This window comes from candidate division WOR-3 bacterium (assembly GCA_039804025.1).
Lineage (GTDB): Bacteria > Hydrothermota > Hydrothermia > Hydrothermales > JAJRUZ01 > JBCNVI01.
The window spans coordinates 1-57,671 of sequence record JBDRZP010000009.1 but is presented as its reverse complement, the minus strand read 5'-3'; the positions used below and the strand labels follow the sequence as shown (position 1 = coordinate 57,671).

57 protein-coding genes and 3 tRNA genes (1 of these 60 running past the window's edge) are annotated in these 57,671 nt (G+C 28.8%); 30 read left to right on the top strand and 30 right to left on the bottom strand.

The window, feature by feature from the left end:
* The 3 genes from alaS to ABIN73_04670 all read right to left on the bottom strand — a co-directional run.
* Positions 1-2,478, bottom strand: partial view of an alanine--tRNA ligase gene (alaS, locus tag ABIN73_04680; GenBank protein MEO0269019.1) — the 5' portion only. It extends 63 nt beyond the left edge of the window; 2,478 of the gene's 2,541 nt are visible here — the first part of the coding sequence; its start codon is at positions 2,476-2,478; its stop codon lies beyond the left edge, outside the window.
* Between the two features lie 70 nt (positions 2,479-2,548).
* A tRNA-Gly gene (locus tag ABIN73_04675) sits at positions 2,549-2,620 on the bottom strand.
* Between the two features lie 42 nt (positions 2,621-2,662).
* A complete protein-coding gene (locus tag ABIN73_04670; GenBank protein MEO0269018.1) occupies positions 2,663-4,213 on the bottom strand; it encodes a DUF4139 domain-containing protein in 1,551 nt (516 codons plus the stop codon).
* A gap of 23 nt (positions 4,214-4,236) precedes the next feature.
* Here ABIN73_04670 and ABIN73_04665 point away from each other — a divergent pair, with 23 nt between their 5' ends.
* Positions 4,237-4,725 (top strand): NUDIX hydrolase, encoded by a 489-nt coding sequence (locus ABIN73_04665; protein ID MEO0269017.1) that lies wholly within the window; start codon positions 4,237-4,239, stop codon positions 4,723-4,725.
* Here ABIN73_04665 and ABIN73_04660 read toward each other — a convergent pair.
* Positions 4,684-5,352 (bottom strand): Crp/Fnr family transcriptional regulator, encoded by a 669-nt coding sequence (locus ABIN73_04660; protein ID MEO0269016.1) that lies wholly within the window; start codon positions 5,350-5,352, stop codon positions 4,684-4,686. The genes ABIN73_04665 and ABIN73_04660 overlap by 42 nt on opposite strands.
* A gap of 73 nt (positions 5,353-5,425) precedes the next feature.
* On the opposite strand from ABIN73_04660, the gene rpmE reads away from it, so the two are divergent.
* The 5 genes from rpmE to ABIN73_04635 are packed head-to-tail and all read left to right on the top strand — an operon-like array spanning position 5,426 to position 9,316.
* Positions 5,426-5,677, top strand: a complete 252-nt coding sequence (gene rpmE, locus ABIN73_04655; protein MEO0269015.1) for a 50S ribosomal protein L31 — start codon at positions 5,426-5,428, stop codon at positions 5,675-5,677.
* Positions 5,678-5,689: 12 nt separating this feature from the next.
* Complete coding sequence (locus ABIN73_04650; protein MEO0269014.1) at positions 5,690-6,046, top strand: RidA family protein; 357 nt, start codon at positions 5,690-5,692, stop codon at positions 6,044-6,046.
* Positions 6,043-6,465: a cobalamin B12-binding domain-containing protein gene (locus ABIN73_04645; GenBank protein ID MEO0269013.1), complete on the top strand. Its 423-nt coding sequence runs from the start codon at positions 6,043-6,045 to the stop codon at positions 6,463-6,465. Before ABIN73_04650 ends, ABIN73_04645 begins: the two co-directional genes overlap by 4 nt.
* Positions 6,462-7,085 carry a thermonuclease family protein gene (locus ABIN73_04640; GenBank protein MEO0269012.1) on the top strand — a complete coding sequence of 208 codons (624 nt, stop codon included), beginning with the start codon at positions 6,462-6,464 and terminating at the stop codon, positions 7,083-7,085. Before ABIN73_04645 ends, ABIN73_04640 begins: the two co-directional genes overlap by 4 nt.
* On the top strand, positions 7,082-9,316 hold the full coding sequence (locus ABIN73_04635) for a hypothetical protein (protein ID MEO0269011.1): 2,235 nt from the start codon (positions 7,082-7,084) through the stop codon (positions 9,314-9,316). The genes ABIN73_04640 and ABIN73_04635 overlap by 4 nt, the downstream gene beginning before the upstream one ends.
* 58 nt (positions 9,317-9,374) lie before the next feature.
* Here the strand turns inward: ABIN73_04635 and ABIN73_04630 are convergent, their stop codons facing one another.
* Positions 9,375-9,614, bottom strand: a complete 240-nt coding sequence (locus ABIN73_04630; protein ID MEO0269010.1) for a hypothetical protein — start codon at positions 9,612-9,614, stop codon at positions 9,375-9,377.
* A gap of 100 nt (positions 9,615-9,714) precedes the next feature.
* On the opposite strand from ABIN73_04630, the gene ABIN73_04625 reads away from it, so the two are divergent.
* Positions 9,715-9,885 carry a hypothetical protein gene (locus ABIN73_04625; protein MEO0269009.1) on the top strand — a complete coding sequence of 57 codons (171 nt, stop codon included), beginning with the start codon at positions 9,715-9,717 and terminating at the stop codon, positions 9,883-9,885.
* 5 nt (positions 9,886-9,890) lie between these two features.
* Here ABIN73_04625 and ABIN73_04620 read toward each other — a convergent pair whose 3' ends face one another.
* From ABIN73_04620 to ABIN73_04605, 4 genes are read right to left on the bottom strand one after another with little or no spacing between them, the layout of a single operon-like run.
* Positions 9,891-12,080, bottom strand: coding sequence for a penicillin acylase family protein (locus ABIN73_04620; GenBank protein MEO0269008.1), 2,190 nt, complete (start codon positions 12,078-12,080; stop codon positions 9,891-9,893).
* A gap of 35 nt (positions 12,081-12,115) precedes the next feature.
* Positions 12,116-13,474: a hypothetical protein gene (locus ABIN73_04615; protein ID MEO0269007.1), complete on the bottom strand. Its 1,359-nt coding sequence runs from the start codon at positions 13,472-13,474 to the stop codon at positions 12,116-12,118.
* A gap of 2 nt (positions 13,475-13,476) precedes the next feature.
* Positions 13,477-14,814 (bottom strand): glycosyltransferase family 39 protein, encoded by a 1,338-nt coding sequence (locus ABIN73_04610; protein ID MEO0269006.1) that lies wholly within the window; start codon positions 14,812-14,814, stop codon positions 13,477-13,479.
* Between the two features lie 8 nt (positions 14,815-14,822).
* Positions 14,823-15,707, bottom strand: coding sequence for a hypothetical protein (locus tag ABIN73_04605; GenBank protein MEO0269005.1), 885 nt, complete (start codon positions 15,705-15,707; stop codon positions 14,823-14,825).
* Between the two features lie 16 nt (positions 15,708-15,723).
* Between ABIN73_04605 and ABIN73_04600 the strand changes: the two genes are divergently transcribed.
* The 6 genes from ABIN73_04600 to ABIN73_04575 all read left to right on the top strand — a co-directional run bounded on the left by ABIN73_04600 (position 15,724) and on the right by ABIN73_04575 (position 20,655).
* Positions 15,724-16,710, top strand: a complete 987-nt coding sequence (locus ABIN73_04600) for a flippase-like domain-containing protein (protein ID MEO0269004.1) — start codon at positions 15,724-15,726, stop codon at positions 16,708-16,710.
* Positions 16,698-17,315 (top strand): glycerol-3-phosphate acyltransferase, encoded by a 618-nt coding sequence (locus ABIN73_04595; protein MEO0269003.1) that lies wholly within the window; start codon positions 16,698-16,700, stop codon positions 17,313-17,315. The genes ABIN73_04600 and ABIN73_04595 overlap by 13 nt, the downstream gene beginning before the upstream one ends.
* Before the next feature lie 602 nt (positions 17,316-17,917).
* Positions 17,918-18,340, top strand: a complete 423-nt coding sequence (locus tag ABIN73_04590; protein ID MEO0269002.1) for a transcriptional repressor — start codon at positions 17,918-17,920, stop codon at positions 18,338-18,340.
* Positions 18,316-19,224: a DNA/RNA nuclease SfsA gene (gene sfsA / locus ABIN73_04585; GenBank protein MEO0269001.1), complete on the top strand. Its 909-nt coding sequence runs from the start codon at positions 18,316-18,318 to the stop codon at positions 19,222-19,224. The genes ABIN73_04590 and sfsA overlap by 25 nt, the downstream gene beginning before the upstream one ends.
* An 11-nt stretch (positions 19,225-19,235) precedes the next feature.
* Complete coding sequence (gene surE, locus ABIN73_04580) at positions 19,236-19,973, top strand: 5'/3'-nucleotidase SurE (protein MEO0269000.1); 738 nt, start codon at positions 19,236-19,238, stop codon at positions 19,971-19,973.
* A complete protein-coding gene (locus tag ABIN73_04575) occupies positions 19,966-20,655 on the top strand; it encodes a protein-L-isoaspartate(D-aspartate) O-methyltransferase (GenBank protein MEO0268999.1) in 690 nt (229 codons plus the stop codon). Before surE ends, ABIN73_04575 begins: the two co-directional genes overlap by 8 nt.
* A 5-nt stretch (positions 20,656-20,660) precedes the next feature.
* Here ABIN73_04575 and ABIN73_04570 read toward each other — a convergent pair.
* From ABIN73_04570 to ABIN73_04560, 3 genes are all read right to left on the bottom strand, one after another.
* Positions 20,661-20,732 (bottom strand) — tRNA-Ala (locus ABIN73_04570).
* A gap of 39 nt (positions 20,733-20,771) precedes the next feature.
* The gene (locus ABIN73_04565; GenBank protein MEO0268998.1) at positions 20,772-21,674 is read right to left on the bottom strand and encodes a glycosyltransferase family 9 protein; all 903 of its coding nucleotides are present in this window, start codon (positions 21,672-21,674) and stop codon (positions 20,772-20,774) included.
* Between the two features lie 10 nt (positions 21,675-21,684).
* Positions 21,685-21,757 (bottom strand) — tRNA-Phe (locus tag ABIN73_04560).
* Between the two features lie 190 nt (positions 21,758-21,947).
* On the opposite strand from ABIN73_04560, the gene ABIN73_04555 reads away from it, so the two are divergent.
* Positions 21,948-23,549 carry a multicopper oxidase domain-containing protein gene (locus tag ABIN73_04555; protein ID MEO0268997.1) on the top strand — a complete coding sequence of 534 codons (1,602 nt, stop codon included), beginning with the start codon at positions 21,948-21,950 and terminating at the stop codon, positions 23,547-23,549.
* A 251-nt stretch (positions 23,550-23,800) separates the two neighbouring features.
* On the opposite strand, the gene ABIN73_04550 is transcribed toward ABIN73_04555, so the two are convergent.
* The 3 genes from ABIN73_04550 to ABIN73_04540 form a co-directional block, all read right to left on the bottom strand.
* Positions 23,801-24,322, bottom strand: coding sequence for a T9SS type A sorting domain-containing protein (locus ABIN73_04550; protein MEO0268996.1), 522 nt, complete (start codon positions 24,320-24,322; stop codon positions 23,801-23,803).
* Entirely contained in the window at positions 24,319-25,893 is a 1,575-nt protein-coding gene (locus ABIN73_04545; protein MEO0268995.1) for a hypothetical protein, read from the bottom strand. Before ABIN73_04545 ends, ABIN73_04550 begins: the two co-directional genes overlap by 4 nt.
* 96 nt (positions 25,894-25,989) lie before the next feature.
* Positions 25,990-26,664: a DUF3782 domain-containing protein gene (locus tag ABIN73_04540; protein ID MEO0268994.1), complete on the bottom strand. Its 675-nt coding sequence runs from the start codon at positions 26,662-26,664 to the stop codon at positions 25,990-25,992.
* A 118-nt stretch (positions 26,665-26,782) separates the two neighbouring features.
* Here ABIN73_04540 and ABIN73_04535 point away from each other — a divergent pair, with 118 nt between their 5' ends.
* From ABIN73_04535 to ABIN73_04460, 16 genes are all read left to right on the top strand, one after another.
* The gene (locus tag ABIN73_04535) at positions 26,783-27,532 is read left to right on the top strand and encodes an SCO family protein (protein ID MEO0268993.1); all 750 of its coding nucleotides are present in this window, start codon (positions 26,783-26,785) and stop codon (positions 27,530-27,532) included.
* A complete protein-coding gene (locus ABIN73_04530; GenBank protein MEO0268992.1) occupies positions 27,533-29,149 on the top strand; it encodes a cbb3-type cytochrome c oxidase subunit I in 1,617 nt (538 codons plus the stop codon). It begins immediately after the preceding gene.
* A gap of 20 nt (positions 29,150-29,169) precedes the next feature.
* On the top strand, positions 29,170-29,913 hold the full coding sequence (locus ABIN73_04525) for a cytochrome c oxidase subunit 3 (GenBank protein ID MEO0268991.1): 744 nt from the start codon (positions 29,170-29,172) through the stop codon (positions 29,911-29,913).
* Between the two features lie 9 nt (positions 29,914-29,922).
* The gene (locus ABIN73_04520; GenBank protein ID MEO0268990.1) at positions 29,923-30,207 is read left to right on the top strand and encodes a cytochrome C oxidase subunit IV family protein; all 285 of its coding nucleotides are present in this window, start codon (positions 29,923-29,925) and stop codon (positions 30,205-30,207) included.
* Positions 30,207-31,166 carry a cytochrome c oxidase subunit II gene (gene coxB, locus ABIN73_04515; protein ID MEO0268989.1) on the top strand — a complete coding sequence of 320 codons (960 nt, stop codon included), beginning with the start codon at positions 30,207-30,209 and terminating at the stop codon, positions 31,164-31,166. Before ABIN73_04520 ends, coxB begins: the two co-directional genes overlap by 1 nt.
* On the top strand, positions 31,163-31,999 hold the full coding sequence (locus ABIN73_04510) for a protoheme IX farnesyltransferase (GenBank protein ID MEO0268988.1): 837 nt from the start codon (positions 31,163-31,165) through the stop codon (positions 31,997-31,999). Before coxB ends, ABIN73_04510 begins: the two co-directional genes overlap by 4 nt.
* Positions 32,000-32,082: 83 nt before the next feature.
* Entirely contained in the window at positions 32,083-33,114 is a 1,032-nt protein-coding gene (locus ABIN73_04505; GenBank protein ID MEO0268987.1) for a cytochrome c, read from the top strand.
* A complete protein-coding gene (locus ABIN73_04500; GenBank protein MEO0268986.1) occupies positions 33,107-33,616 on the top strand; it encodes a cytochrome c3 family protein in 510 nt (169 codons plus the stop codon). The genes ABIN73_04505 and ABIN73_04500 overlap by 8 nt, the downstream gene beginning before the upstream one ends.
* A 9-nt stretch (positions 33,617-33,625) precedes the next feature.
* Positions 33,626-36,412, top strand: a complete 2,787-nt coding sequence (locus ABIN73_04495; protein ID MEO0268985.1) for a 4Fe-4S dicluster domain-containing protein — start codon at positions 33,626-33,628, stop codon at positions 36,410-36,412.
* Complete coding sequence (nrfD, locus tag ABIN73_04490) at positions 36,396-37,703, top strand: NrfD/PsrC family molybdoenzyme membrane anchor subunit (protein MEO0268984.1); 1,308 nt, start codon at positions 36,396-36,398, stop codon at positions 37,701-37,703. Before ABIN73_04495 ends, nrfD begins: the two co-directional genes overlap by 17 nt.
* The gene (locus ABIN73_04485; GenBank protein ID MEO0268983.1) at positions 37,687-38,097 is read left to right on the top strand and encodes a quinol:electron acceptor oxidoreductase subunit ActD; all 411 of its coding nucleotides are present in this window, start codon (positions 37,687-37,689) and stop codon (positions 38,095-38,097) included. Before nrfD ends, ABIN73_04485 begins: the two co-directional genes overlap by 17 nt.
* Positions 38,094-38,912 carry a hypothetical protein gene (locus ABIN73_04480; protein ID MEO0268982.1) on the top strand — a complete coding sequence of 273 codons (819 nt, stop codon included), beginning with the start codon at positions 38,094-38,096 and terminating at the stop codon, positions 38,910-38,912. The genes ABIN73_04485 and ABIN73_04480 overlap by 4 nt, the downstream gene beginning before the upstream one ends.
* A 52-nt stretch (positions 38,913-38,964) precedes the next feature.
* Complete coding sequence (locus ABIN73_04475) at positions 38,965-39,669, top strand: MerR family transcriptional regulator (protein MEO0268981.1); 705 nt, start codon at positions 38,965-38,967, stop codon at positions 39,667-39,669.
* Complete coding sequence (locus ABIN73_04470; GenBank protein MEO0268980.1) at positions 39,666-39,881, top strand: CDGSH iron-sulfur domain-containing protein; 216 nt, start codon at positions 39,666-39,668, stop codon at positions 39,879-39,881. Before ABIN73_04475 ends, ABIN73_04470 begins: the two co-directional genes overlap by 4 nt.
* Entirely contained in the window at positions 39,878-40,453 is a 576-nt protein-coding gene (locus ABIN73_04465; GenBank protein MEO0268979.1) for a thioredoxin family protein, read from the top strand. The genes ABIN73_04470 and ABIN73_04465 overlap by 4 nt, the downstream gene beginning before the upstream one ends.
* 35 nt (positions 40,454-40,488) lie before the next feature.
* Positions 40,489-40,884, top strand: coding sequence for a DoxX family protein (locus ABIN73_04460; protein MEO0268978.1), 396 nt, complete (start codon positions 40,489-40,491; stop codon positions 40,882-40,884).
* A gap of 11 nt (positions 40,885-40,895) precedes the next feature.
* On the opposite strand, the gene rgy is transcribed toward ABIN73_04460, so the two are convergent.
* The 15 genes from rgy to ABIN73_04385 form a co-directional block, all read right to left on the bottom strand.
* Entirely contained in the window at positions 40,896-44,339 is a 3,444-nt protein-coding gene (gene rgy / locus ABIN73_04455; protein MEO0268977.1) for a reverse gyrase, read from the bottom strand.
* Positions 44,321-44,809, bottom strand: coding sequence for a hypothetical protein (locus tag ABIN73_04450; GenBank protein MEO0268976.1), 489 nt, complete (start codon positions 44,807-44,809; stop codon positions 44,321-44,323). The genes rgy and ABIN73_04450 overlap by 19 nt, the downstream gene beginning before the upstream one ends.
* Before the next feature lie 32 nt (positions 44,810-44,841).
* Positions 44,842-45,807 carry a DUF4892 domain-containing protein gene (locus tag ABIN73_04445; GenBank protein MEO0268975.1) on the bottom strand — a complete coding sequence of 322 codons (966 nt, stop codon included), beginning with the start codon at positions 45,805-45,807 and terminating at the stop codon, positions 44,842-44,844.
* 254 nt (positions 45,808-46,061) lie between these two features.
* A complete protein-coding gene (locus ABIN73_04440) occupies positions 46,062-46,739 on the bottom strand; it encodes a hypothetical protein (protein MEO0268974.1) in 678 nt (225 codons plus the stop codon).
* A 13-nt stretch (positions 46,740-46,752) separates the two neighbouring features.
* Positions 46,753-47,139 (bottom strand): hypothetical protein, encoded by a 387-nt coding sequence (locus tag ABIN73_04435; GenBank protein ID MEO0268973.1) that lies wholly within the window; start codon positions 47,137-47,139, stop codon positions 46,753-46,755.
* Complete coding sequence (locus ABIN73_04430; GenBank protein ID MEO0268972.1) at positions 47,129-47,941, bottom strand: flavodoxin family protein; 813 nt, start codon at positions 47,939-47,941, stop codon at positions 47,129-47,131. The genes ABIN73_04435 and ABIN73_04430 overlap by 11 nt, the downstream gene beginning before the upstream one ends.
* Positions 47,938-49,812 carry a S9 family peptidase gene (locus ABIN73_04425; GenBank protein ID MEO0268971.1) on the bottom strand — a complete coding sequence of 625 codons (1,875 nt, stop codon included), beginning with the start codon at positions 49,810-49,812 and terminating at the stop codon, positions 47,938-47,940. The genes ABIN73_04430 and ABIN73_04425 overlap by 4 nt, the downstream gene beginning before the upstream one ends.
* A 685-nt stretch (positions 49,813-50,497) precedes the next feature.
* The gene (locus ABIN73_04420; GenBank protein ID MEO0268970.1) at positions 50,498-51,424 is read right to left on the bottom strand and encodes a hypothetical protein; all 927 of its coding nucleotides are present in this window, start codon (positions 51,422-51,424) and stop codon (positions 50,498-50,500) included.
* A 2-nt stretch (positions 51,425-51,426) separates the two neighbouring features.
* Complete coding sequence (locus tag ABIN73_04415; GenBank protein ID MEO0268969.1) at positions 51,427-54,657, bottom strand: Eco57I restriction-modification methylase domain-containing protein; 3,231 nt, start codon at positions 54,655-54,657, stop codon at positions 51,427-51,429.
* Between the two features lie 6 nt (positions 54,658-54,663).
* A complete protein-coding gene (locus ABIN73_04410; protein ID MEO0268968.1) occupies positions 54,664-54,783 on the bottom strand; it encodes a HepT-like ribonuclease domain-containing protein in 120 nt (39 codons plus the stop codon).
* Between the two features lie 47 nt (positions 54,784-54,830).
* The gene (locus ABIN73_04405) at positions 54,831-55,229 is read right to left on the bottom strand and encodes a HepT-like ribonuclease domain-containing protein (GenBank protein ID MEO0268967.1); all 399 of its coding nucleotides are present in this window, start codon (positions 55,227-55,229) and stop codon (positions 54,831-54,833) included.
* Positions 55,226-55,603, bottom strand: a complete 378-nt coding sequence (locus ABIN73_04400) for a nucleotidyltransferase domain-containing protein (protein ID MEO0268966.1) — start codon at positions 55,601-55,603, stop codon at positions 55,226-55,228. Before ABIN73_04400 ends, ABIN73_04405 begins: the two co-directional genes overlap by 4 nt.
* 89 nt (positions 55,604-55,692) lie before the next feature.
* Complete coding sequence (locus ABIN73_04395) at positions 55,693-55,983, bottom strand: nucleotidyltransferase family protein (GenBank protein ID MEO0268965.1); 291 nt, start codon at positions 55,981-55,983, stop codon at positions 55,693-55,695.
* 1 nt (position 55,984) lies between these two features.
* Positions 55,985-56,650, bottom strand: a complete 666-nt coding sequence (locus ABIN73_04390) for an MjaI family restriction endonuclease (protein MEO0268964.1) — start codon at positions 56,648-56,650, stop codon at positions 55,985-55,987.
* Positions 56,643-57,671: site-specific DNA-methyltransferase (locus tag ABIN73_04385; GenBank protein MEO0268963.1), on the bottom strand; the 1,029-nt coding region annotated here is incomplete at its 5' end. The genes ABIN73_04390 and ABIN73_04385, both read right to left, overlap by 8 nt.

Genomic DNA, 57,671 nt, shown 5'->3' with positions numbered 1-57,671 from the left:
TTCAGCTTTTTCCTTATTTCCACCACCACCTCCTTTTACAATTTCACCAAATTTTTTTACAAAAATTCTTGCATCAAGACCAGAATCTTTACCTGTTCTTGAAAAGAAAAATACTTTTTCACCTGAGGAAACAAGAAAAATAAGTGAAAGATCTTTATTTTTTTCCATTAATATATCAGAAATTTTTCTTATAACATCAGGTTCAAGGTCTTCAAAGTGTTCTATTACATATTTTTTTCCATTTTTTTCTCTTATATTGATTTTATCAAATATAGATAAGGATATTTTATTTATTAATTTTTCCCTTTCCCTTTCTTTTTCCCTTATTTCCTCTCTTAATTTTTCAATTCTCCTTAAAAGGTTTTCCTCATCTGCTAAAAGAATTTCAGAAATTTTATTTATAAGCTCCTCTTTTTTTCTTGTATATTCAAGGGCTTTAAAACCTGTTAAAGCTTCAATTCTTCTTATTCCTGCACTTATAGCCTCCTCCTTTATTATTTTAAAAACTCCTATATCACCTGTTTTTTTCACATGAGTTCCGCCACAAAGTTCTTTTGAATAGTCTTCAATTTCAACAATTCTTACAATATCTCCATACTTTTCTTTAAAAAGAGCAATAGCCTCTTTTATTGCTTCCTCGAATTTTTTAAATTCCCATTTTACAGACTTATTTTCCATAATAATATTATTCACTCTATCTTCAATTTCTTTTACAAGAAGTGGATCAAGTGCCTTTGGATAGGTAAAATCAAACCTTAATCTATCATCTTCAACCAAAGAACCTTCCTGTTTTACAAAGTCTCCAAGGATTCTTCTTAATGTTGAATGAAGAATATGAGTTGCTGTATGAGCTCTCTGCGCACCTTTTCTTCTTTTAATATCCACTTCTGCTATTACTCTTCTATCTTTTATCTCACCTTTTAAAATACCTATATGGACAATTTCTTCATTTAAATATTGAGTGTCTAAAACATTTATTTCAAAATCATTCCCCTTAATTTTTCCCCTATCACCAACCTGACCACCTGCTTCAGCATAGAAGGGTGTTTTTTCAAGAACAATATATATTTTATCATTTAAAAAACCATACTTTAATATTTCAGTCTCTGTCATTAATTCATGATATCCTGTAAATTCTGATTTGCCCTCCTTTAAAACTTTATAATCTATCCTGATTTCTTTAAATTTTTCCTTCTCTTTTGCCCTTTCTCTTGCCTTTTCCAGCTCTTCTTTAAAGCCATCTAAATCCAGTTTTAATTTCCTTTCCTTTGCTACTTCTTCTATAAAATCTATCGGTATTCCATAAGTATCGTAAAGTTTAAAAAGCACATCCCCCTTTAATACTTTATCCTCCTTAAAGGCTTTTTCAATTTCTTTTTCTAAATAAACAATATTCTTAAAAATTGTATTTAAAAATCTTTCTTCCTCAGATTTTATTATTACACTTATTTCTTCTCTTTTTTCTTTTAATTCATTATATCTTTCACCATAAACTTCTGAAAAGTAAGGAACAAGTTCATACATAAAACTTTCCCTTATTCCATTTTTATAAGCAAATCTCAAAGCTCTTCTTAAAATTCTTCTTAAAACATAACCTCTCCCCTCATTGGAAGGATAAGCTCCATCTGCAATTGCAAAAGTTAAGGCTCTTGTATGATCTAAGATAACCCTAAATAGTGTTTTTGAATCTTCATATTTTCTGTTTAATATTTTTTCAAGTTTTTTATTTGCTTTTTCAAAAAGTTCAGTCTTATAGGATGATTCCTTTTCCTCAAGTATCATAAGAACTCTTTCAAGTCCCATTCCTGTATCAACTCCTCTATTTTTTAATGGCAACATTTCTCCGTTTTCCTGCATATCAAACTGTGGAAAAACTATATTCCATATTTCAAGATATCTATCACAATCACAGCCAGGTTTACAGTCACTTTTTCCGCAGCCGTAATTTTCTCCAAGGTCATAATAAATTTCAGTAGATGGTCCACAGGCACCTGTTTTTCCAGCAGGACCCCAGAAGTTTGTTTCCTTTCCCATTTTTAAAATTCTTTCTTCTTCTATTCCTAAAGATTTCCAGATTTTAAAACTTTCTTCATCCTCAATATAAACGCTAAAATACATTCTTTTTTTATCTAAGTTCAAGACTTTTGTTACAAATTCATAAGCCCATTCTATTGCTTCCTTTTTAAAATAATCCCCAAAGGAAAAATTACCAAGCATTTCAAAAAAGGTATGGTGTCTTATTGTTAAACCTACATTTTCAAGGTCTGTTGCCCTTAAACACTTCTGACAGGATGTTGCTCTTTTAAAGGGCAGAGGTACCTCTCCTGAGTAAAAAGGCTTGAACTGAACCATTCCTGCTGTTGTGAATAAAAGGGTAGGGTCCTTTTCAGGAATAAGAGATGAAGATGGAACTATTTTATGCCCCCTTTCTTCAAAAAATTTTAAGAAAGAAACTCTTAATTTTTCAGCTGTCCACATAGAAAAAGAGATTAAATTGGAAAAAATTTTGGGGGAATGGAACCCTTAATCTTTACTATTCTTTTATAAGAGCGGGAGACGGGATTTGAACCCGCGACCCCTACCTTGGCAAGGTAGCGCTCTACCGCTGAGCTACTCCCGCAGATTTTAAATTATAATTTTATTTTTAAAAATTTTCAAATTTTTATAATCCAAAAATCTGTTTTTCAGGTGGATGGATAACATCAAAGTAATATTGAAGTTCGTATGTCTCTCCTGATTTTAATTTAAATTCAAAATAATATTTCCCTTCGGGTTTATCTTCTTTAAAAGGTTTTTTTGAAAATTCTATGTTATTTATTACAATATCAGGATCAGAGGAAACAGGAACTTCTGCTATTAAAATTCCTTTAATTTCTGTTTTTCTTTCATTTTTTATTTTTACACTATATCCAAATTCCCTTTTAATTTTCTTATCAAATAAACCACTTTTATTTATTTCTGACTTTATTAAATCATAACTTACCTTAACATAAGGGTCTTCGCCAAAATAAAATAAGAGAGTATCACCGGGATATATATAACCTATATCCTTTTTACCTATAAATTCTTCCTCTAAAAAAATATTTCCTGTTCCCCTTGGTAAAATTTCTTTCGAGGCTAAAACTCCCTTTGCCATTAAAAATCCAAATTTATAACTTCTTGGTATAACTTTATAGGAAAAATCTGAATTAATTTCAAATTTTTTCATAAATAACATAACTCCCTTTATATCGGAAGGTATGGTAGTTTTAAAAGGAAACCTATATTCAAAGGATGTATATAATTCTTTTTCTTCAACAGGTATTTCGATTTCTAAATGTTCTTCACTTATTCCTGATTCAATAGTCTCAACTTCACCAGGAGTGGCTTTCATTCCCTTAAAAGTAGGTTTTCTTCTTGTAAATCTTTCTCCTATTATCCATCTTGAGATTACTGGTTCAATATATTTACGAGGAGAAAGTGTTGAAAGATTTACATAAACATTTTCAAAATCTTTTCCTGTATACTGGAAAATTCTTGAGTAAAGGTTCATTTCAACTTTTTTTTCTTCAGGTAAACCATTTATTTTATAAATTAATCTGTATCCACATTTTGAGGGTAAAAAGTATTCTAAGTTTAAAAAGGATTTTCCTTCTATTTTTGAATTTAAATTGACTTTTAATGTTAAATCCTCAATTCCAATAGGATGGTATATGGATAACTTTTTCTGTATCTCCTCTTTTTTGAAATTTAAGTCTTTTATTTTTTTGTTAATTTTATTTATTTCATTTTTTATTTCTGTTCCTTTATTTATTATTACATTAAGTGCATTTATAACATTACTTGAAATAAATTCCTTTTCTAAGAATTCCTTTGATTCCTTTTCTGAATAGGAAGTTTTGAAGCTTTCAATAAATTCGCCTGCCTTTTTTAAATTTTCAATTTTAACAGAAAGTTTTTCTATTGTATCATTTATTAAATCAAGGGAATCCTGTAAAACTTTTAGAAAATCTCCGTATTTATTGAAAACTTTCTTTTCAAATCGGGTACTTATAAGTTCACCATCCTCAAAGTCAATTTTTAGGGATAGTGTATCCACAATTGGTAAAAGTTTCAGATTCACTGTATTGACCCCCTTTTTCAAATTGACTTCCCTTTTTTCAGTTATAAGTGCACCTTCAGGATAGAAGGTGACTTCAGAAAAATAAGAAATTAATAAAAATAAAAAAATCATAATTTTTTTTATTATAATTTAAAATGGATATAATTTCAAAAATTTTATTTAAAATATTTAGGTTTTTTTTCCCCTCTTTAAAAACACCTTTTTTGACAGTGGATGGTATTGTTGAAATTTATGATGAAAATAATAATTTTAAAGGAATAGTTTTAATTGAAAGAAAAAATCCACCCTTTGGTTTCGCCTTACCGGGTGGTTTTGTTGAATATGGTGAATCACCTGAAAAAGCTATCTTAAGGGAAATTGAAGAGGAAATAGGTGTTAAAGCTGAAATCATAAGACTTTTTGGTGTATACGGTGAGCCAGATAGAGACCCGAGGTTTCACACTGTCACCTGTGTTTATATTTTAAAAACAAAGGAAAAACCCAAAGCCTCCTCTGATGCTAAAAGGGTATATATTTTTGATTTTAATAATATACCCTTTGATAAGATTGTATTTGATCACGGGAAAATTATAAGGGATTATTTAAAATTTAAGGGCACTCTGGTGGATAAAGATTCCTTTTGAAGATAATTTAATAACATTTATTCTTTTAAGTTCATTTATTATCCTTGATACACTTTCTCTTGATGAACCTATAGCTGAAGCAATTTCTTTTATTTTAAAATTTTCCTTAATAAAAATATATTCTCCTATTTTTTCACCTTCTTTTTCAGCCTTTTCAATAAAATACCTTGCAATTCTACCTGATACATCAAGAAATACAAGAGAACTTAATTTTTCATTTGTTTTTTTTATTCTTTCTGCCATTTCTTTTATTATTGAAATGAGTATCTCCGGATGTTTCATCAAGTTATACAGAAGATCCTCTCTGTGAAAAATTGTAACATCTGTATCTTTTATAGCAGTAACTCTTGCTGTCCTCTCCTCCTCACCAAAAAAACCAACTTCACCAAAAAAATCACCTTCTTTTAAATAAGTTAAAGTAATTTCTTTTCCATCTTCAGAAAAAAGAGAAACTTTTACCTCACCTGAATTGATTATGTAAATAGAGTCTCCCTTTTCCCTTTCTTCTATAATAATTTCTCCCTTCTTATATTTTTTGCTTATACCCAGTTTCTCTATTATTTCAATTTCCCTATCAGACAGAAATTTAAAAAGAGGAACATCTTTTAATGAGATTGATTTTCCCATTTGTTTATATTATAATTAAAAAATAAAAATAAATTCAAAGGGTTCAAATCCAGAATTTAAAAAAGAAAAAAAAATGAAACCAAAAATTCATCCCGAGTATGTGGAAGCAGTGATTGAGTGTGCTTGTGGAAATAGAGTTGAGACCCGTTCTACAAAAAAATTTATTAAAGTTGAAATATGTTCAAATTGTCATCCTTTCTTCACAGGTAAGGAAAAACTTGTTGATACAGAGGGAAGAGTGGAGAAGTTCAGAAGAAAGTATGGAGAAAAAACTAAAACTGTAGCCTCAAAGATGAAATCAAGGAGAAAGAAAAAGACCTCTTAAAAGGAGGTTAAAATGAGTTTGCCAAAGCCCATAGGACCCTATTCCTTATACAGGGAAGCAGGGAACTTGGTTTTTCTCGCAGGTCAGATTGGTATTGATCCAGAAAAAGGTGAAATGCCAGAAACTATTGAAGGGCAAACCGAAAAGGTTCTTGAAAACATTAAAAAAATTCTTGAAAGTATAAATTTAAAAATGGAAAATGTTATAAAAACTACAATTTTTCTTAAAGATATTAATGATTTTCCAAAGGTAAATGAAATTTATTCAAAATATTTTAAAGAACCTTATCCTGCAAGAACTACTGTTGAGGTAAGCTCTTTACCAAAAAATGCAAAAATTGAAATTGAAGTTATTGCTTATAGAAAATGAAAAAGACAAAAAAAATTAGAGTTTTAATTGCAAAACCAGGACTTGACGGTCACGATAGGGGAGCAAAGGTAGTTGCAAGGGCTTTAAAAGATGCCGGTATGGAAGTTATATATACAGGTCTTCACAAAACTGCTGAGGAGATTGTGGAAGCAGCTCTTCAGGAAGATGTGGATGCCATTGGACTTTCCATACTTTCAGGGGCTCATATGACCTATTTTCCAAAAGTTTTAAAATTAATGAAGGAAAAAGGGCTTGATGATGTTTTGCTTTTTGGTGGTGGGATAATCCCTGAGGAGGATAAGAAGAAATTAAAAGAAATGGGTGTTGGAGAATTATTTGGGCCTGGGACACCTTTAAAAGAGATAATTGAATATATAGAAAGATGGGTAGAGGAGAGAGATAAGAAAAAAGGTGAATAATAAAATGGGAGGAGGGGAAGAATATAATAAAAAGATTTCTGTTTCTTAGTTTATTTTTTCTTTTATCCTGTGCTCTTGAAGTTGAAGTAAAAGAAGTAATAGATGGGGACACATTTCTCACTTTTTCAGGTGAGAAGGTAAGACTTATAGGAATTGATACACCTGAGGAGGGAAGATTTTATTATTATGAAGCGAAAAAGGCTCTTGAAGAACTTATTAAAGGTAAAAAGGTTAAACTTGAATTTGATGTTGTAAAAAAAGATGTATATGAAAGAATCCTTGCTTATGTTTTTGTTGATACCATATTTGTTAATAACTATATGTTAAAGAATGGTTATTCCTATATTTACACCTTTCCTCCGAATATAAAATATATACTGAAATTTAGAAAGTCCCTTGAATATGCAATAAATAACAAAAAAGGTATGTGGAAAATGTTTCTTGATGAAAAGGATATTTTTATAGGAAATGCAGAAAAAATGGAGTTTCATAAAAGAAACTGTCCTCAAATTCCTGAAATACCTTCCTTTAACAGGGTTAATTTTAAATCTTCTATGGAAGCACTTCTTGAAGGTTATCATCCTCATAGATTATGTAATCCTGTTAAATTTATTAAATGATTTTTTTATTTTATATTTTTTTTGAGCTTTCAGAAATAAATGCTTTTATTGAAAGTTCAACAGGTGATATATGGGGAATTTATAAAATAAAAAGGGCAGAGGAACTTTTAAAAAAAGGGAACTTTTATGTTAAAAAGGATTTGGTAGATGTTTTAGAATCCCCCCTTTCTGATTCTGTTAAAGGTAAAGCTATAGAGATTTTGATGTTTTTAGGTCCTGATACTTTACAGAATGCTTTAATTTCCCTTCAGTATCTTCTTGATCTTCATTTTTATAAAAAAAGAAAAGATAAACTTTGGGCTTTACAAAATTTTTTTAAAAAGAAGAAAGATTATAAATTCTGTGAAAAAGTATTGAGAAAAATAGCCTCTGATTATCCAGAGGAGAGAGTTAATGCGCAAAAGGAAATTTTTGAAATTTTTTTAAAAACTAAAAATTTTGAAGGTATTTATCCTTTACTTGATATAATAAAAAAAGAAAGACCTGACTTATATCTTTTTTATTTGTCAGAATTGAAGGATACAATTTCCTTTCTTTTTAATTATGATACATTAAAGAATATTAATAATTTTCCCTATTCTGATTCTATTTTCAAAATTTATAAAAATTTTCTTACTTTTAATGATACTTTTATAAATGATCCTGATACTGAAAATTTGAAAATGTGGCAAGAAGAATTTTTTATAAAAAAGAATAAGAGAAAATCTGATTCCTTGAGAAAGTATATTTTTGAAAATTACGGTTACATTTTACCTTTATTTCCTGATTCCTCATATATACCAAAAATTTTGACTAACATTTTTGAAAATAGAAAATTGGATTGGAAGGAAATTTATGATAAGGGTCTTTATGATATTATTTATAAATATGCTGGAAATAAGAATAAGTATTTTTTACCTTCACTCTATTTTTTGAGTTTTATAGATAAAGAGATAAATTTTCCTGATACTCTTAGAGGTGATTCTCTTTTCATTTCCCTTATTAGTTTCAAAAAAAATAAAAAGGGGATAAACTATGTTCCATCTAAATATAATTATTTAAAAGGAAGATTCTATTTTATGAAGGATAAGAAAGATAGCAGTATTTATTTTTTGAGATTTTCAAAATTTTATAAGGATATTTCACTTCTTTTATATCTCCTTTCTCAAAAAAAAGATACTTTTAAAATTGATTCCTTATTAAAAAAATATGATTTAAATAAAATTCTTGAATTTAAAAGGGGAAGGGAAGCACTTTTAACATATTACCATTTAAAAAGAGAAAAAGAAAATATAATAAAACTTTATAAATATTTTAAAAAATATGATGCAGATATTTTAAAAAGATATTATAAAATTTTTGTTCCCTATATTATTGAAAATAAAAGTTTTAAGGAACTTTTTAAACTTTCCCTTTTCTTAGATGATGATACTTTGAAATTGAAAGCACTTTTACATTTAGAAAGCTTTAATATGGCTGAATATTATTTTAAAAAAAGAAAAATTGATAATAAATTTGTTATTGAAAAATTTTTTAATTTTTATGCAGAAAAGGGTAATGTTGAGGATTTGAATAAATTGAAAAACATAATAAGTAGAAAGGAGGAATTTAAAGATCAAAAAAAGTGGTTTGATTCAGTTTTTGTAATATATAAAAAAGCAATAGATTTGATAAAAAATCAGAAGTATAAAGAAGCAGATTCCCTTCTTAATATATTTAAGAATGATCCTTATCTTAAAAAGAGAATAACTTTTGAAAAAGCAAATATAAGTTTTGTTACAGGAAAACTTCAGGAAGCAAAAAAAATGTATTCTTTTCTTTACAAAAAATACAGAGACGAATTTTCCTTATATAATTTAACTATCGTTTTGAGAAAGTTATCTCATGATTCCACATTACATTTTTATAAAGTCTATAGTGATATAACAAAAGGTAAAAGCGATTTTTATCAGGCAGTTAAAAGACTTGCTTATCTTTATATGGATTACGGAGATTATAATAAGGCAAAGGAACTTCTGGATTTAATATATGGCTTATCACCTGACTCCTTTGAGGAGAAAGAACTTAAATTTTTTTATATGCAAATTTTAAGAGCATTACTTGATTTTGAAAAAAGTATGAGGGAAGGTTTTATAATATATCTTAATTATCCAGAAGATAAACTTTTTACAAAAACCGCACTTGAAGAATCAATAGAACTCGCAAAAATACTAAAATTTGATTATAAAAAATTAATAAAAAATAAAAAATAACTTTTTACTTTTCTAGCCTAAAATTTTATTTTTATTTATTTTTTTATTTATATAGAGTTTAGACTATTTTTCTTGTTTTGTAATAAAGGGAAAGTTTTGCTCTTTTTGCGTATTTTATGGAACCCTTAGTGAATCCGCTTGATGATACGATTATTTTGTATCCCTTTTTACTCAGTTTTTTAACCTCAGTTAAAGGAAGAGGTCTTGACCAGTTTCTTACTGCTTTTAATGGTCTTTTAGTTTTTTTTATTCTTGAAGATTTTTTTGTTACTTTTTTGCTTTTTCTTTTTATCACCATTTTTGCTTTTATTTTTTATGAGATTTGAACTCTTTTATTTAATATTATATAACATTTTTTTTAATTTGTCAAGACCCTTACATATTTAATTTATAAAATTATGTCATCAGATAACATTAAAAAATATAAAGGTAATCATATATTCGGAAAAGCATACAAAAGAATGTTTGAAAATCTTTTTAATGAAAAAAATTCTATTGACAGAGTTTTAGATATAGCTAATAAAGGCTGGCCAGGCGGCACAAGGTGGCTTTTTAAGGAAAATTTGTAATATTTTTATGGTGATATTATAAGTTTACTTCTTATATTAAATGGGAAAAGTGTTAAATATTCACCTTTTGCCCATAGCTCGTATTGATCGCTGTAGTTTCTATCAAAAATAACTCCACTTTCTCCTGGAGGTAATATGTAATAGAAATTTTTATATTTTAAATCTATAATCATTCTCATTGAAGGACCTTCTGGGACCCTGTAAGGAGTTTGAAGTTCAAAGCCCATTTTATTAATTGTTGTCAGTCCCCCATCAAGGGGTATTTCTTTTAATTTAAAAAGAAATCCAATAAATTTTATTTCCTTGAAAGGATGTTTAAAATCTGCTATGTGATATTTCCCATATTTTTCTTTTTTATACTCCTTACATAATTCTCTGAAGGATTTTATTATGTAATAATCTTCTATCACTCCTTCTCTTATATTATTTTCAAGAACACTTAAAGGTATATAGGAAAAGGATAAAAATTTTTTATAAAGTTTTTCCCCAAGTTTTTCCTTATAAAAATTCTCAAAAATTTTGTAAATTAGTTTATAAAAAATTAGAGGTTCTTCTTTATCCTTTGTAAAAATATAGTCAAAATTATTCAGTTTCTCATAAATCTCTTTTTCTTTTTTATCCATAGGTATATTTTTTAATGTAAGAAGAATCTTTTTACCTATCAACTCTGCATAAACATCCTTTACATCCCTTGATAAATTCATTAAATCTTTATAATTAAATTCTTTTTTATTTTTAAGAAGTTCATTTGCCCTTCTTGCTCTTCCTGAAGGTGAAAAATAAAGTGAGATGTAATATTTATAATTTCTTTCAGGTGGATTGTTACAGGATGCTATATAACCATTTTCAGGATTTATCTTTTTGGGTAAAAGGGAATCAGGAATAAATTCCTCAGGTTTTTCCTCTCTCACAAAAATTGAAGGGTTTTCCCTTTTTTCTATCCATCCGCAGGCTTTATAAAGCAAATTACCATCAACATCACATATAAGGAAATTTAATGATGGGTCCCTGAACTCTTTTAAGGCACTGTCCGCTTCATAAACATTATTTGCTCTATATAACTTAAAGATAGATAAAATTTCATGTGATAAAAGAGAACTTCTCCAGAAATAAAAAAGCTTATTTTTTTCATCAACAAGTGGCATTTCCTCCTTTAAAATAACCTTTATTTTTTTATCATCCTTTCCCTTTATTTTTATTGTTTCTTCAATTATATCTACATTTTGTAAATCTCCTTTTATAAAATCTCCATCATCAAGACATAGGGAAGTAACACCTACTGCAATTTTCCAGTTTGTTCCAGGAACAGGTAAAGGAATTCCTGGAACTGTAAAACCAACAAAATTTAAGGAATCACTTTTTACAGAAATTAAATACCAGTTAGGAGGAATTGTTAAAGCAAGATGGGGGTCATTCTCAAGTAAGGGGGGATTTGAAATAGAAATAGCATTTGAGCCCGTAAATGATGGAATAAGTTCCTTGATTTTTTTTAAAAGATCCTCTTTTTTTTCAAATTCATTAATTGATTCAATATGGGTGGGTGCATCAAGGGGATAAAAGGGTAAAAATACTTTAATTTTTTCTGTGTCAATTTTTTCTTTTAATTCTGTATAAAAAAGATCACCTTTGAAAGAAAGGTTTAAATCCCAGGATATAATTTTACCTATTGCTATTGAATGTTCAATTTCCCATTTTTTAGGTTTATAATTTAAAAGTAAAAACTCAATAGGTAACATTCCTATTCTTTTTTCAATATAGGCATTGACCCCTTTTGAATAGCTTTCAAGAATTCTTTTTTCAAGGGGTAAAAGATTTTTTGCACTTTTTATTGCAATCCTTTTAATTCCAAGAACTCTGAAAAAGGAATCAACCTTAAAGGTTTTTTCACCAAAAATTTCAGAAAGTTCCCCAAAACTTACCCTTCTTAAAAGATCCATCTGAAACATTCTATCCTGAGCATGAAGGTAACCTATTGCAAAAAATACATCATCAAGATATTTTGTTTCAATATGTGGGATTCCGTATTCGTTAAAGTATATAAAAATTTTGTCCTTGACACCTTTTAAACTTATTTCACCACTTCTCACAGGCAGGGATATTCTGATCCTTATATAGATAAAACCAGAAAGGAATAATATCGTAAAGAATATTAGTAAAATTAAATTTAAAATAAATTTTTTTATTTTACTTTTCATAATAAGATTTTAAGATAAATTTTTAAAAAAATCTCTTAAAAACTTTGTCCTTCTCCAAAGGATAAATATTTACCTTCCTCTGAAAAACCTATATCCATTCTCATAACAGGAAGATCGTATGCTTTTGTTATTTCTATTCTTACTCCAAATCCATAGGAAAAAGCAAATTTTTTTCTGTCAAACATATAAGAATTATCTATAAAGAAAACAATACCTGGTTTAAAAAGATCAAAGAATTCCTTAAAATAAATTCTTATTTCACTTATGTTTAAAATGTAATGGAAGGTATTAAAATAAAATGCCTTATATCCCCTTAAACCGTATAATCCACCAAGGTAACGGAAATTAAAATCATTAAAAATTTCCTTTATTTTTTCATACCGAAACATAAAGGCAAGTATAGCGGAATTATTTATTTTTAAATAAAGAAAACTTTGCAGATTAAAAAATTTATCTAAAAAATCTTTTAAAGTTAAAGAATTTATTAAACTTAATCTATTTTCAAAGAAATTAATAAATAATTTAGTTTCATATCCGGTTTTTCCCTTAACTATATTTTTATAAAAATTTAATCTAAGAAAAATTCCCTGAAGATTATATTCCTTTTCTCCAAAATTTCTTATAAACTTTACAGTCTCTGTTTTTAACTTTCCAGTTTCAAACCCAATTGATAAATAAAAGTTACTTTTATCTATTCTTTTATCACCTGATCCAATTAAGGGTGAAAAAAATAAATCTTTTTTTAAAAAATTTTTTGAAAATTCAAAAGCAAAATCCTTTCCACTGAATTTAAATGTATCAATAATAATTCCCTTTTCATAAAGAAATCTTTTTGTTTTATACTCTGTATAATACAGGTTTAACCTGTTGTTTGCATAGGGAGAAAAAAAGGGAAAAATTGATATATTTTTTATCTTTGAAAATTTTGAATCAAGATAAAAAATTGATATATCATGATTTTTAAAAATTGAAGGATAAAAAATCTGAAAGTATAAATATGGGTATTCGTATCCCCAAATGTAATTTAATCTTGCATCAATTAAAAGTCCAAGAAAATTGTGTTCCCAGATACCGATTCCCTTCTGAACCAAACCTCCGCCTCCTTCAAAATTTAAAAATAAGGCAAGTGTAAAAAGTGGTCTTAATTTTATTATTAAAGTATCTTCCTTTTTGAAAAATTCAATTTCTGTAAAAACACCTGTTTCTCTTAATCTTCTTATGCTTTCGCTTATTATAACTGTGTCCCTATCCTCAAGGAGAAGATTTTTAATTCTGAATTTTTTTGGTTTAAAGGAGATTTTTTCCGCAATTTTATATAAAAAGAAATCCGATTCAAAAATTGGTTTATAAATTATTTTTACATTTTTAGCTGTTATTATTAAAAATATTAACAAATTCATTTTATAAGTAAATAAATATCCATTTTTCTTATATTACTTTCTGATTCGCCTATTTTTTTTATTTCTTTAAAAAATTTTTTAAATCCCTCATTTATTTCACCAACATATAAAAGTGTATCCGGAAGTTTTTTTTCTTTCTGCCATATTGTAAACTGGTTTTCCCTTGAATTTATGTTCAGGGAGTAAACATAAGGTTTATCTTTCATATAAAAGGATAAAAGGGAAGCTATTTGATAGTTATTAGCTGCAAAATTTTTTATTCCATATCTTTCAGCAAACCATTCCACATCAAAGGCAAGTTCCTTCCATCCTTTCATTCTAAATGTGGGATCTTTTTTAAATTTTATCAAAGGATAAAGGGTATGTAAATGAATGTAAAAGATTAAAACAAAAGTTATAAAAGAGGTGATATAAAAACTTTTACTTTCCTTTAAGTATTTTACAGCAATTATTAAAAGAAAAATATAGGATATACTTGGCCAGTTTGCCTCTGCTTTTGTTTTAAGTGAAGAAATCATAAAAAATAAAAAGGGAAATAAAAAGGAAAAAGTTAAAAAATTTATACCTTCATTAAAAATACCTTTAAAACCATAAAAGTATATTAGAATTGAAAGGGGGAAGGATAATACAAGTATAGAATCTAAAAGGTATAATAGAGTGTTCATAAATTCTATTTCTTTTTTTCCGTATCCATGATGAATTTGAAATTTGAAGCTAACAAAATCATTCATTAAATTCCATATTATACATGGCGAAAATATTAAAAGGGATATTAAAAGGAATAAGAAAATTTCCTTTGAAAATAATTTTTTCTTCTGAAAGAAAAAAAGAATGATTGATGGTAAGATGAGGATTGATACATATTTTGATAAGAGGGAAAGTCCATAAGAAATTGCTGCTAAATAAAGAAAAAAAGGTTTTTTTTCTGATTTTAAAAGAAAATAAAAGGTAAGTATTATAAATAAAGCCATAGGTGTGTCAGGAGTTATTACTACACCCCCAACTGAAAATATTAAGATGAGGGAGGAAACATAGATTGATGTTAAAATTTTAGTTTTATCAATTTCTATAAATATAAGTACTAAAATCAATAAAAAGATAAGACCTAAAAAAAATGCTGGAAATCTAACACCTAATTCATTATCTCCTAAAAAAATTTTTGAGATTTTAATTAAGTATGCAACCATTGGAGGGTGGTCAAAGTAGGAGAGATCTAAGTTAGAGGACCATAAAAAGTAATAAGCCTCATCCTCTGTTAGTTCTGTTTTTAAAATTATTAAAATTTTTATAAGAATTAAAATGATTATCTGTAATGTTATAAAAATCTTTTTCATATTTAATTTTAAGTTTGAAAAAAAACATTTTTTAAATTATCAAGAATCCATTCAGTAAAAATCATTTTCTCCCTGAATAAAGGTTTTAATAATATTTTATCCTTTTTCTCCATAATGAAAAATAGAAACTGTTCAAAATTTTCTTCCTTTGAGAAGAATTCAAAAATCTTTGATTTATCAGAAGTAAATATTCTTTTTAATTTAAAAATGCGTTCCTTTTCTTTTCTTTCATAATTATTTTTAAAATCTTCTTTTTCTAAAATTAAGTGATCAATTTTATTTACAATTTTAATTTCCTTTTCAAGATAAGGTTTTTTATCTGAAACCTTTTTAAGAGATAAAAAATAAAAATTTTTACCCATTTTTTTCCATTTCCTTGCATATTTTGTGTCTGTGGCTTTTTCAAGAAAAAATTTTTCAAATTCATCCTCAATAAAATATCCTTTACTTAAAAATTTTTCTTTCATTTCTTCATAAAAAAATTTTTCGTCTGTTATAGAGTAGAACTTACCTTCTTCTTTAAGTGAATACCATATAATTTCAGGAAAATCACCCTCGTAAATTCTCCTTTCTTTATGTTTTTCTTTTTTGAAAGTAAAAGGAAATAGCATAAATATTTTTTCAAAAAGAAAATTGGGAAAAGCATATTTTAATAAAAATTTTGCATCACCATGAAATAAAAATATATTTGGATGATAGGAAAGTTTTTTAAGGAGAATTTTTATCATTTTTTTTGAAATTTCAATTCCCACTAAAGGGGATAAAGGGTCAAGGGCAAAAAGGTGAATTAAAAAATCTCCCTTACCAAAGCCTATTTCTAAAAATCTTACAGGTTTTGGTCCAAAAAAATTTGTATTTAAGGGAAGTTTTTCATCCTGCCAGAAAACTATCATAGAATATAATTTTAAAATGAAAATTATTGAAAGGAAAAAAGTTAAAAAAGGAATAAGATTATTATTTTTAATTTTTTTTATTTCTTTTCTTTTTGTTTTTTTTCATTCCTTTTCTAAACTGGATATTCAATATTTTAAAAGCATAAAAATTTTCTTTGTGTTTTTATTAATTTTATCTTCCTTTTTTTATATAATTTTTGCTGGTTTAAGTATAAGTTTTGCCTCCTTTTCCTTAAATAAAAAAGTTAATCTTTCATTTTCTATTGAGCTTCTTCTTTCAGGATATTTTCTTGCTTCAATAACACCATTTGGTTCAGGTGGTCTTCCCTATCAACTTTTTTTACTTTCAAGAAAAAAATTATCTCTTGGTGAAGGCACTTTTATTTTATATATTTTTGCATTTTTTAAATATTTATTTTTATTTAGCTCTTTAATTTTAAACTTAAATTTTTTACCAATTAATAAAAATCCATATATAAGAATGATTTTTTCTTATATAATTTTACTTATAATTTTGATGTTTATTATTCTCTTATTTCTTTTTATTCTTCCAGAAGAAACATTGAAATCCTTTTCTTTTAAATTTGAGGGGAATTTTAAAAAGATACTCAATTACCTTTTTATTGAACTTATTAATTTTAAAAGAGTTTTTATTATATTTTTGAAAAATCCTCATTATCTATTATTATCCCTTTTATTTGCCTTTAAAAGTTTTTTAAGTCTTGTTTTAATTATACCTTTAATTTTTTTTGCTCTTGGAGTAAAGATAGAATTTTTTAAAATTTTTTTGCTTTCATCTTTTATATATGTGCTTTTACTTTTTTCTCCTTCACCCGGTGGAATTGGTTATGCTGAAATAATATCTTTCTTTTTAATCTCAAAAAATCTGGAAAGTTCTTTTATTCCTCTTATAGTTTTTTTATGGAGATTTTTCTCCTTTTACATTTTTGCATTTTCAGGTTCTTTTTTTATATTATGGAGAATATCAAAATGGAAACTTTAATATTTTCCCTTACAGGTTATTTAATTGGCTCAATCCCTTTTTCTTTTATAATTGGCAAATTAAAGGGTGTTGATATAAGGAAAGTTGGTTCCGGTAATGTGGGTGGCGCGAATGTAAGAAGGACTCTTGGTTTTAAGTATGGTTTTTTAGCTTTTATTCTTGATTTCTTAAAAGGGTTAATTTCTGCTTTAATCCCGAAATTTTTGGGTTCTTCTCCTTTTTATTCCTTTTTATCAGGTTTTTTTGCAGCTTTAGGGCATTCTTATTCTATTTTTCTTAAATTTCAGGGTGGAAGGGGTATTGCTACATCCCTTGGTTTTCTTTTTACTCTTTTTCCAAAAGAAACTTTAATTTTTTTATTAATTTTTTCACCTTTATTTTTTATAAAAGAGGTAGCTCTTTATATAATTATATTTATTTTTTCTATTTCTCTTTATATTTTTTTAAAATTTAGGGAATTTTCTTTTTTACCTTTAATTTTTTTAATTTTTATTGTTTTCAGGAGAGTTCAATTTGTTTACGGTGATTTAAAAAGTGGGAGGGGATTTTTAAAAAGTTTTATTAACAGGTTTTTATTTGATGCACCTGAAAAAAGGAAATTTTAATAGACAAAGAATCTAAATTGCTCTTTTATAATTTGGAGTAAATAGAGAAAAAATATGGTGAAATAGTGGTTAAGAGGATTAAGATTAAATAGTTTGTGAAAAATATGGAGAAAGGTTAAAGTAGAGGAGGCATTCAATATCGGTAAAAATTACCATTTTTTGAAAATCTTTAATATTTATTCGCATATTCTATAATTTTATGGTAGCCGCACCCTTTAGGGTGCGCAAAAATTCGCTTTTTCTTTTATCCCCATAATTTTATTTAATCATATGGGATTCACAATTCTAAGTAAAAATTCGCAGGCTAAAGCCTGCGCCTACCATTTTTTTGAAAATCTTTAATATTTATTCGCATGATTCTATAATTTTATGGTAGCCGCACCCTTTAGGGTGCGCAAAAATTCTTTGAGAATGTTTTTTCTTTTATGCCCATAATTTTATTTAATCATATTTAATCATAAGGTATCCACAATTTTATGGTAGCCGCACCCTTTAGGGTGCGCAAAAATTCACTTGAAAAAATAAAAGTTTTAGTTTATAATAAAATTTTAAAGAGTAAAATTTTAAAAAATAAATAAAACATTTAGGGAGGGTATTATAAAATGAAAAAAGATTTTCAAGAAAAACTTGAAGTCTTAAGGAAGAAAGGTCATTTTTTGACCTCTTCAAGGTTAATGATTCTTGAATATTTGAGTGAAAGTACTTCTCATCCCACTGCTGATGAGATATATAATGCATTGAAAGATAGACTCCCATCCCTATCAAAGGCTACTGTTTACAACACTCTTAAACTATTTATTGAACTTGGAGTAGCAAGGGAAATCAAGGTTGAAAGGGATAAATCAAGATTTGAAGCAAAAACAGACCCCCATATTCACTTTACATGTGTTAAATGTGGAACAGTTTATGATATTGAAAAGGAAACAGTTAAATTTCCAAAAAATATAGAAAATCATAAAGTAATGTTTGGTGATCTTTTGCTATACGGAATCTGCTCATCTTGCCAGAAAAAGGAAAGTTCCTAAGAAGAATTAACAGGTTTGTTACATTTGTAGAATTTAAAAAAAAGAAGGTAAAGGCTTATCTTGCTAATTCAGGAAGATTAAAAGAAGTTTTAAATGAAGGGGCGGAATGTTTGATTGAGAAAGGTAAGGGAAAGATTCCCTACAAGTTAATTGCAGTTAAAAAGGATGATATATGGGTTTCAGTTGATTCTCATCTTCCCAATAAATTTTTTTATGAACTTTATAAAAGAGGAGAAATTGATTTTTTAAGAAAAGCAAGATTTCTTTCAAGAGAGTTTAAAATAGATGGTGAAAGGATTGATTTTTTATTTATAAGAGGTAAAAAAAGAATTTTTGTTGAAATAAAGTCCTGTACTCTTGTGGAAAGGGATATAGCTCTTTTTCCTGATGCTCCTACCATAAGGGGTAAAAGGCATCTTGATTTACTATCAAAATTAAAGGAAAATGGAGATGATGCTTACATAGTTTTTATTGTTCAGAGAAAGGATGCAAAAAGTTTTGCTCCCAATTCCTTTACTCATTTTGATTTTTCAAAAAGTTTATATAGAGCTATGGAAAAGGGAGTAAAGGTATATCTTATTGTTGCAGATTTTAATGATAAAAAAATGGAACTTGAAAAGATTTTTATGAAAAAACTTGATATTTTTGAAATTCTTGTTAATGAGTATCATTTATGGCGATATCCTGAAGTTTTTATTGATTATAAAAAGCTTAAAAAAGATTCCTTTTATCTTGATTTTAAAGGAGAAACTTGTTTTCACTGCTCCTTTGAAGAAAATTTCTTTGATTTTATTTATTTTGCAAAAGAAAGAGGTATAAATTTAGATCCTATTAAAATTGAAAGTAACATAGGTCATTTAGTTGCAAAAGTGAGAAAAAGTTAATAAAATTAAAGATGGATAAACTTAAAATTCTTCTTGTTAATGATGATGGAATAGAGGCAGAGGGTTTAAGAAGGGCTTTAAAGATTTTAAAGAATTTTGGGGAAGTTATTGTTGTGGCGCCATCAGAAGAAAAATCTGGTTCAAGCCATTCAATTTCTTTAAGGAAAAATATAAGAGTTAATAAAATAAGGGAAAATTTTTATTCTGTTGATGGAACTCCTGTAGATTGTGTTTTAGTTGCTATGGAAGCAATTTTAGAGGAAAAACCTCAACTTCTTGTTTCGGGAATAAATTATGGATTTAATCTGGGTGAGGATACATTTTATTCAGGGACTCTTGCAGCCGCAAGGGAAGGTTATCTTTATGATGTTCCTTCAATAGCCTTTTCAGTTGGTCCATATAATGAGCCTTGTTATGAAGGAGGTGAATATTATCTTGATTTAATTTTAAGAAAAATAATTGAAAGTAAATTTTATGAAAATAAATTTTTGTTAAATATAAACTTATATGATTTAAAAATTGAAGAAATAAAGGGAATTAAGGTTACAAAACTTGGGAAAAGACATTATTTAAATCCAATTGAAAAAGTGGGTGAAAATATTTATAAAATTGGCGGTAAGCTGAAACTAATTCCAGAGGAGGGCACAGATGTGAAAGCTGTTCTTGAGCATTTTGTGAGTATAACTCCTTTAACTCTTGATGCAACTGATATAGAGCTTATAAAAAAATTAAAAAAGATACTTGAATAAAAAATTAGAAGAACTTTTAGAAAGGTTCAGTAGCAAAAATGATCCTTTTTATAATTTAAGAAAAGAAATGGTAGATAAACAGTTAAGGGAAAGGGGAATATGTGATGAAAGGGTTTTAAAGAGTTTTCTGGCTGTCCCGAGGCATTTATTTGTTCCTGATAAAATAAAGTCTTTTTCTTATGATGATTCTCCTTTGCCTTTATTAGAGGGTCAAACAATTAGCCAGCCCTATATGGTTGCTTTAATGGTTGAACTTTTAGAGCCTGATGAAAACAAACATATTCTTGAAATAGGTACAGGTTCAGGTTATGAAACTGCAATTTTATGTCTTCTTAATAAATTTGTTTATACTGTTGAAAGGGTTAAAGATTTATCTCTTTATGCAAGAGAAAAACTTAAGGAACTTTCCATAGAAAATGTTTATTTTCATGTGGGTGATGGTTCAGAAGGTTTAATGGATTTTGCTCCCTATGATGGTATAATCTGTTCTGCTGCTGCTCCAGATGTCCCCCTTCCTTTTATAGAGCAATTAAATCCAGGAGGAATTATAGTTATGCCTATAGGTGATAAACTTTATCAGGACCTTGTAAAAATAAAAAAAGAAGGGAACAAATTAAAAAAGGAATATCACGGGCCCTGTGTTTTTGTTCCATTAATAGGGAGGTATGGCTTTGAAGAATAAAAAGATGGAGCCGGGGAGATTTGAACTCCCGACCCCCTGGTTGCAAACCAGGTGCTCTCCCACTGAGCTACGGCCCCGTTTTTTATTATAACTTTTACTTTTTAATATTTTCAATTTTATTTAAGTGATAAAATTATTGCCTCTTTAACTTCATTTACAGAAATTTTTTCAAGATTGTTGGATTCTGTTTTTAAAACTATGCTTTCACCAAGTGGTCCCCATCTTTTTGGGGTAAAGGGTTTTTTTTCAGAGAATATTGAAACTGTTTTAACATTCAATGCAGATGCTATATGAATAACACCTGTTGAAGGGGCAAAAACAAGGTCACATATGGAAATAAAGTTTATAAACTCCCTTAAATTAAAGTCTCCTCTTAAATCTATGATGTTTTCCTTTTTAAAAAAATCAAAATTTTTTTGAGTTCCTGTTATAAAAATGGTTCCGTCAATATCAAGGATTTTTAAAAGTTCATTGTATTTAGTTAAACTCCAGTTAGGAGCAGAACCCCTTGATTCAGGGTGAATTAAAATAAAGGGTTTTTTATAATTTTTAAATTTTTCTTTAATTTTTGAGACTTCTTCCTCCTTTAGATATAATTGGGGTTTAAAGTAATCAATATCATATCCTGCTTTTTTTAAAAGTAAAACATTATAAAAGGACTCATGGAATTCGCAGGTTTTTCTGTGTAAAGGAATTCTTCTGTTGAATAGAAAAGAATAAAATCTGTAAAGAGTTCCTATTCTTTCAGGAATTTTTTTTATAAAAGAAAAATAGGCTTCTTTAAACCTTGGAAAAATATGAACTGATACATCAATTTTTAAATTTTCTATTTCCTTATCAATATTATCAAAGTCTGTAACTATGTCAATATCAGGGTGGTTTAAAAGAATTTCTTTATAAAGGGGATTACAAACAAAGATAATTTTTGAATCCTTATATTTTCTTTTTAAACCCTGAGGAACAGAAAGGGAAAGAACAAGGTCACCTATCTTATCTGTTCTGAAAAGGAGGAAATTCATTTGAGATAGATGCCGGGGCCCAGAATCGAACTGGGGACACCTGGATTTTCAGTCCAGTGCTCTACCGACTGAGCTACCCCGGCATTATATTTTAATTATAAGTTTTCTTTTTAAAAAAATCAAATTAAATACAACTTTTAAATAATTTGATAAACTTGAATTTTTGAAAAATTTATTGTATTATATTACTTAGTACTACTAATTATTATGTATTTTAAAAATTTAAAAAATGAGTAGAAATTTGAACAAAAAACTTCAAAAAGGAGGAAAAAAATGAAACAAAATAAACTACTAATAATAGTTACAGTTATATTAACCTTTGTGGGAATAAACTTTGCCTGCGATTGGTGCAATAAAAGATTATACACTGAACTGATTTCTGGTGAAAGGAATGATATAAGGGCTAAGGAGCTTGTCGTTGCTTTACAAAAAGAACAAAAGATAAATGGAAATGTCTCCAGTGACTTTATCAAGATAATACAAGAGAGAGATAAAAATTTACCCATTCCTATGACAAGTTTTGTAGACCAAAATACAAAGGCAGATGTAAAACTTAAAATTGAAATGCAGGAAGGAGAAGTATATATTGGAAACGGTGTTTTGTATAGGGGGTTTAATATAAGTGGGAAAATTCCTGGTCCAATGTTAATTGCTAATGAGGGAGATGTTATTGAATTTGAGGTTGTAAATAAAGGTACTGTCCCACATGGGCTTTCAATTCACGCCGCTTATACTCAAACATCTAAGTATCTTGGTAAAATTCAGCCGGGTGAAACGAGAGTTTTTAAATTTAAAGCAACTTATCCTGGTGTTTACCTTTATCATTGCGCTCCTGGGGCACACGCAATTATGATGCATACTATATTTGGTCAATACGGAATGATTGTTGTAAAGCCAAAGAAAAAATATAAATTGGAGCAGATTTTAAATAAAAAACCAGATATTGAAATCTATTTAATGCAGCATGAAGTTTATTCAAGTGGTAAAGAGGGTATAGATGGACAACCCGTCTATGTTCTATTTAATGGAGAGATTTTCAGATATGTTAAAGAACCTATTATGGCAAGACCAGGTGATTATGTTAGAATATACTTTTTAAATGTAGGGCCAAATCTTATTTCCACACTTCACATTGTGGGGATAATATGGGATTTTGCCTACTGGCAGGGCCATCCGGATAATATATTTGTAGGAGGACAAAGTGTTTTAGCAGGTCCAACAGATAGCTGGGTAGTTGAGTTTAGAATACCTCCGGATGAGGGTGATTATACAATCGTATCTCATGCTTTTGGAACAACTGACAGAGGTGCAGTTGGATTAATAAGAGTTCAAAGAGATGCTAAAATTGAACCTGTAATAAAAGCAGAAGGACCCAGTTATACATCTGAAGATCTTGCAAAATATAAAAAAGAAGCAGTGAGAATAATTGCCCCCTTTGAACCAGGAAGTGAAGATGTAGATATTCCGCAAGTGTTTGATGAAAATGTGAAGGAAGTGGTTGTTAGAATAAAGGGTAATTCCTATTATCCAAAAGTTGTTGATATTGTCGAAAATACAAAGGTTAAATGGATAAATGAAGATGTTTTTACATACGCTCAAGGAGAATTTGCAGGTATTCACAATGTAGCTGTTTACGAGGGACCTGAGAAGTTTGCTTCTTCCTTATTATTACATGCGCAAAGTTTTGAATATACATTTAAAAAGCCAGGTGAATACAAGTATCTCTGTACTCCACATCCATATATGAAGGGAATTGTAAAAGTAAGACCCAAAAAATCTGAGGCTTTGAGTTTTCTTACTCTGTTTTTCAGTTTTATAGCAATCATTATTTCTTCTGTTTTAGCTTTAAATTATGGGCTACGAAAGAATAAATAAAAAGCTGATGTGAATTAATAACAGAAATATCGGAAATAAGGAGGATTAGGAGATAGCTTTCATATACTTGGAAGGATTATCTACTTATAAATACCACTTTTTATTCCTGTTTTGGGAAGAGTTTTAAGATAATTTTCCCTGGATACTCAATGAGAATATAGAAAGTTAAATAAGGGTTTTAATATAAGACTTTAAAAAACTATTTTATCCCGTAGTGGACCAATCAGGCTTTACGGGTTTTTAATATAATTTTAAAAAACAATAAATTTTCTCTTTGTTTCAAAATTTTTTATTTTTAATTCACAAAAATATACACCCCTTCCAAGTTTATTTTCCTTTATGTTTAACTTAATCTCATATATTCCGGGTATTTGCTCTTTTTCCAAAAGTGTAATAACTTTTTGTCCCAGTGAATTATAAATGGTAATTGAGACTTTTCCTTTTTTACTTATAGAATACTTAAAAACAATAGATTTAGATTTAATATCTTGTACCGGAGGATAAAGGAAATTTTTTAAGGAAAATTCTGATGGTTCTCTTAATTTTTCCTTTAATTCTGTCATGAAAAATGGATGCCAGAACCCTATTATTGCCTTATAATTCTGAGAATTAAGCCATGGAGCACTTTCCGCTACCTGATGAAGTGTTCCTTTTAATCTGAAACTATTTGAACTTGCATTCGTAGCACCTGCTGAAAGGACATCAGATTTCAGGTAATAATTTTGGGAATAAAGAAGAGAAAAATAGAGTATTAAAAATAAATTTTTTTTCATCTTTCTTTTTCAAGAAGTGGTTTTATATGATTTTTATAATCAATTCCCCTTTCCTTTGGAAGACCATAGGCCTCTGGATGAAGGTAATATCCTATATCTTTTTCTCTCTTCCATTCTTCAACAGGTATTCTGTATTTTTCTGCAAATGGATCCTTTCTTATACCTGTTACCTGCCAGCAAACTTCCATTCCGGGTTTTCCACCTGCAATTTTAAATCTGTTATTTTTTATTTTTTCTGCTATGTATACTGGTGCATAATCCCCGATACAGGTTAATTGGTAACGGAAGTCCTTATTAAGTGCTTCAAACCATTCTGGAAGTTCTACCCAGGCTTCCCCTTTTTCATCAAGCTTTACAATTCCATCATAAACATTTTTCATTTCAGGTGATTCAACAAAAGAATGGTAAAGATACTTATTCTCGGGATCAAGAGGATGGTCAATCAGAAAACCACCTCCACCTTTGTATAAAGTCCCTGTAACTCTAACATCTCCTGAAAAATAACCTGCATAATCAAGTCCCAATCCCTCTCCTGCGTATCCAAATACCCCGTAGTCATCTCCATCTGCTCCAGGTGCATATCCATATACCCCATAGTTTGTTCCATTATCACCTGCTGAACCATATACTCCGTATTTAGTTCCTGTTGTTCCGTATGCAACTCCTCTGACTCCATAATTGTTAACAGAGCCGTTTGCTGCTTCACCCCATACTCCATATCTTGAACCTGAACCAGAAATTAAACTTGCACCATAAACACCTGTCCACCCACCAAGGAAATAACCACCGTATCCATAAGCAGGAGCAGGAACACTTGCTCCATATACTGCTTTTGCATCATAATTTCCACTGCCACCATATACCGCATGAACAGCATGACTAGATGCATTTAGAGAATCTGTATAAAAATATCCACCATACAGATTTTTTGTTTTTACATAGAGTTTTGAAGGAGGAAGATTTGTAAAACTTCTTCCCAATTTTATATTCCATGTGCTATCTGAGGGAGTAAGAAGATTTTGAGTGAGTTTCCAGTATCCTGTTCCTGTTTCATCATTAGAAGGAACCCATTCTGTCCCGCTCCACTTAAGAACTTGCCCAACTGATGGTGCATTGGATGAGACAGGTCTTCCAGCTATTTTTCCCGCATCCTCTGAGTATAAAGTAGCATATGCCCAGGGTGCACTTGTGATTGGAGTTCTTGGAGATAACACTTCACTTTCCACTGTAATTTGAAGCCATCTCGGAGCACCAGGAGTAAAAACATTTGCGGGAACATTTGTAAGAATAAATTCAAAAATACCCTGTGAGACATTAACATTTTGGTTTCCGCTGCTCCATAGTTGTGTTCCGCCTGTTTGGGCATCATAAATTGCAAAATTCATTGTTTTTGTTCCGTTAATTGGATTACCTGATGCATCAGTAAGATAACCCTGATAACTTAAGTTAAGTGGTATTGCGAGAATCTGGTTTTCCTTTTCCTTTCCCTTTGTAGAACCTGCATTTAATATGATGAAAAAGAAAGTAAAAATTAGCATTAGACCTAAAAATTTTTTTATTAAGTTACCCATCTGTCTTTAGAAAAGTTTTTTTGGAATTGAACCCTGATTTTATATATTTTATTTAAAAGTTCTCCGAAAGTAAAATTTTTGTATAATTCTATATTTTTAATCTTTTTTATAAAACTTTATTCCAAAAATTTTACACTTTTCCTTTGCCTCTTCCCTTATATAAGGAGAAACTATAAAAAGTTCGGGTTTTACCCCGGTTTTTTTCTCATAAAATTCCCCAATCCTCTTAAACTTCAAAACATCACCATCCGATACACTGCTTTTTATCTCTATTAAATAATGTTTATCATCTTTTATAACAAGATCTACCTCAACTATCGATGGATAACCAAAAATCATCCCCTCATTATCATATTCCTCCCATTTCTCAACATTATAGAATCCAAGTTCTTTTAAAATATCTTTCATACTTTCCCTGAAAGCTTCCTCTGCAAAAATACCCCATCTTGCCCCTACTGCGGTTATAGCATCTCTTAAAATCTTAAAACCATCCCTCATCTCTTTCGTAAGAAGCTCAAACCTCCTATCAACTTCCTCAAACCTTTTATTTATTTCCTCAAATCTTTTATTAGTATCTTCCCTTAGAGCCCTTAATTCCTCTCTTTGTGCTTTTAATTCATTTAGTATTTCTTTTATTTCCTCTCTTGTTACTGCCCTTTTATTAATTATTTCCTCAACCTTTAATCTGAAAATAGGTGATTTTTCAATAATTTCAGGTAATTTTTTCTCAATTATTTTTATAATATCTTCTTCACTTAAGATTTTTTTCATAATCCAATTATAAAGAAAAAACTTTAAAAATTCAATGTAAATTACTTGATTTTTTAAAACGTTTATAGTATTATTTTAAAATTAAAAAAGGTTCAATTCCAGAATTAGATTTCATAAAATGTTTAACTTTATCCTGTTTTTTTTAATAATAAATGAAACCCCTGAAGTTGGGGTAGTTGAAAAAATCGGTTCTTATTTGCCGGGAGATATTTATTTTGTTAATTCAGAGGGAAAGGAGTTCACTCTAAAAGATATTTCTTTAAATAAAAAACCTTTTGTTCTTGTTCCTGTTTTTTATAGCTGTAAAATGGTATGTCCAATGATGCTTAATGAAATTGTTAATAATCTGGAAAAGATTACTTCAAAATTAGGTAAGGATTTTTATATTATTGTTTTCAGTTTTGATCTTAAAGATGATGTTAATAAAGCATTAGAAATCAAAAAAGAATATTTTTTGTCTCTGAATAAAAATATTGATGAAAATGGTTTTAATTTCACGGTTTTGAAAGATTCCTCTAATCTTTATAGATTGACTATGTCTCTTGGATTTTATTTTAAGAAAGAAAATGGCACTTTAATTCATCCAAGTTCTTACATTTTTATTTCACCCGATTTAAAGATAGTAAGGTATATATATGGACCTGAACTTTTACCCCTTGATTTTGAATTAGCCTTACACGAAGCCTCAGAGGGTAAACTGGGAGGAATTAGAGTAAAAGCCACAAGGTTCTGTTTTAATTATGACCCAAAGGGTAGAAAATATGTTTTCAATTTCATTAAAGTTTTTATGACTTTCTCTATGATTTTTGTTATTTCTTTTGCCTTATTTTTAACTTTATGGATTAAAAAAGGAAAAAGGGAGGATTAAATGGAAGTTTATATACCTTATTATAAATCCGAAAGTAAATTCAGGGGGATTTTTTCCTGGATTTTTTCTACTGATCATAAAAGGATAGCCATTCTTTATCTTGTTACTATTTCTGTTTTCTTCCTTGTTGCTGTAACACTTGGTTTTCTAATGAGAATTGAGCTTATGAAAACGGGAAAGCAGATTTTTGATGCAAGAACCTATAACCAGGTATTTACCCTTCATGGAGTTATAATGATATTCTTATTTGTAATTCCTGTAATTCCAGCTGTTATGGGTAATTTCTTTCTTCCAATTTTAATAGGAGCAAGGGATGTTGCTTTTCCAAGGATAAATTTGCTCTCCTGGTGGTTATTTCTTTCTGGTGGAATAGTTGCTTTAATTTCCCTTCATACAGGAAAGGGTTTTGCTGACACAGGCTGGACTTTTTATGCTCCTTACAGTTTAAGGACAGGAACCAATGTTTCTCTTTCTGCCTTTGCTGCGTTTATTATTGGATTTTCATCAATTTTAACAGGTCTTAATTTTATTGCTACAATACACAGGTTAAGAGCAAAAAATTTTAGATGGTTTAATCTTCCTCTTTTTGTATGGGCAATATATGCGACTTCCTGGATTCAGGTAATTGCAACTCCTATAGTTGGTCTAATTCTTTTCCTTGTTATTTTAGAGAGAATTTTTGGTATAGGGCTTTTTGATCCTTCAAAAGGAGGGGATCCTATTATGTTTCAGCATATTTTCTGGATTTATTCCCATCCAGCTGTATATATAATGATTCTTCCTGCAATGGGAGTTATTTCGGAAATTATTCCCACTTTTGCAAGAAGAAAAATTGCAGGTTATAAGGCAATTGCCTTTTCTTCCCTTGCTATTGCTTTTATAGGATACCTTGTCTGGGGTCATCATATGTTTACAAGTGGAATGGCTGATTTTGCAAGGATTATTTTTTCTTTACTTACCTTTCTTGTTGCAGTTCCTTCAGGTGTTAAGGTTTTTAACTGGGTGGCAACCTTATATAAGGGTTCAATTAATTTAAAATCACCACTTCTTTTTGCTTTAGCTTTCATATTTTTGTTTTCCATAGGTGGTTTAACTGGACTTATAAATGGTGCCCTTGCCTCTGATATTCACATTCACGATACTTATTTTGTTGTTGCTCACTTTCATTATACTATGTTTGGAGGCGTAGGTTTTGGTTTTTTTGCTGCAATGCATTACTGGTATCCAAAAATGTTTGGTAAAATGTATAATGAAACTCTTGCAAAAATTTACTTTTTTCTAATGTTTATCGGTTTCAATATTCTTTATTTTTCAATGATGATTTTAGGAGTAATGGGTATGCCGAGAAGATATTATGATTATCTTCCCCAGTATGAGCCCCTTCAATTTTTAGCAACAGTTGGTTCATGGATTTTAGTTCCTGGTATATTTTTAATGGTTTTCAATTTTGTTTATCATCTTTTTAAAGGTAAAAAAGCTGAACAAAATCCCTGGGGAGGAGTAACCCTCGAGTGGCAGATTCCTTCACCTCCACCAGCTGAAAATTTTGATTATGAAGTTGTTGCACCCGATGAACCTTATGATTTTAAGAAAATCAGGGAAAAATTAAAAGTATAAGATTTTAAGAGGGATTTAAAATGGAAAGAGTAATGGAAATCACTCATATTCACAGAGATATAAAGGGTGCTAAAATTGGAATGTGGCTCTTTCTATTCTCTGAACTTTTATTTTTTGGTGGTTTATTTCTTATTTACTCTGTTTTTAGATATTCTTTTCCAGAAGATTTTGCAAAAGGTTCAAGAGAATTAAATTTAACTATAGGAACTATAAATACAATTGTTTTGCTTTCAAGCAGTCTAACTGTTGCCCTTTCAATTGCCGCCTTTGAAAAAGGTAAAAAAAGTCATTCGCTATTTTTTGTTTTCTTAACAATATTTTTCGCTCTTTTGTTTCTTGTTAACAAATATTTTGAATGGTCAGACAAGATTAAACACGGAATATATCCTGGATCTGATTTTCTAACCAGTATCTCAAGGGGAGAAGCTTCCTTCTTTAATCTTTATTATGTAATTACAGGTATCCATGGTTTACATGTTCTTATCGGAGTTATAATCTTTATTGTGATGTTTTTTATATATTTAAAAGAGCCAAGAAAGAAAATAAGTCTATGGGGGAGTGAACTAAAGAGTTTAAAGGGGAAAAGTATTCTTGGAATTGAAATTAATGAAAATGTTAAAGAAGTTAAACTTGATATCCGGTTAATTGAGAAAGAGGAAATTGTTAAGAAAGTTGATTATACAAAACTTTTTAATGCTGGATTATACTGGCATTTTGTTGATATTGCCTGGATATTTATTTTCCCATTGTTCTATCTAATTTAGGAGGTAAAAATGGAAAATAAAGAAACAGGATATTCCCTCTATTTTTATACCTGGCTTAGCCTTATTATTTTAACATTTTTGACAGTAACCTTAACTGCTTTAAGAATTTTTAATGCATCAATAATTATTGCTCTTACAATTGCTGGAATAAAATCCACTCTTGTAGTTCTTTATTTTATGCATCTTAAATATGAAGATAGGATTTTTAAATATATGGTTTTATTTGCCCTTTCTTCACTTGCTATTATTCTGATTTTACTTTTTTCTGATTATCCTTTCAGAGGAGGAGTATAATGGCTAATTTTACAAGGGATGTTGATAATGTTTTTTTATATATAGGTGGAATTGGATTTTTTCTCTTACTTTTAATAACTTTTTTAATGCTCTTTTTTATTTTCAAATATAGAAGTTCTAAAAATAAAGAGGCAGAAGATGTAAAAGATAATATAGTTCTGGAAATTACATGGACTCTCATTCCCACAATAATTGTTCTTTCAATGTTTTATTATGGATTTTATGTTTTTAAAAAGATGAGATATATTCCCCCTGAGGCTTATGAAATTAAAGTTACGGGTAGACAGTGGTCATGGCTTTTTGAATATGAAAACGGTTTTAAAAGCGACACCCTTTATCTTCTTTTGAATAAGCCTGTAAAACTTACAATGAAAACTACGGATGTTATTCATTCTCTTTATATTCCTGCTTTCAGGATCAAAGAAGACCTTGTTCCCGGTTATGAGACATATATTTCTCTTACTCCAGAAGATACAGGAACTTATGATTTACTCTGTGCAGAATATTGCGGTGATTTACATTCTTATATGGTAACTAAGGTAAAGGTTTTGGAAGAGGAAAAATTTTATTCAAAGATTAAGGTTGAAAAAGAACTTGAAGAAAAAGTGGAAAAAGCTGAAGAAAAAGCTCCTGAGAAAAAGGAGGAAAAATCAGGTCTTGATATTGATTTAGTTGAAAAAGGAAAGAAATTGGTCTCAGAAAATGCATGTATTGCTTGTCATTCAACGGATGGTTCAAAGTCCATAGGTCCGAGTTTTAAAGGAATGTATGGAAAGAAGGAAGTTGTTTTTTCAGAGGGTAAAGAATTAGAGATTGTTGCGGATGATGAATATTTAAAGGAGTCAATATTGGAACCAGCTAAAAAAGTAGTTAAGGGATATGAGAATCTAATGCCTCCTTCTGAGTTAAAGGAAGAAGAATTAAAGGCTATTATTGAGTATATAAAGTTTCTTAAATGAAATTTATTAGAATTTATCTTTCCTTAACAAAGTTTAAAATTGCTTTCCTTTCTACTTTTTCAGGATTGTTGGGTTATTATATAAAATTTAAAAATTTTTATGATTTATTTTTTATTTTTATTTCTCTTTATTTTTTAGCTTCAGGCTCCCTTTCCTTAAATCAGTATATTGAAAGGGATTTTGATAAGTTAATGGAAAGAACAAAAAATAGACCTATTGTTAAAGGTGATATATCTCCCTTTTTTGCTTTTTTAATTTCTATTTTTCTTATAACTTCAGGTTTAACTTTAATTTTTTTAAAATTTGGAGTTTTTGCTTTTATTCTTGGTTTTATTACTTTTTTTATTTATATTTTTATTTATACACCTTTAAAGAAAAAAACTCCTTATGCTTTTTTGCCTGGTTCCATAATTGGAGCCCTGCCTCCTCTTATAGGGTGGGTTTCAGCAGGTGGTAATCCCTTTTCTCCCACTATATTATCCCTTTCCTTTTATTTTCTTTTATGGCAGATTCCCCATTTTATGCTTTTATTTTATATTATGAGTGATGATTATAAAAAGGCAGGCTTTAGAACAATTAAGGATATTTTTGATGAGAGGAAAATAAGTATAATTCTTTACAATTTAATTTCAGCTGCTTTGCTTTTTACCTTGAGTTTTCCTTTGTTCAGTGTTGTTCACAGTAAAACTTATTTTATTTTTTCCTTATTCACTGCAATTTATTTATTATTAATCTTTTCTTATATTAAAAATTTAAAAAATTTTAAAAAAGTATTCCAATTGATTAATTACTATACTCTTTTTTTGATTATAACTATAATGATTTTGAGATAAAAGATAACTACCTTTCAAGTTGCCTCTTTAATACTATTTGAATTTTAGATTAATATTTTTTTAAAATTAATTTTAGAATTTCTATGAAATTAGAACTCCTTAATATTCTGGTCTATTTTCTACCGGTGGTTTATCTACTTGTTTTTTTATCTTACTTTTTATTTATTTATTATATTTTTGATAAAAAAAGAATCCTTTTAAATACATTTTTTGAACTCATTATTTTCTTTATACCTCTTTTGATATTGATAGTTATTCTATATGTTTTAACTGGTTATAAAAATCCCTATTTTTCTTTTGCCTTTATATTTTACATATTTTCTTATATTTCAATTAACTTTAAGCCCCTTTATAGCAGGAATCTTTCTTTTATTCTCTTTCTCTTTTCACTCTTTTTCTTTTCCTCTTCAATAACACTTTATCTTGATTCTGAAAAAATGCTTTTTGTTAAAAGTTTAAAAGATATACTTTATTCCTTTAATGTTTTCGCAAAATTTTTTTCTATTTTTATATTCTTATTGTTGCTTTATTACTTTTTAAAAATTAAAAAGAGTATATTTTACTTTTTCCTTTTTTTATTCCCAATTTTTTATTTCTGGGATACTTTAACACTTCCCGATGTTTCCCTCATAAAACCTTATTTTTATCTTTCCATAATATTTTTATTTTCCCTTTACTTACTTGTTTTAAATTTAAACAAAGAAAATAATCAGATAAAATTTTTATTAATTTTTTTATTAACACTTCCCCTTTTTATTTCAAGAGATTTAGAAGTTTTTTATTTTGTTAATAAAGAAAAATTTTTCCTTAAAAGTGAAGAGCTAAAAGCTTTGGAACCGGAAGAGAAGATAATAGAGAAAAAGGGTATAGAAGGAAAAAAAGTTTTTGATGATTTATGCTCTTCCTGTCACTCCTTTGAACAGAAAGTTGTGGGTCCTCCCTTTAAAGAAGTTTTACCAAAATATAAAGGAGACCTCGCAAAACTTAAGTCTTTTATAAAAAATCCTTCTAAAATTAATCCTCTCTATCCTCCTATGCCAAATCTTGGATTAAAAGATAAAGAAATAGATGCTGTTATTGAATACCTTATGGAGGAGTTAAAAAAATATGAATAAATTTTTTAAAATTTTTTATGCTTTTTACCTTTCAATTTTTGCCATAATCTTTCTTTTCTATATGAATATTATTGAAAAAAGGAAAAATTCTCCTATCCAGCCTGTAAAGTTCTCCCATAAAATTCATGCCTATAAACTTTCCCTTGATTGCACCTTTTGTCATGAAAAGGTAGAAAAGTCAACTGTTACTTTACCTCCTCCTCTTAGCTTATGTATGACCTGTCATGAAAGTGTTAAAAAGGATTCCCCGGAAATTATTAAACTTACAACATACTATAATAAGGGGGAACCTGTTCCGTGGGTAAAGGTGCATAAATTTAAAGATTGGGTTTATTTTTCTCACAAAAGACATATAGAAAAGGGTATAGATTGTACTTTATGTCACGGTGAAATAAAGGCAATGGATGTTGTAAGAAAGGTGAGGTCAATGAGGATGGGTTTCTGTGTAAAATGTCATGAAATAAATGGTGCTGAAAGAGATTGCAGTGTTTGCCATAAATAGGAGGAAAAAATGAAAAGAAGAGATTTTATTAAATTTCTTGGTTTAACATCTTTTTCCTTTTTTGCAAAATCATGCGGTTTAAAGGATACTTCTGAAAAATTAATTCCTTTTTTAATTCCACCTGATGAAGGTTTTATTCCAGGTGAACCGGTTTATAAGAGAACAGTCTGTATGGAATGTCCTTATATGTGTCCAGTTGAGGCTAAACTTTATGATAAAGTTTATAAGGGAAAAAGAAAATTTTATCCTGTAAAATTTGAGGGTTTATCTTCTTTTCCCTTTACAGGTGGATCTCTATGTATAAGGGGTCAGGCTTCCTTGCAGAGAACTTTCAGTGAAAAGAGATTAAAGGATGTAATTTTAAAGGAAAAAGGAGGTTTTAAAAAATCTGATTGGTCTTCAGTTTATAATATTTTAGGTGAAAATTTAAAAAATGGGAAAAATTACCTTTTAACAGGAAAGTTACAGAGTTCATTGAAAAATTTAACAGAGATTTTCTGTAAGGAGTATAATTTTAAAAGAATTAATTTTGAATTTTTCAATTTTTCAAATATAAGAAAGGCTAATGAAGTATGTTTTGGAATAAGGGATATACCTTTTTATCATTTTGATAAAGCTGAATTTTTATTAACCTTTGGAACAAGTTTTCTTGAAGGTTTTTTGAATCCATTAACATTTTCTAAATTCTTTTCAGAAAAGAAATTTGAATGGTTCCATTTTGAACCCCATTTTTCCCTTACAGGAATGAATTCTGATAAAAGAATAATATTAAAACCTGAATCTGAAATTTTTATTATGATTTATCTTTTAAGAAAACTTATTGAAAGTAGAGGGGAGTTTAAGGAAATTTTAGAGTATTTACCTTCTTATGAACTTGATTTTGTTGCTGAAAATTTAGGTGTGGATAAAAATCTTTTAAAAGAAATTGAGGAAAAATCTTTGAATTTAAAATCCCTTATTGTAGCTGGTGATATATCTTCAATGACAGAGAACGGTTTTTATCTAAACATACTTGTGAATATTTTCAACTATTTAAAAGGAAATTATCCTGAGGTGATAGATTTTAATTATTCTTACGGGTTTGAAGATATTGATTTTTCTGAGGATATAGAAAGAGAAATTGATAAGGCTTCTGGCGAGGAAAATAATATACTTTTTGTAAATAATATTAATATTTTTAAATTTCTGAAAAAAGAAAAGTTAGAGAAATTCTTAAAAAGTTTTAAAATTAAAGTTTTATTTTCAGATACATATATTGATAATATTGATAAGTTTGATATTATTCTTCCCCTTTCAACTTTTCCCGAATTTAGCGGGTTTGCTGAAACCTTTAAAAACTTTTTTGTTATTCAGGAAAAGTTAATGGAAAAGATTTATGATACAAAATCTTTTGGTGAGGTAATATTTGACCTTTTAAAAATTAATAATAAGATAGAATATGAGAATTTTGAAGATTATGTGAAAAGGGAACTTGATAACACTTTAGGTGAAAGAAAAAGTGAAATTTTTGAAAAGGGTTATGTTGTTTTAGATAAATTTTTTAAATTTGAATTTAAAAAGGATAATGTATTAAAAGAAATTAAAAACTTTAATATAAAAGAAATTTCTTTTAAAGATACTTTAATAGTGTCGCCTTCTTTAAGATTTTACGATGGAAGATCTTCTTCAATTATGCTTTTAAATGAGATTCCTGATCCTTTAAGCACAATTTCTTATAGGAAATTTCTTTATGTTTCAGAAGATTTTGCAAGTAAAAGAAGTTTAAAAAATGGTGACGAGGTTTCTCTAAGTTATGAAGGTAAAGAAATTAAATTACCTATTTTTATAACAAAGTTTTTAAAAGAAAATGTCTTTGTTCTTGATATTAATTTTTATGAGGGTCCTTTCAGTGTAAAAGAGAATACAAAGGATTTTGTTGTTTATTTTAATTTAGAAAGTATAGAAAAAACAGGAAGAAGGGAAAATTTACCAATACTTTCAGGTTCTTTTTTAGATTATGGAAGAATTTTGAACCGTGATTTTAAAGAACATAATGATATCAAAAAAAAGACTGAATATTTAAAAAGTATATATGGTGAGCATGAGCACCTTAAATACAGATGGGCTATGGTTATAGACCTTGATAAATGTATAGGATGTTCTGCATGTGTAGCAGCCTGTTACCTTGAGAATAATATCCCATGTACAGGTTATGAAGAGCATTTAAAGGGAAGGGAAATGTCATGGATAAGGATAGAACCCTATATAAACAATGATAAATTTGAATTTGTTCCCATGTTATGTCAGCATTGTGATTATGCACCCTGTGAGCCTGTTTGTCCTGTTTCTGCTACCTATCATAATCCAGAAGGTTTAAATGTTCAGGTTTATAACAGGTGTGTTGGGACAAGATATTGTTCTAATAACTGTCCTTACAAGGTTAGAAGGTTTAACTGGTTTGATTGGTCAGAGAAAAAAACTGCTCCTTATTTGTATTTTACAGAGGAATTAAAGTTAATGACAAATCCTGAAGTTTCAATAAGACCAAAGGGAGTTATGGAAAAATGTTCTTTTTGTATTCAGAGAATAAGGAAAGCAAAGGATAGGGCGAAGGACGAGGGGAGAGATGTAAAAGATGGTGAGGTTGTTCCTGCTTGCATGCAAACTTGTCCGACTAAGGCGATAATTTTTGGTAATATAAAGGATCAAAATTCGGAAGTTTATAAAAAATCAAAGGAAAAAAGTTTCAGGATTTTAGAAGAACTTGGAGTTGAACCCTCAGTATATTATATAAAAAATAATGAAGGAAAAATTTGAAAAAATAGAAAGGAATATTCTATCAATTTTATGGAAAGTTGATAAATTTTATATTTTTTGCTTAACTGTTTCACTTCTTATGCTCCTTACTGGTGCTTTGAGCTGGAGTTATCAGATTATAAGAGGTATTGGAGTTTCTGGAAAAACAAATCCTGTTGGATGGAAGGTTTATATTACAAATTTTGTCTTCTGGGTAGGAATTGCACATTCAGGAACACTTATTTCAGCGGTATTATTTCTATTAAGGGCAAAATTTCGCTCAAGATTTAATCGCTCAGCAGAAGCAATGACAGTTTTTGCAATAATGGTAGCTGGTTTATTCCCATTAATACATCTTGGAAGAGTCTGGAAATTTTACTGGCTTTTGCCTTATCCAAATCAAAGGCACTTATGGATTAATTTTAAATCTCCTCTTATATGGGATGTATTTGCTGTAAGCACATATTTTACTGTTAGTTTAATTTTTTTCTATGTTGGAATGATACCGGATCTTGCCGTTGCAGCGAGGTATTATAAGGATAAAATAAGGAATCTGTTTTATAAAATTCTTTCTATTGGTTTTAAGGGAACAAAAAGAGAGTGGGAGAATTATAATCAGCTTTATTTGTACTTGGCTGCTTTTGCAACTCCGCTTGTTGTTTCTGTTCATTCTGTAGTTTCATGGGATTTTGCAATGAGTATTTTACCGGGATGGCATACAACAATTTTTGCACCCTATTTTGTTGCTGGAGCAATTTTTTCTGGTTCTGCAATGGTAATTACTTTAACAGTTCCTTTAAGAAAAATTTTAAAACTTGAAAATTATATAAGAAAGGAGCATTTTGATGACCTTTCAAAAATTCTTTTATTTACTTCCCTTATAGTAACCTATTCTTACATTGTAGAACTTTATTTAGCCTTTTACGGGGAAAATCCTTTTGAAAAGGAACTTTTCAGGTTCAGAGTTTTAGGTGGTGCAAAAATTTTCTTTTTTATAATGATTCTTTGTAATTCTATAATGCCTCTTTCCCTTTTTGTGAGTAAATTAAGGAGAAATATACCTTATCTTTTTGTTTTATCAATATTTGTGAATATCGGAATGTGGTATGAAAGATTTGTAATTGTAACTTCGTCTTTATCAAGAGATTATAATCCCTATGCCTGGGGTAGTTATGCACCCAGTTTAATTGAGATAGGAATAACTATTGGAAGTTTTGGGTTATTTCTTACCCTGTATTTAATTTTTATAAAAATTTTCCCTTTTCTTTCAATAACAGAAATAAAGGAGGAGGAAAATGAGATACACCTTTGATAATGAAAGGGAATTTTTAGAAAAATACAGGGAACTGATTGAAAGAGGAATAAGAAGAGAAAAAATTAAGACTTTTACTCCCTGCCCTGTAAAAAATTTTCACGATAGAGATAAAGGTATTGTAAAATATTTTACACTTATTGGTTCAATTACAGGATTTCTTATGGGTATTTTTTTAACAACAATATCATCTCTTGAATGGAATGAAATACTTGGAGGTAAAAAACCCCTTTCAATACCTGCATTTATAATTATTTACTATGAACTTATAATACTTTTTGGTGCTGTTTTTTCCTTTATCGGTTTTTTAATTTTAAAAGGTTTAAACTTAAATAAGATTTTGAAGGGTGAAGAATTTAAAAATGAATATATAATTGAAATAGAGGAAAAATGAAGGTTTTATTTTTTTTAATTCTAACTATTTATTCTTTTCTTATACAGATTTTTTATGGACTTCCTGCACTGCAGGCAATATCTTTCCTTTCAAGGGGAGAGTGGCTAAAAAAACTAAAGGATGAACATTTGAAAGTCACAAAATTTTTAATATTCATGCCTTTTATAACTCTTCTTTTTATACCTTTTACAAAGTATTACCCCTGGATAGGTAAAAAGGGAATCTGGTTTAACCCTTATTTCTTTGTTATCAGGAATTTTTTACTACTTCTAATTTCTTATTATTTTGCTTTAGTTTTTAAAAGAAAAATAAGAGGTCAGAATGCCCATTTATACCTTTTAAGCTTTGTTTTAAGCCAATCCCTTTTTGCTTTTGATTTAATTTTATCTCTTGAATATCCCTTTTATTCTACTCTTTATGGTGCTTACTTTTTTATAGAAAGCGTTTATATTTCTCTGTGTCTGAATCATTTTTATTTAATTAAAATGGAAGATAAAGAAATTCTTTACAAAAATTCTTCAATGATATTTGGCTTTTCCCTCATGTGGGCTGGTTTATTTTTTGCACAATATCTTGTGATTTGGTATGGAAATTTACCTGAAGAAACCCATTTTCTTATTAGAAGAACCTCGGAGTTTCCTTTCAATTTTCTTTCTCCTTTTATAATTTTGTTCTCCTTTTTGATCCCGTTTCCGGCACTCGCACCCAAAAGCTCTAAGTTGAATAAAAAACTTTTAAATTTCTTTTCCCTTTTAATAATACTCGGTCTTTTCATCGAAAGGGTAGTAATAATCTTCCCTGCAATTTTTAAATAAATTAAATTTAAATTTAACTTGAAATTTTATTTTTAAGAGGGTATAATAAAATATGAACTTAAATCCAGATTTAAAAAAAAATTTAATGACAATAGGTGAGGTGATAGATTATTTAAAAAAGTATTTTGATAATGTTACAAGTAGTAAGTTAAGGTTTTATGAAAAGGAGGGATTAATTATTCCGAAGAGAACAAAGGGAGGGCATAGGTTATACTGTTCAGAAAGTGTTAAGATTTTAAGGCTTATTTTGGAGATGAGGGAAAAATACAGAATGAGTCTTCCTGAGGTAAAAGTTTTTCTTTCCCGTATTAAGAAGGATAAATCTTTGCTTTTGCTTTTTGAAGAGATAGTTAAATATTCTGATCTGACTTTTGAAAGAGCTGATCTTTCTGAGCTTGAAAGAAGATATAAATTTTCAAAGGATCATATTAAGAAACTGGAAAAAATTGGTTTGATAGTTAAGTGTCCAAAGACAGGTAAATATTATGGAGAATCTTTGAAGTTGATAGATATTTTGAATGATTTAGCAAATAGTGGTGTTGATCTTGAAAAAATTTACAAAATAATAGAAAAAGTAAAAGAAATTTCAGAAATTGAATCTCAAGTTTTTAGTGTTATTAAAGAGAATGGGATAAAACTTTTTGAAGTAAAGGAAAAAATTTCCCGTTTAAAAGATATACTTTTTGTTTTATATTTAAAGAAATTTTTACTTGAGAAGGGTTCAAATCCTTCAAAAAAGGAGAAAAGGGAATTATGAAAATAAATTCAAAGAAAAATGGTCCCAATGTTTTAATGTTTGATAAAGTGAAGAAAATAATAATTAAAAGAGGTGATAGTGTAGAGGAAAAGGAATTGCAGGTTATAGCTTTTTGCAGATGTGGTCACAGCAAAAATAAGCCCTTCTGTGATGGAACACACAAGGAGGTAAATTTTAATGCTGATGAAGCTGAAATTGAGATAAAGGAATGATAGAGAAAGTTCTTTTTGATAAAGGTTTATCTTTCAAAGATTATATTGAAAAAATGTCTGATTTAAAGTATATAACAGAGGAAATATATAGTAAATTGGTTATTGATGATGATATAAAAAAAGAAATAAGAAAAAGGATAGAAAAATATGGAACAATGAATGTTCTATGTGTGACAGAACCTTTCTGTGGAGATTCTGCCTGTAATTTACCTATAGTTAAGAAAATTTTTGAAGAAGAAAATGTAAATTTAAGGATATTTATAAGGTCTTTAAATTCTTATCTTGAAGAAAAGCTTTATTCAAGAGGTATTAAAAAAATACCGGTTTTTATTTTTTATGATTCAGAATTTAGAGAAATTTCTATATGGATAGAAAGGCCCAAAAAGGCTTATGAGTTAATAGATAAATGGAAAAGTGAACATCCTGAATATGAAAAACTTAAAAATTCTGAAGATAAGAGAGATAAAGAGAAATTGAATAGACTTTACAGAGAGCTTGTCAATTATATGAAAGAAAATTATATTTCCTTTCTTTGGAAAGACACTGCTTTAGAAATTCTTCATTTAATTTAAGGGTTCAAATCCCTTTATAAAAAAGGAGGAAAAATATGGAAATAGCCTTTTTAATAGGCAGAATTCTTTTTGGTTTATTTCATATTTTATTTGGTTTAAATCATTTTACGAAACTTTCAGCAATGGCTGCTTATGCGGGTTCAAAAGGTGTTCCTTTTCCAGTTCTTGCTGTTTTATTAACTGGTTTTTTGCTTTTGATTGGTGGTCTTTTTATACTTTTAGGAATTTATCCAAGAATTGGAATTTTAGCTCTTGTTATATTTTATATTCCAGTGACTTTAATAATGCATAATTTCTGGGCTGCTACTGATCCTATGGCAAAGACTATGGATATGATAAGTTTCTTTAAAAATATGATTATATTGGGTTCCAGTTTAATGTTTTTAATGATACCTGAGCCATGGAAATTTTCAATTACGGGTAAAAAGTAAGATTTTTGGATTTATTTATTAATATTTATAATTTTTTGATAAAGTTCTTTTAGAATATTTTGATAATTTTCTTTACCTTCCTCAACTTCGTCCATAATTTTTTCAAGTTCTCCTGTAAATTCTTCTGATAAAAAATCTTTTATTTTTTCTCTTTGTGATAAATATTTATAAACTTTTTTACCAAGTTCGGTTGGATAAAGAAAGTTATTTTTTTCTATGACATATTCCCTTTCAATTAATTTTTCTATAATAGTAGCGTATGTAGAAGGTCTTCCAATTCCTTTTCTCTTCATTTCTTCAACAAGTTCTCCATGTGTATAGGGAAAAGATTTCGGTAAGACTTTAAAAATTTTTTTATTTTCCACATTAATTTTCCCCTCAATTTTCTTTCCAAGGTCAATATACAAAATTTTGTTCCATCCATCCTGAAGAATATCTGTATTTATTTCTGTTTCAATTTCTCTATTTAGTGTTTTAATTAAAACTTTTAATTTTTTAAGTTTTATAGGTCTCATCTGACTTGCTATAAATCTCTTGAATATTAAAGAATATAAAAGTATATGTTCCTCTTTAATTCCTTCAATTTCACCACTCAGTAAGAGGGATTTTAAATCTTCAGGATCTATATTTTTTGTTGGTCTTATACATTCGTGAGCCCCACCTTCGGCCCAGAATCTTCCGTAAAAATAATCTTCACCGAATTCTTCCTTTATATATTCTTTTGCAAGATTCAGTCCATAATCTGAAACTCTTACTGAATCGGTTCTATGATATGTTATGAATCCAAGTTCAAAAAGTGTTTGAGCAAGTTCCATAGTTTTAGGAAGAGAAAATTTAAATCTATCACTTGCATCCTTTAACATTGTGTCTGTTCTGTAAGGTGGTAGGGGATTTTTTATTTCTTCTTCTTCCTTTAATATTTCAATATCAACATACTTTAAATCGTCAAAAAACTTCTTTGCTTCCTGTTTGTCTTCAAATATGAACTCAACTTTTAATTTTCTTCTTTCATCAAGGAATACTGTTATTTTGTAAATTTTCTTGAAGAATTCTTTTTCCCTTTCTATTATCCATTTTAGGACTGGAGTTTGAACTCTTCCAGCAGAAAGATGACTCATTTTAAAACTTGTTTGTAAAAGCTGTGAAAATTCAAAGCCAACCCACCTATCAGCTATTCTTCTTACAATCTGTGCTCTTACTAAATTTAAATCAAAATCTCTTGGCTCTTTTATTGCCTTTAATATCGCTCTCTTTGTAACTTCGTGAAATTCCATTCTTTTTATATTTTTTGAAACAGGTTTTAAGATTTCCATTATATCCCAGCCAATCTTTTCTCCTTCTGTATCAGGGTCAGTTGCTATTAGGATTTCTTCACTTTCTATTGCCATTTTCCTTAAACTTTTTATTATTCCTTCTTTCCCTTCTATAACTTCATAAACAGGTTCTATTTCTCCGTTTAAATTTATTCCGTGAAATCCCTCAGTTTTATTTAAATCAAGTATATGTCCCAAAGAACTTGTTATCATTATATATTTGTCTTCAATTGATGTTTCAAGGACATCATGTTCAAAAATTTTTCTTCTTATTGGTTTTCCAAAATAATTGGCAATTGTCCTTGCTTTATTTGGAGATTCAACTATAATAAGTAAGGGTTTTAAAATTTCCCTTGATTCTGGTTTGTAAATTCCTTTCATAAAATCTCTTATTTTTTTTCTGTCTTCTTCAATTTCTTTGATAATTTCATTAAGATTGACGGAATTTACTTCTTTAAATTCAATATCATCACTGAACCATCTAACTCTTTTTATAAGATGATTAAATGGTCTTTTTTCGTCAATAAGTAAAAGGGATACTCCCTTTGTTATACCTCCTGCATACATTCTTGATGTTCTTCCACTTGCTTGCAGATAACCTGTAGCATCGGAAAGATAGAGGAAATATTCTCCTTCCACATTTTTAAGAACGATTTCCTCTGATTCTTCAAGTATTTTAACAATTTCTTCTTCTTTTAAAAATTCGCTTATCTCTTTTACCAATTTATCAATTCTTTCTTTTAGTTTTAAATTTGTTTCTAAATATTCTTCACTTATTCCTCTGAATTTTTTTAATTCTTTGATCCAGTATTCGATTTTCTTTGAATACCTTGGAAATTTTTTAACTATATGGGATCTTATTGATGATATTGCCCATAATAAATGTAATGGGTTCTTTTCAAACTTTAATGAAATAACAATTTTGGGGACTCCGTAAAAAATTGCATATTTAACCACATGGGGCATATCAAAACCCCTTGCAAGTGGATTTTTATAAGAAGCAATGCCCACAAGAACATCAATTTCTCCCTTTTCATAAAGTTTTAATACTTCATCATCGATTTCCTCATAACTTTTAGCAATTATATTTTTTTCTTTTAATTCTTCAATAATTTTTTTAACTCCTTCTTTGCCTTTATCTGATGATAAAAAGATTAAACCACCTTTCCCTAAAAGTCTTATCCAGTCTTCAAGTTTTTTTTCATTTATAGGGGCATAAAGATCAGACACGTTTCTCAAATAAAAAATAGGTAAACCGACTTCAAACCCGAGGAGTTCTCTAAAAAGTCTAATTCTGTTTGTTTTGGGATTAGAGGTAGCAGATGAAACAACGAGAACTCCCTTTTTCTTTTCTGATATTTCTCTTAGATATTCTGAAATTTTATTAATTTTTTCTATATCTTCTTCATTTTTATTGGGTTTAGATTTAAGTTTTATCAAATTCATTGCCATTTCAATATCTTCTTCTTTAAATCCAAGAAGATAAAGGGCTTTATCTATATTTTGGGCAGTTTTCAGGAATGAATCCACATCATCAATAAATACAAAATCAAAATCTTTTGGAATGATTTCCTGATTTTTATAAAGGAACATTGAAGTAGTAATTAGAATTTTAAAATCTCCCCTTTTTAACCTTTCTTTCTTTTTTTCCTTTTTCCCTTTTCCTTCTTCTTTAAAGACAAGAATATTTTCCTCATTTACACCAAAATTTAAAATTTTTTTTTCAATCTGTTCAACAAGAAGAATTGTTGGTAAAATTAAATAGGATCTTTTATTTTTTCTTGCAAAAAAGGAAGCCATTGCTATTCCAAAAGAAGTTTTACCTATTCCTGTAGGAGCGAGGAGTGCGAAGGAGTGCTGTAGTAGTGCTCTTTTAGCCCATGTTGATTGTAAACTGTATGGTTTTGATTTCATATAATTTTCAAAATGTTTTTCCCACTCTTTAAGTTCTTTATTAAGGTTAAAAATTTTTTTTAGTTCACCTTCTTCAAGTTCCTCATAAAAATTTTCTTTTTCCTCTTTTAAACAATTAATACATGGTAATCCTTTAAAAAGTCTTTCTGACTCTATATCCTTTCCACAATTCGGACATAAATTTTTGAATTTTGCTTTTATTGTGTCAGTTAGAAGATTTCGTTCCATTTTTTTGCGAGTTCGTCTCTTCTTGGTTTATATATAATTTCGTAAAAACTTCTCTGTGAAAGTAAAATTCCTTTTTCATAGGATTTGCAGATATTTACTGCTTCTTCAAAAGCCTTTTCCCAGTTTCCTTTGAATTTTCTTTCAATTTGTTTTTGAAATTTTTCTTCAGTAAGGATTTCATTACCTATTACATAATATTTTTTTCCTTCTTTTTCAATGCAGTATGCGTATTCATCACCAATTCTATCAATTTTGAATTCGCCTTCTAATTTTTCTTTAATTTTTTCAAGTTCTTTTTGGGTTATTTCTTTTCCTGGTTCTTTTATTTTAGGTTTAAATCCCCTTTTAGCAGCAGCATAGAATATGGCTCTATTAAGTCCGAAGCTTTTTGCTTCATCTAATGGTTTTCCGAGACAGAAGGCTCTTGCAGCTTGAAGAGTTGCCATAACTTCAAATCTTCCTATTTTCATATATAAATTATAAAAGATATCAAAATTATAATTTATTCTTCAACTAATTCAACTCTTCTATTTTTAGCTCTTCCTTCTTCAGTGTTATTTGATGCAACAGGGGAAAGAGGTCCGACTCCAAAGGGTTTTAGTCTTTCTCTTTCTATTCCATATTTTTCAGTTAATTCTCTAACAACAGCTTCTGCTCTTTTCTTTGATAATTCCATATTATATTCAAGTTTTCCCACATTATCTGTATGTCCAACAACATATATTTTTATTTCAGGATGTTCTTTTAAAAATTTTGCGATTTCTTTTAGGGTGGGCTCAGATTCCGGTTTTATATCTGATTTATTAAAATCAAAATATATTCCATAGATAGCAATATGCCCTTCACTCTTTATTCTTTCATATATATCTTTAGCTGTTATAAGTTCTTTTTCCATCTCCTTTAATTCAACAATTCCAAGGAATACTTTTGGTCCATCAAAACTTGGAAGAACACAGATTGATAATACTAAGTTTTTAGTTTTATTTTTTGCAGATAAATAGAAGAAATTATTTTCATCATCCTGTGTTGCGTATATGTTCCAGAAATAAGGGTCAAGAAATTTTCTTATTCCAGCAATTTCCTTTCCCCTTGCAGAATAAAGTATATCAAAGTTCGCTTTTTTAACTGCTTCTTCATAGTTTTTGAATACTTCAAGAGAACTTTTTCCTTTTGGTGCCTGGTATTGAATTTTTGTAACTTTACCCTCTACTTTTTCCTTTTTTGCCTTCTGTATATCAAAATCACTTGAAGATTTTAAAGGTTCGAGAAGAATGTAAAACTCATCAAACTCTTTTACTTCATAATGATAGATAAAAGAACCAGGATATCTTGATATAACAGGATGATCTTTACTTCCTTTGATATCTTGTTGAGCAAAAATATCATTTATGAAAAAAAATAAAATTAGGAAATAAAAAATTAAGATTTTTAGACTGTAACCTTTTACTTTAATTTTTTTAAAACTCATTTTTTATTTTAAAATAATTACATTTAAAATTTCAATCACTTAAAGTATGAAAGAAAAATCAAAATTAAAAATACACTCCAGAAGATCCATACTGAAAGTAAACTCAATATCATAATAGTATAATTTATTAACCAATAGAAATGACACACAGGAATATAGTCCTTAAATTTCCTCAAAATTCCTGTAATTGTGATAATTACTGAATTTCTAAGCACTGAATAGCAAGAAATTTTTTTATAAATTAATAAATAATTTTACTCACTATTTATGTTTTCCCTCTTACGAGTTAATAAATTTTTCAAAATATTTTCAATCATTTGAGCTTTCTCCTCGCTTTCATATTTTGATATAAAATCTTGCTTTTTCTCATTTGATACAAATTTGAAATGAACTTCCTTTCTTTTTCTTTTAATATCAATATTTGTTATTTCCTTATATTTCCATACATGTTTTACTTCACTTCCTTTAAGTATAACTTTTATAGCATTGATAAAATTTTCAGCAGTTGGATTTTTAGATGTTAAGTTTATAACTTTTTTAATTTCTTCCTGCATCCTTTTCTCTGGTGAAGGTAATAGATTGCTAAGAATAACAACTGCTATTAACTCTAAGGGTAATCTTAAAATTTTTTCCTCTGAACTCTCTTCAATATATCCTTCCAAAATTTCAGAAATATAGGAAACCCTTGTGTAACCGGGCGTATGTGAAATTTGATTTGTTTCTATATCTATGATATTAGAATCAGTTAAAAGTAAAATATGTCTTATATACCCACCACCGAGAGTTTTCAAGCCAAAATTATATTTCCAGCTATCAAGAAGAAATTCTGTATTTTCTTTATAGAATGGGGATTTTTCAATATCTACTGTATAATTAAATAACTGGAAAAAAAAGATTAAAACAAGAAAAGAATAATAAAAACTGTAATTCATTTTGTATTAATTTTTATTTTAGAATAATTTCATTTAAAATTTCAATCAATTTATCAAGATTTTCTTCTTTTGTTTCAAGTCCTGGAATATATATAATTTTTTTATCTTTTAAAATAATTTCATAAACTATGCAATCAGGGTAATATCTTCCGAAGGTGCCTTCTTTTAGATTCCCTATAATTTCTTTAATTGTTTTTATTTTATCTTCTGGAATTTTTGATGAAATTTCAATATTTTTATTTTTATCTCTGTAAATTAACTCATTATTTATCAGGATAAATTCTTCATAGATTCCTATAATTCCTCCCTTTTTATTAACCTGAATTAAAAAATTTTTTTTATTAAAACAAGAAGAAAGGAAAAGTAAAATAAAAGATAGATAGAGCATTTTATAATCCAATTTTATTTTTACTTTCTATTATCTTGGGGAGTAATTCCTTAAATCTTTCTTTAGTTTTTAAAATCCATTCTTCAAAATGTTCCTTCATTTTTTCTTTTGTCCATCTATTTTTATTTAAGTCTTTTTCATAAAAATAGAAAGAGTTATTTCTTAAATAGCAGGGAGTTAAACAAAAAGGACATCTGAATTTTTCTCCCTCGATATGCTCAAAATTTTTATTATAATCAACAGGACATCTATCAGAAATGGTTGATTCGTAAGGTTTTTCTTGAAAATTCAAAATTTTATTTATTCCTTCATCAATTTTATATAAATTCTCATCAAGTAAAACTTCTCCTGGTCCTGCACCGTATAACAAAAAACTATCAACAGCTTTATAACCGAGAGAAAGTAAAAATATATTCATAAAAGGAAGTTCAAACTGATCCCAGTCAATGGGAGATGCAACACCTATACTCATAGCAGGTTTTATTTCTAAATCTTTTATAATTTCGTATATACACAAAAATCTATCAATAACCATTTTTAATTTTCCAGGGATTGTTAAAACATAGGTAGGAGCAATTAGTATGAGAGCATCATTTTTAGTTATGTTATCAATCAGTTTATAAAGGTCGTCCTCAATTTTACATTTTTCTTTTTTAAAGACACATCTCATACAACCATCACACTCCTTTATTTCAAAATCTCTTAAAAAAATTAATTCAAAGGATAAATCCGAAAATTTTTTCTTTATATAATTTGCAAGTGTTTCAGAATTACCTTTTTTCCTCTCAGAACAAATTAATATACCTATATTCATTCCTCAAATCTTCCTCCTAAATGTTTTGCCAGAAATTTTTCTGCAATTTCAAAAAATTTAAGTCTATTTTCAGGATTAACAAGTCCGTGCCCCTCATCAGGAAATAGTATATATTCAACATCAATTCCTTTTTTTCTTGCAGCTTCAACTATCTGCTCACTTTCTTCTTTTTTAACTCTCGGATCATTTGCTCCATGTGCAATAAGTAAAGGAATCTTTAAATTATCCACTTTAAATAATGGGGAACGAGATTTTAAAAATTCCTCTTCTTTTTCAGGGTCACCTATTCTTTTTGTGAACAAACTCCTCATTGGTTTCCAGTATGGAGGAATTGAGTTAATAAATGTTATAAGATTAGATGGTCCGCATACTGATATTGCACAACAGAATAAATCAGGTGTAAAAGTGGCGCCAACAAGTGCTTCATAGCCACCATAAGAACCGCCATAAATTGCAATTTTTTTAGGGTCTGCTATACCTTCTTTTATTGCCCAGTTAACAGCATCTATAACATCGTCATGCATTTTACCTCCCCATTCTTTATCACCTGCATTTACAAAATTTTTACCATAGCCAACTGAACCACGGAAATTTACCTGTAAAACAACATAACCCCTGTTACTGAGCCATTGGACTTCACCGTTATATCCCCAGAAATCGCGATAGTATGGACCACCATGAGGGACAACGACCATTGGTAAATTTTTGGGTTCAACACCTACTGGGAATGTTATATATCCGTGAAGTGTAAGTCCATCCCTTGCCTTTATCTTGAAAGGTTTCATTTCTGAAAGTTTATATTTTTCAAGTTCAGGTCTTGAACTGAATAAGAAATTAATTTTCTTTTTGTCTCTTTCGTATAAATAATATTTTCTTGGTTCATTATCACAATTGTAGACAATGAGCCATACTTTATCTTCAATATCACGGCTTAAAATAAAAGGAATTCCACGATGGAAATTGTTTAAAAATTCCAAATCTTTTTCTATTTCTTTGTCCAGAATTTTCCATTCTTGATACTCCTTTAAATAGCATACTGCCTGTAATTTTTTTGTTTTTGGATGAAAAAGAAAATAATCAGGAGAATAATCTATATCATATTCGGGGTCATGAACAAGTATATTTTTTTCACCTGTATTTAAATCAACTTCTGCAATATAGGAAGTATCTGAGTCCCGGCTATCTACAATATAAAGTTTTTTATTATCAGGAGTAAAAGCAATTGGTGAGGAAAAACTATCCTCAATGTTCCATACAATAAATGTTTTCCATTTTTTACCTCTTTTTATCCTTAGTTCAACACTTCCATCTTCTTTCATACTTGTGCATGCGCGAACTTTTAAATTATGATCAATAAGCCAGCCACCTGGAATCGTAAGTCCTGATACATCACCTGGGTTTTCTTCAACAAGTTTGATAGCTCCTGTTTTAAGATTTAAACTGTATACATCAAATAAACTTCTATTTCTTATATTTAATGGAATTAATATTTTATCAGGAAACTCCGGTTCCATTGCGATATGTTCTGCCATCTTAATGCCTTTAAAGGGTGTATAATCTCTTATTAAACCAGTTTTGATTTTTACACCGTAAAGATGCCAGTTTTCATCACCATCTGAATCCTGAATATAGAGGATAGTTTCATTATCATATGACCAGAAGTAGAATCTAATTCCTCTCTTTTTTTCATCAGTAATTGGTCTATCATCATCTTTTCCGATAGTTTTAATCCATATATTTAGGACTCCGTTATGAGGTGCAAGGTATGATAAAATTTTTCCGTTAGGGGAAATTTGAGGATTAAGTTTTTCAGGTTCGCCGAATAAAACTTTTCTTGGGATAAGGGGTGGTAATTTGTTTAAATCAATCATATTTTACCTCCTTGTGTAGGTATAAAAGTTTTAAAAACAAAAAAGAAAAGATTTTATTTTAATATTTTGGGGTAAGGTTTTTATGAAATTCAATTTTTAAAGTTTCAAAGTAATTTTTTGTTTAATTTAATTACTTATTAGACTTTGTATATAACTCAAAGAATAATAGTCTCAATTAGTAATGAAGTTATATTGTTTCAATTATTTAAAGCTCTTATGTGATTTTTTATATCATTTTAAAACTTTTTTTAAAGCAATTTTGGGTATTGAAGTAAGGAATTTTTTAGTGGTTTAGTTATTAAATTTTAGGAACTTATTTATTCATTCTTATGAGGAATCAAAATTTGCAGTATTTTTTTCTTACCCCACTGAATCCTACTTTACAAAATGAGATTTTTTATCTTTTCTTTATCTTTCAATTTTTGAATTTTCTTAAATGAAGCAATAGGACAATTTCTAAAAATTGAATCTTATTTTTAGAATCAAAAAAGGGTTGAACCATAGACTGTATAGATTAAATATTCCTTGTAATCCACCTTTGTGAAAAATTGACACACTTCTTGCTTTTTCTAACCAATTTTAAAAAGTTCTGCTACAGCACAGTAAATTTCTTTTCTTTCTTGTGTGAATCCAAGGGTAGTATAAAGAATATTATCAAGAAATTTATGGCTGACAGTGGATCAAACTAAAATAATCTAATTTGTCCACTTTTTTTTTCAAAATAGTATAGTTGTCTCCTGGTATAAAATTGATTTTGTACTTTGTTTATGTGATCTGGTGCAGTTTTGTGTTTTGGGAAAAATCTTATCATTATTCTATTAGCATGGCAGTACTTACTATTTATATTTTGAGGTTCGTCTATCATCCTTGTAATCAAGGGTAAAATTAAGTCCATTAATTCTTCTTTATATTTAGATCGTTTGCTTTCTTTAATTCCATGAATTATAGAGATACAAGCTCCCATAAAAGCATCGCAAAGTTGTATAATATTTGATCTTTCATCCTCTTTATGATCCTTAGGAAGAAATAAAATTTCATCACATTCAAAATCAATATTTTCTTCTCTTTCAGTTATTTTGTATATACAATGCCATGGGAAATATTCGTCACATTGTTGCGGCCCTTTTTCATGAAAAATATTTTTAACTATTATTTTCTTATTTGGAAAAAATGTCTTTAGTGCATACAATATAGTAGATCTAAAAAATCTATTATATCTCGTGTTAAAATCAGTGCCACCAAATTTTTCTTCATTTAATTTTGAATTATTAATACCTAAAATATAGGTATAAAATTTTCTTTCGCTTTTTCCCGGGTTTAAAATATACTCAAACCATCTTTTACAGATATTTTTTGTATCTGCATCATTTATTTCAACCCAATGTATTACTCGGTTGTTTTTCTTATAGTAAGGTGACGTTTTATCAAAGTTGTTGCAATATCTAATTCTTATAATATCGTCTAATAATGAATTTTTAATATCTTCAACTATGATGCCAATATAAAACCATTGTTCTTTTGTGTAAGGACATTCCTTTGATTGAATCTCATCCGCATAAATATTTACTTCGATTGGATCTTCTACTATTTCATTTCCAAATAAGTCCCTCATATTTAATAATTACTTTCTATTATTGTTATCTCATTCTCTGTTAAATCATAAAGTTTATAAACTAACTTGTCAATTTCTTTTTCAAGTTCTTTTACTTTTGCTTGTTTTTGAGGATTAGAGAGGTAATCATCTGATTGGGTGAGAGAGAGGATTTGGGAGACAAGGGAAATAAAAATTTTTTTGTGATTATCAGAAAGATTGGGCATCGGTATATTATTTATCATATCTGGGGTAAAATTAACTCCTAAATTATAACTATAAAATTGAAACTTCTCATTTAAGTAGAATTGCAGCATTCTTGAATTTAAAAATGCTAAAATTATCAACAAATTGTCTTGGCTTTCGCTTAATACAACTAAAGTTGATTTACCCGGGATGATTTGTCCATTTAAGTCAATACAAGCTTCCAATAGGTTTATACCTTTTACAATTACTTTTTTGCTTAAAGCTCTTTTGATGTATGTTTTATTGAACCTTTTAATAAATTCTTTCCTTTCTACTACAGGACGAAGATACTTATCCTTAATGTAAACCATTTTCTGATAACCCCATTTAATATGGAATTTCCCTATAGTACCTGTATTCACAACTTTAAAATATTTTTTATCATCAAAATGTTGCTTATTCAAATCTAAAATCAATGATTTCAACTTATATGCGTCAGAGGTGGCACAGGCATTCTCACAATAACCAAAATTTATAAATTTATTTGGTTGAGCTTCAATTTTCCGCAATAAATTTAGGTAACTTGAAAATACAATATCTAAATTATAAGGAGGGCTAAGTTCTCTTTTGTCATAATTAATTTTGTGTTTTATTTTTCCATCTATAAATTCATAAACCTCTATAAAATCAGTAGTGTATGAAAGGAAATGAGTAATTACTGAATCCACAAGTGAAGTCTCAAACACATCTCTACCACATCTAACAATAGTAGACAAATAAGGTAATGTTTGTATCCTTAACTCTTTACCAAACGGTTTAGTTAACCATTTATCCGGAGTGATATAAATTAAACTCCCGTTAGGGGATAATAATTTTAATCCTCTTTCAAAGAAAGCAATATAAATATCCCAATTTCCTTTAGCAAGTTTATAATTTTTTCTTATATATTCTCTTTCTTGGCTAAGACCTCGTTTCACCATAGTTTCAGAATCAATATACGGTGGATTAGCAATCACCACATCAAACCCGCCTTTTTCGCGAAATACCTTTGGAAAGAATAGCTTAAAATCAAAATTTATTTTGTAACCAAAAATCTGTTCTGATTGTTTAAACCGGTATCTAATTTTTTCATCAATTTTATTTTTAAGCTCTTGTTTCTTTGAAGGATTTGTTTCATTAAAATATTGTTCCATCAGACTCTCAATTTCCTTTTCAATTGGTGAGCCCCAATTTTCAGGAAATCCCAAAAGTGAATCCCCACAGACAACTTTATAATCAAGGTTTGGAAGAGGTTTTATATTATAAAAGTCCTCTTCATCCACAATTAAGGAGAGCCAAAATCTTAATTTACATATTTCAACTGCACCTGGGTCTATATCAACTCCGTAAAGCGAATTTTCTATACAGTGTCTTTTTAAATCGTAAGTATTTATTTTTCTTCCAATATATACAGAAAGGAGCTGCCTTAATTTTACAATTTCATGCATCATACCAATTGGGAAAGCACCTGAACCAACTGCAGGATCACAAACTTTTATGTCTTTTAATTTATCATCAATAATTTTAGCGTTATTTCTAATACTTTCCGGGAGTTTATATTTATAAGTTTTTGTTTCTTTCCCTTTTTCCTCAATCACTTCTTCATTTTCTTGGACAGAATCTGCAATTTTTACAAATTTTTCCAAATCCTCCCTTGATACTTTACCCTGAAGTTCTGTCTCAAGGTAATTTATTAAACTCTCCTGACACATATAATGGACAATCTCTCTCGGTGTGTAATAAACTCCATATTCTTTATTAAACTTGGTCTCTTCTCCTTTTTTACCAGATTTTAAAACTTCCACATACTCGTCAAAATTGTCAGGTCTTATGGCATTAAGTTTTTCATAAATTTTTCCTAGAAGTTCTGGGTCAAGAGCAACTTCCTTATCAAGAGGTTCTTCTTCATTTACAGTGAAATTGTATCTATCAAAAATATCAAGTATTCCGTCACCTTTATCTCCTTCTTTGGTTCTATTTTCATTTGAAAAAAGTTCATCTGGAATTAAAAGGTCAACATTCACCCAATCAAAATTATTAATAGGGTCAAAAAGTCCACCATTCAAAAATGGGATTTTACAATTGAATCTGCTATAGTAATGGTCAACTGCACTTCTATCTGTTCGGAGTGCCTCATAAAATAGTGGTTCAAGAATATCGTTATAAAAGTTTTGATAGGTTCCAAACTCTTTATTAAACAATCTTCTCATAAAATCTTTTGGACCACTTCCCCAGGGCTTTCCTTTTTCAACTCCAAACCAACCTTTCTTTTGCAGGAAATAAAGAAAGACTATCTGACCAAGGAGTTTTTTGGTAAAATCAACAGTATTGATATTTTTGTTTTCAAATTCCTGTTTTACTTTTTTGTCTTTTTTAACAATTTTATCAAGTTCTATTTTTGTTTTTATAAAGAGGTCTCTATATTTTTCGAAAAACTCTTTTGTTACAACCTCTACATCAAACGCTTTTTCTAAATCTTCAAGGGTTGGTTTCCAATTATCATTTTCAAGGATTGGCAAAAATCTTGATTGTGCGGTATGACTTTTCTCATTTTTACCTACGAGAAATGACCACCTTTTTGCAGGCGTGAATTCCTCTTTAACTTTAATTTTACCAGTGAGTGTCTCTTCAAAGCGATAATCCATTTTAACAAGGGAAAATCTCCAATCTTCTGAATCAGGAGATACAAAGGCAACAAGTGCAGCATCTTTTAATTTTCCACCCCTTGAGCCCTTTAAATACCAGGCAATAAAGTTCCTCTGCATTGTCCTTGCTCGCTCAAGCGAAGTTTCTCTTTTTAACTGAACAATCAATAAATCAATCTCTTTATCATCGTAGGTGTATTTACCGATCCTTTCTAAAGAACCTATATATTTTTCAAATGCATCAGGAATATAATTGCCCTGATAGGAGAAGGTCTTTTCTTCATAAGATTTGAGAAGATTTTTAAGGAACCTAATGAATCGACTTATATCAAAGGACTTTTCAAAGGTATCAATAATTAATTTTTTTGCTTGTTCTCTATTCATTTTTATTTAACCTCCTTTTAAAATTTCTTCAATTAAAGGTTTTATTTTTGAAATGTCTCTTTTAACTGTTTCCCACACTCTCTCATAAGTTATACCGAAGTATTCATGAATTAATATATCTCTCATTACAGCCATTTTACTCCAAGGAATTTGAGGATGTTTTAGTTTTTTCTTTATTCATTTTTTCCTCCTATTTTCTTAATCCTTTCTACAAACTCTTTAATCTTTTCAAGCAAATCAACCATTTCCAAAAGCTCACTTTCTGATATTCTATAATATTCATGGGATATAAGATTGCGAAAATATAATAGTCTTTTAGCAGATTCAAATTCTTCTTCTGTTAAAATCTCTTCCTTAAAAAGGAGTTCAAAAATTTCTCTGTATGTTGATGGAAAGCCGATTTTATTTTTAGTCACAATAATCTCACCCATCTCTATCAAAGCATTAACAGCCTGAAAACAATCCATAGCAAGTGTGTTGTAAATAAAATAATCGGTAATGTCTTTATCTTTCAATTGAACTGCTTTGCTGTAGTGTCTTTCAAACCTAAGTATGTTTTCTACAAGTTTCATTTAAGAACCTCTGATTTTATCCTTTCATAAAGCCATCTTGTTTCAAGATATTCCTTCAAAACTTTAAGTTTGAGCTCAAAAAGATACTCCTCATCTTTTACAAATATTTCTTTGCCAAATTTTAAGACTTCAAATTTTATATGAAGCGGTAATTTGTGGAAAAGCACAAGATCTATTTTTTCAGAATATATACTCCCGATGTCTGCCTCTTTTTTGGGGTCAGGATCTTTGAGAATAACTGCTATATCTATGTCAGAAAGTGGTGTGGTAGTATTTTTTACGTAAGAACCAAAAAGATAAACTCCAACTACTTCCGGATATCTTTTTAATTCCTCAATCAGATTTACTAAAACCTTCTTTGTGAGATTTTTCATTTTTAACTCTCCAGTTGTTTCAAAATTTTTTTAAACATTATGTCGCCCCTTTATGCTTTGATAGAATCTTCTCATACCCAGCAACGTTTTCATCCTTCCTCACCTATATACTTTTCAATCCCCTTTTCTTCCACCAAATCAACTTTTACACCTATTTTTTTAATCAAATACTCCTTAATTTCTATAAAGTCAAAAAGGCTAATTTCAGCATTTTCTTCAAACTCAACAAGAATATCAAGGTTGCTGTTTCTCTTTTGCTCACCCTTTACCCAGGAACCAAATATACCTATTTCTTTGATTTTGTATTTCCTTGCAAGTTCAGGTTGTAGGTCCTTTAAAAGGTTTTTTATATCTTCCAAGTTGTTGATTTTTCTTTTCATTTTATTGCCTCATAAGTCTTTCAATTTCTTTTTTTATCTCATCTATCACTTCAGGATTATAAATTATCTTTTTACCTTCCTTTTTTACGGAAAAAATAATAAAAACTTTGCCTCCTTTTTCCCTTTCAAATTTATTATGTGTTTTAGTAAGCCATTCCTTCCATTTATGAACCTCCGGGGTTTGTTCATAAGTTATCGGTTTTATTTGCAACCCTATAAATTTCTTATTTACTTCTATATAAAAATCTACATTATAAAGTCTATCCCATTCATCAGGAGCAGGTTTTATAGTTATGTTTAAAATTTTCTGCAATTGCCCATAAATTGTGTTAATTTCAGTTATATAACCATCATAAGTTCTATTTATCAGTAGGTTTTTGATATATTCAATACATTCTTCTTCTGTAATATCTTCTATTTCAGCTCTTAATACTTCTGTTATTTTTGTATATAATTTTTGACCTAAGTCTTTAAGATAATCCTGTGGATTTAAAGGTATCCCCTTTTCTTTAAGAAATTCAGAAAGTTTTTTAAAGTAAAAAGATTGCCAATCAATTATTGTTTTAGGAGAGCATTCACGAATCCATTGTGCCACAGGACCAACCTTATCTTTCTTATTCAGTCCCCATCTATTTGTAGCAATATTTAATATCCATTCCTTACTCATTCATTAACTCCTTCCAGAGCTTGAGAAACTTTTCTTTGTATCTATGATTTACCGATAAGTCAGGTCTACCTAGCGCAGATTTTATAAGATAAGCATTTACAAAGATTTTATTTTTTAAATAAACATAAGCCTTTATAGTATTCTTATCTACAAATTTATCATTCTCAAATTTTAAAAAAACATATTTTCCTAACAAATAATTTTGAAAATAGTGAAGAGCTGATTTTTTATCTTCTATACTTACTCCAAGAAATTTAACCTTTAATCCTGTATCTAATTGGATAGTTTCCTCATCAGGGATTTTTATAACTTTATATAATCTTTCTCCTTGGAATTTTAACTTTTTAGGATCTATTAGGGAGTTTGCATCTTTAATTCTTGGAGTGTAATTTATGGGTGGTAAGTTCAATGTATTATTCTTTCTTTCTATTATCTGAATGTTAGGATTTCTGAATTTAAATAGAGAGTTTTCTATTTCCAGTTTTTCTTTTATTATTTTAAGAAAATCCTTATTTATTTCATAACCAATAGCATTTCTTTTAAGCTCAAGAGCAACTTTTACAGTAGTTCCACTTCCAAGAAACGGGTCTAAAACAGTATCTCCTACGAAGGAGTACATTTTGATAAGCCTTCTTGGTAGTTCATCTGGAAACATTGCTTCATGACCAATCTGTTTTGCCCCACCAAAATGCCAATGGCCGGAAAAATACTCTTTCCATTCTTCCTTACTGAGTTTGGATGCTTCTTTAATTTCTTTTGAAACCTTTTTATTCTTGCCAGGTTTTTTGAAGATATGAATGAATTCATAATCAATTTCTACAATACCATTAGGCGGATAAGGAAAAGACCCCATAACATTTGCTCCACCTGTGGTGTTCATGGTGGTTTTCTTTTGCCATATTATTGAGCCCATATAATCAAACCCAATTTCTTCACATTGAGCGATAACTTCAGCATGAATGGGTATAACTTTATATCTTCCATATACAATTGATCTTGCAAACTGGTCGCCAATATTTAA

What these genes read in the sequence shown, in the direction of transcription:
- ABIN73_04460 (MEO0268978.1), top strand. Translation starts at nt 40,489, where the DNA reads ATGGAAATAGCCTTTTTAATAGGCAGAATTCTTTTTGGTTTATTTCAT.
- ABIN73_04650 (MEO0269014.1), top strand. Translation starts at nt 5,690, where the DNA reads ATGAGTTTGCCAAAGCCCATAGGACCCTATTCCTTATACAGGGAAGCA.
- ABIN73_04470 (MEO0268980.1), top strand. Translation starts at nt 39,666, where the DNA reads ATGAAAATAAATTCAAAGAAAAATGGTCCCAATGTTTTAATGTTTGAT.
- ABIN73_04450 (MEO0268976.1), bottom strand. Translation starts at nt 44,809, where the DNA reads ATGAAAATAGGAAGATTTGAAGTTATGGCAACTCTTCAAGCTGCAAGA.
- ABIN73_04410 (MEO0268968.1), bottom strand. Translation starts at nt 54,783, where the DNA reads ATGAGAGATATATTAATTCATGAATACTTCGGTATAACTTATGAGAGA.
- rgy (MEO0268977.1), bottom strand. Translation starts at nt 44,339, where the DNA reads ATGGAACGAAATCTTCTAACTGACACAATAAAAGCAAAATTCAAAAAT.
- ABIN73_04635 (MEO0269011.1), top strand. Translation starts at nt 7,082, where the DNA reads ATGATTTTTTTATTTTATATTTTTTTTGAGCTTTCAGAAATAAATGCT.
- ABIN73_04505 (MEO0268987.1), top strand. Translation starts at nt 32,083, where the DNA reads ATGAAATTAGAACTCCTTAATATTCTGGTCTATTTTCTACCGGTGGTT.
- ABIN73_04550 (MEO0268996.1), bottom strand. Translation starts at nt 24,322, where the DNA reads ATGAAAAAAAATTTATTTTTAATACTCTATTTTTCTCTTCTTTATTCC.
- ABIN73_04630 (MEO0269010.1), bottom strand. Translation starts at nt 9,614, where the DNA reads ATGGTGATAAAAAGAAAAAGCAAAAAAGTAACAAAAAAATCTTCAAGA.
- ABIN73_04665 (MEO0269017.1), top strand. Translation starts at nt 4,237, where the DNA reads ATGGATATAATTTCAAAAATTTTATTTAAAATATTTAGGTTTTTTTTC.
- ABIN73_04600 (MEO0269004.1), top strand. Translation starts at nt 15,724, where the DNA reads ATGAAAATTATTGAAAGGAAAAAAGTTAAAAAAGGAATAAGATTATTA.
- ABIN73_04495 (MEO0268985.1), top strand. Translation starts at nt 33,626, where the DNA reads ATGAAAAGAAGAGATTTTATTAAATTTCTTGGTTTAACATCTTTTTCC.
- ABIN73_04485 (MEO0268983.1), top strand. Translation starts at nt 37,687, where the DNA reads ATGAGATACACCTTTGATAATGAAAGGGAATTTTTAGAAAAATACAGG.
- ABIN73_04525 (MEO0268991.1), top strand. Translation starts at nt 29,170, where the DNA reads ATGGAAAGAGTAATGGAAATCACTCATATTCACAGAGATATAAAGGGT.
- ABIN73_04440 (MEO0268974.1), bottom strand. Translation starts at nt 46,739, where the DNA reads ATGAATTACAGTTTTTATTATTCTTTTCTTGTTTTAATCTTTTTTTTC.
- ABIN73_04420 (MEO0268970.1), bottom strand. Translation starts at nt 51,424, where the DNA reads ATGAGGGACTTATTTGGAAATGAAATAGTAGAAGATCCAATCGAAGTA.
- ABIN73_04660 (MEO0269016.1), bottom strand. Translation starts at nt 5,352, where the DNA reads ATGGGAAAATCAATCTCATTAAAAGATGTTCCTCTTTTTAAATTTCTG.
- ABIN73_04530 (MEO0268992.1), top strand. Translation starts at nt 27,533, where the DNA reads ATGGAAGTTTATATACCTTATTATAAATCCGAAAGTAAATTCAGGGGG.
- ABIN73_04595 (MEO0269003.1), top strand. Translation starts at nt 16,698, where the DNA reads ATGGAAACTTTAATATTTTCCCTTACAGGTTATTTAATTGGCTCAATC.
- rpmE (MEO0269015.1), top strand. Translation starts at nt 5,426, where the DNA reads ATGAAACCAAAAATTCATCCCGAGTATGTGGAAGCAGTGATTGAGTGT.
- ABIN73_04540 (MEO0268994.1), bottom strand. Translation starts at nt 26,664, where the DNA reads ATGAAAAAAATCTTAAGTGAAGAAGATATTATAAAAATAATTGAGAAA.
- ABIN73_04415 (MEO0268969.1), bottom strand. Translation starts at nt 54,657, where the DNA reads ATGAATAGAGAACAAGCAAAAAAATTAATTATTGATACCTTTGAAAAG.
- ABIN73_04620 (MEO0269008.1), bottom strand. Translation starts at nt 12,080, where the DNA reads ATGAAAAGTAAAATAAAAAAATTTATTTTAAATTTAATTTTACTAATA.
- ABIN73_04390 (MEO0268964.1), bottom strand. Translation starts at nt 56,650, where the DNA reads ATGAGTAAGGAATGGATATTAAATATTGCTACAAATAGATGGGGACTG.
- ABIN73_04625 (MEO0269009.1), top strand. Translation starts at nt 9,715, where the DNA reads ATGTCATCAGATAACATTAAAAAATATAAAGGTAATCATATATTCGGA.
- ABIN73_04400 (MEO0268966.1), bottom strand. Translation starts at nt 55,603, where the DNA reads ATGAAAAATCTCACAAAGAAGGTTTTAGTAAATCTGATTGAGGAATTA.
- ABIN73_04545 (MEO0268995.1), bottom strand. Translation starts at nt 25,893, where the DNA reads ATGGGTAACTTAATAAAAAAATTTTTAGGTCTAATGCTAATTTTTACT.
- ABIN73_04465 (MEO0268979.1), top strand. Translation starts at nt 39,878, where the DNA reads ATGATAGAGAAAGTTCTTTTTGATAAAGGTTTATCTTTCAAAGATTAT.
- ABIN73_04480 (MEO0268982.1), top strand. Translation starts at nt 38,094, where the DNA reads ATGAAGGTTTTATTTTTTTTAATTCTAACTATTTATTCTTTTCTTATA.
- ABIN73_04535 (MEO0268993.1), top strand. Translation starts at nt 26,783, where the DNA reads ATGTTTAACTTTATCCTGTTTTTTTTAATAATAAATGAAACCCCTGAA.
- ABIN73_04395 (MEO0268965.1), bottom strand. Translation starts at nt 55,983, where the DNA reads ATGAAAAGAAAAATCAACAACTTGGAAGATATAAAAAACCTTTTAAAG.
- ABIN73_04590 (MEO0269002.1), top strand. Translation starts at nt 17,918, where the DNA reads ATGAAAAAAGATTTTCAAGAAAAACTTGAAGTCTTAAGGAAGAAAGGT.
- surE (MEO0269000.1), top strand. Translation starts at nt 19,236, where the DNA reads ATGGATAAACTTAAAATTCTTCTTGTTAATGATGATGGAATAGAGGCA.
- ABIN73_04610 (MEO0269006.1), bottom strand. Translation starts at nt 14,814, where the DNA reads ATGAAAAAGATTTTTATAACATTACAGATAATCATTTTAATTCTTATA.
- nrfD (MEO0268984.1), top strand. Translation starts at nt 36,396, where the DNA reads ATGAAGGAAAAATTTGAAAAAATAGAAAGGAATATTCTATCAATTTTA.
- ABIN73_04445 (MEO0268975.1), bottom strand. Translation starts at nt 45,807, where the DNA reads ATGAGTTTTAAAAAAATTAAAGTAAAAGGTTACAGTCTAAAAATCTTA.
- ABIN73_04645 (MEO0269013.1), top strand. Translation starts at nt 6,043, where the DNA reads ATGAAAAAGACAAAAAAAATTAGAGTTTTAATTGCAAAACCAGGACTT.
- ABIN73_04565 (MEO0268998.1), bottom strand. Translation starts at nt 21,674, where the DNA reads ATGAATTTCCTCCTTTTCAGAACAGATAAGATAGGTGACCTTGTTCTT.
- ABIN73_04430 (MEO0268972.1), bottom strand. Translation starts at nt 47,941, where the DNA reads ATGAATATAGGTATATTAATTTGTTCTGAGAGGAAAAAAGGTAATTCT.
- ABIN73_04475 (MEO0268981.1), top strand. Translation starts at nt 38,965, where the DNA reads ATGAACTTAAATCCAGATTTAAAAAAAAATTTAATGACAATAGGTGAG.
- ABIN73_04670 (MEO0269018.1), bottom strand. Translation starts at nt 4,213, where the DNA reads ATGATTTTTTTATTTTTATTAATTTCTTATTTTTCTGAAGTCACCTTC.
- ABIN73_04605 (MEO0269005.1), bottom strand. Translation starts at nt 15,707, where the DNA reads ATGATAGTTTTCTGGCAGGATGAAAAACTTCCCTTAAATACAAATTTT.
- ABIN73_04425 (MEO0268971.1), bottom strand. Translation starts at nt 49,812, where the DNA reads ATGATTGATTTAAACAAATTACCACCCCTTATCCCAAGAAAAGTTTTA.
- ABIN73_04510 (MEO0268988.1), top strand. Translation starts at nt 31,163, where the DNA reads ATGAAATTTATTAGAATTTATCTTTCCTTAACAAAGTTTAAAATTGCT.
- coxB (MEO0268989.1), top strand. Translation starts at nt 30,207, where the DNA reads ATGGCTAATTTTACAAGGGATGTTGATAATGTTTTTTTATATATAGGT.
- ABIN73_04500 (MEO0268986.1), top strand. Translation starts at nt 33,107, where the DNA reads ATGAATAAATTTTTTAAAATTTTTTATGCTTTTTACCTTTCAATTTTT.
- ABIN73_04405 (MEO0268967.1), bottom strand. Translation starts at nt 55,229, where the DNA reads ATGAAACTTGTAGAAAACATACTTAGGTTTGAAAGACACTACAGCAAA.
- ABIN73_04555 (MEO0268997.1), top strand. Translation starts at nt 21,948, where the DNA reads ATGAAACAAAATAAACTACTAATAATAGTTACAGTTATATTAACCTTT.
- ABIN73_04520 (MEO0268990.1), top strand. Translation starts at nt 29,923, where the DNA reads ATGGAAAATAAAGAAACAGGATATTCCCTCTATTTTTATACCTGGCTT.